This is a genomic window from Pseudomonas sp. AC463, assembly GCF_979253585.1.
The window spans coordinates 1-55,856 of the sequence record NZ_CEEDDZ010000030.1; the positions used below are offsets into that span (position 1 = coordinate 1).

Below are 55,856 nucleotides of genomic sequence, written 5' to 3' on the forward strand. Positions count from 1 at the left end.
TTACCTCCTGATCATGCGTATTAACCTGTAAACCATGTCCCCGGTTAGAAATGTAAACGATGTCCCCGGTTTGTACCACCTTCTCCCCCTCCCCCCGCATCAATATCCTTTACGGCGCTAACGGCAGCGGTAAAACCAGCGTGCTGGAAGCCGTGCACCTATTGGGTCTCGCCCGTTCCTTCCGCAGTGCTCGCCTGTTACCCGTGATTCAATACGAACAGCCCGCCTGCACGGTGTTTGGCCAAGTCGAGCTGGCGGAAGGTGGGCATAGCGCCTTGGGTATATCCCGTGATCGCGGCGGTGAGTTTCAAATTCGCATCGATGGGCAGAATGCCCGCAGTGCCGCGCAACTGGCAGAAATCCTGCCATTGCAGTTGATCAACCCCGATAGCTTCCGGCTGTTGGAAGGCGCGCCGAAAATCCGCAGGCAATTCCTCGACTGGGGAGTGTTCCACGTGGAACCACGTTTCATGGCCACTTGGCAGCGCCTGCAGAAGGCCCTTCGGCAGCGGAACTCATGGCTGCGGCATGGTACACTTGACGCCGCTTCGCAAGCGGCCTGGGACCGGGAACTGTGTCTGGCCAGTGACGAAATCGATGAATACCGCCGTGCCTATATCAAAGCCTTGAAACCAGTCTTTGAGCAGACCTTGAGTGAATTGTTGGACCTTGAGGGCCTGACGCTGAGTTACTACCGTGGTTGGGACAAAGAGCGTGAACTGAGTGCAGTGCTCGCCACGTCCTTGCAGCGGGATCAGCAAATTGGCCATACCCAGGCCGGGCCCCAACGGGCTGATTTGCGTCTTAGATTGGGCGCACACAATGCCGCGGACATCTTGTCCCGGGGTCAGCAGAAGTTGGTGGTGTGCGCACTGCGTATTGCCCAGGGTCATCTGGTTAGCCAGGCTCGGCGCGGTCAGTGTATTTATCTGGTGGATGACTTGCCGTCCGAACTCGACGAGCAGCACCGCCGCGCGTTATGCCGCTTGTTGGAAGACTTACGCTGCCAGGTGTTTATCACCTGTGTAGACCACGAATTATTGAGGGAAGGCTGGCAGACGGAAACGCCAGTTGCTTTGTTCCACGTGGAACAGGGCCGTATCACCCAGACCCACGACCATCGGGAGTGAAGGCATGAGCGAAGAAAACACGTACGACTCGACCAGCATTAAAGTGCTGAAAGGTTTGGATGCCGTACGCAAACGTCCCGGTATGTACATTGGCGACACTGATGACGGTAGCGGTCTGCACCACATGGTGTTCGAGGTGGTCGACAACTCCATCGACGAAGCTCTGGCCGGTCACTGCGACGACATCAGCATCATCATCCACCCGGATGAGTCGATTACTGTGCGCGACAACGGTCGCGGCATTCCGGTAGACGTGCACAAAGAAGAAGGCGTTTCGGCGGCAGAGGTCATCATGACCGTGCTCCACGCCGGCGGTAAGTTCGACGATAACTCCTATAAAGTTTCCGGCGGTTTGCACGGTGTAGGTGTGTCGGTGGTGAACGCTCTGTCTGAAGAGCTGATCCTGACCGTACGCCGTAGCGGCAAGATCTGGGAACAGACCTACGTGCACGGTGTTCCACAAGAGCCGATGAAAATCGTGGGTGACAGTGAATCCACTGGTACGCAGATCCATTTCAAGCCCTCGGCTGAAACCTTCAAGAACATCCACTTCAGCTGGGACATCCTCGCCAAGCGGATTCGTGAACTGTCCTTCCTCAACTCCGGTGTGGGTATCGTCCTCAAGGACGAGCGCAGCGGCAAGGAAGAGCTGTTCAAGTACGAAGGCGGCTTGCGTGCGTTCGTTGAATACCTGAACACCAACAAGACTGCGGTCAACCAGGTGTTCCACTTCAATATCCAGCGTGAAGACGGCATTGGCGTTGAGATCGCCCTGCAGTGGAACGACAGCTTCAACGAGAACCTGTTGTGCTTCACCAACAACATTCCACAACGCGATGGCGGTACTCACCTGGTGGGCTTCCGTTCCGCGTTGACGCGTAACCTGAACACCTACATCGAAGCCGAAGGCCTGGCCAAAAAGCACAAAGTTGCCACCACCGGTGACGACGCACGCGAAGGCCTGACCGCGATTATTTCGGTGAAAGTGCCGGACCCGAAATTCAGCTCCCAGACCAAAGACAAGCTGGTGTCTTCCGAAGTGAAGACCGCAGTGGAACAGGAGATGGGCAAGTACTTCTCCGACTTCCTGTTGGAAAACCCGAACGAAGCCAAGCTGGTTGTCGGCAAGATGATCGACGCCGCGCGTGCCCGTGAAGCTGCGCGTAAAGCCCGTGAGATGACCCGCCGTAAAGGCGCGCTGGACATCGCCGGCCTGCCGGGCAAACTGGCTGACTGCCAGGAGAAGGACCCTGCCCTCTCCGAACTGTACCTGGTGGAAGGTGACTCTGCTGGCGGTTCCGCCAAGCAGGGTCGTAACCGTCGCACACAGGCCATCCTGCCGTTGAAGGGTAAGATCCTCAACGTCGAGAAGGCGCGCTTCGACAAGATGATTTCCTCCCAGGAAGTCGGCACCTTGATCACGGCGTTGGGCTGCGGTATCGGCCGTGACGAGTACAACATCGACAAGTTGCGCTACCACAACATCATCATCATGACCGACGCTGACGTCGACGGTTCACACATCCGTACCCTGCTGCTGACCTTCTTCTTCCGTCAGTTGCCGGAGCTGATCGAGCGTGGCTACATCTACATCGCTCAGCCGCCTTTGTACAAAGTGAAAAAGGGCAAGCAAGAGCAATACATCAAAGACGACGACGCCATGGAAGAGTACATGACGCAGTCGGCCCTGGAAGATGCCAGCCTGCACTTGAACGACGAAGCCCCGGGCATTTCCGGTGAGGCGCTGGAGCGTCTGGTTAACGACTTCCGCATGGTGATGAAGACCCTCAAGCGTCTGTCGCGCCTGTACCCGCAGGAACTGACCGAGCACTTTATCTACCTGCCGTCCGTGAGCCTGGAGCAGCTGGGCGATTACGCCCATATGCAGAATTGGCTGGCTCAATACGAAGTGCGCCTGCGCACGTCCGAGAAGTCTGGCCTGGTGTACAAAGCCAGCCTGCGCGAAGACCGTGAACGTAACGTGTGGCTGCCGGAAGTCGAGCTGATTTCCCACGGCCTGTCGAACTACGTCACCTTCAACCGCGATTTCTTCGGCAGTAATGACTACAAGACCGTCGTTACGCTGGGCGCTCAATTGAGCACCCTGTTGGACGACGGCGCTTATATTCAGCGTGGCGAACGCAAGAAGCAGGTCAAGGAATTCAAGGAAGCCCTTGACTGGCTGATGGCTGAAAGCACCAAGCGTCACACCATCCAGCGATACAAAGGTCTCGGGGAAATGAACCCGGATCAGCTGTGGGAAACCACCATGGACCCGGCTCAGCGTCGCATGCTGCGTGTGACCATCGAAGACGCCATTGGCGCAGACCAGATCTTCAACACCCTGATGGGTGATGCGGTCGAGCCTCGTCGTGACTTCATCGAGAGCAATGCCTTGGCGGTGTCCAACCTAGACTTCTGATCAGGTAAACCTGCTAAACCAAAAAAGGCCAGCGCTTAGCGTTGGCCTTTTTTATTGGAAGCATTTTTAAATGCTCCACGTGGAACATCGCGGTTTTTAGCTGTGCGAGGGCAGCGCAACACTTTCCAGCCGGTAGCCGTATCCATAGATGGTCAACAGCTGCCAACCGCGATCCGCCGTCAGCCCCAGCTTGTTACGAAGGCGATAGATATGTGTATCCAGCGGCCGTGAGGAGACCATTTCTTCATGGGTCCAGAAGCGCTCATACAGGTATTCACGAGACAGCGGGCGTGCAAGGTTGGCGAACAAACAGCTGGCCAGGCGGTACTCGCGCTCGGTCAGGTTGATCGGTTTGCCTGCACGGGTGACGGTCAGCTCCGCGTCGTCGAAGGTCAGGTCGTTGAAGCTTTGGGCTTCATGGGTCGCCGACTTCTGCAAACCGTGGCGACGCAATACCGCAGTCACCCGGGCCTTGAGTTCATTAGGGCGAAAAGGCTTGCTCACGTAGTCGTCGGCGCCACTGTTCAGCGCGGTGACGATATCGCTTTCCGCATCGCGGCTGGTGAGCATGATGACGGCAGGGGGCGACTCCATGTGTTCGCGGGTCCAGCGCAGCAATGCAATACCGGTGATATCGGGCAACTGCCAGTCGAGTATCAGCAGGTCAAAGGTTTCCCGGCGTAGTTGGCGCAACAGGTCTTCCCCGCGCTCAAAGCAATGTAGGGTCCAAGGCTGTTCGGAAGTGCTGGGGATTTGTCGCAGTGTCTGTTCCACCCGTCGTAATTCAGCAGGTTCGTCATCCAGTATTGCGACACGCATGTCGTGGTCCTTTCTACTAAAAATATGGCAGCCGACGGCCTTTCAACAAACGGCACATACTGCGCAGTTGCCGGCAGCTGAATCTGAATAATTGTGCGCAGATTCACCAACCCCTTGGATCTCTCGGTACGCTGAAATCAAAGAGCGGTTAACCCATTGAAAGACCTCTTTACCGATGTGGGAAAGATACCGGCTCCCGACGGTAAGTAAAAGGATCAGCCGACACGTGCGCTGCCGTAAACTTATGCGCGCAGATAGGAAATCGCCAACCGTGATCAATCCCCAGCTTGTTTCTCGCTACGCCCTCCCCCCGCTATTCATCGTGGCGCTGAGTGCCGTGGGCGCTTCGGCCAAGATTCGTCCGGCGTATATCGACGACCCGCTGTTTTGCCGTGCACAGCCGCTGCCGGCGGTCGTCCAGCATTTTACCGGCGAAGCCTGGAAGCTTGATCGCCAAGGCAAGGTGATCGAATTGCAGGAAGGCATGACCATTGACGAGCAAGAGAGTGTGAAGACCTCAGCATCGGCATTTGTCAGCCTCCTGTTGGGTGACGGGTCGCGTGTGGTGTTGCCGTCCGATTCGCAGGTCAGGTTGCACTTGGAACCCAGACAATCGGTGCCCCAAGTGATTCTCGAGCATGGCCAGGTCGAGACGTACGTCATCAAGCGCACCAGTGACCACGATCGTTTCCAAATCGTGACGCCAGTGGGAGTGCTGGGCGTGCGTGGTACGCACTTTCGGGTGCGTGCCGATGGGGCGCAATCGGTGCTCGAAGTGCTGGATGGCCAAGTGGCAGTTAGCCGCGAGAAGAAAACCAGCTTCGTCGACGACGAGGTAAAAGTCGGTGCCCGGCAAGGCCTGTTATTCAAGAAACAGGGCGACCTGAACCCCGTGGAGTTACTCAGCGCCCCCAAGCTTATCGGCCAGGACGGGCAGAAAGGCGATGCGCCGGTCTGGAGCCTGTACCTGCGACCTCTGCCCGGTGCGCAGCGTTATCGCGCCCAGGTAGCCACCGATAAATCCTTTATGAACATCAAGCAGGAAAACTTTTCCAGGTCGCCAAAAATGAGCTTCACTGGGCTCAAAGCGTCGTTCTATCACGTGCGTGTGTCGGCCTACGACGAACACGGCCTGGAAGGGGAAACCGGCGTTTATGACATCTTCTATTACCCGCCAACCGCACAGGCGCGTTGAACCATGATGCTCTGGGGCAAGGCCGAAAAACGTCAACCTACTCACGCCCAGCGGCTGTTCCACCGCTTGGTGCGTGAGTGGTTGTGGATCGGCCTGCTGTTGTTGCCCATCACTGCCTACCTGTCGTTGAGCCCGGGCCTGGCCCTCAACAACCCGCTGTATGACAGCCTTCGCCGCCTGGCGCCGCTTCCCGTGGACCCGCGCATCTTGCTGGTCACCATCGATGACGCCAGCCTCAAGAAGCTCGGCCAGTGGCCCTGGCCGCGCAGCTTGCATGCCGACCTGATCGACCGTCTGAGCGCAGCGCAACCGGCCGCTATTCTGTTCGACGTGATCTTCAGCGAACCGGGCGACCCGGCCCACGACCAACGCTTGGCCGACGCGGTGTGCAACGCCGGTAACGTCTTGCTGCCCTTGGTGCGTGAAGGGCCGGGCAACTACAGCCAACCGGGCGGGCAACTGTTGGCCCTGCTCAAATGTGCCAAGGGCGTGGGCCATATCAATGTTGAGGCCGACAGCGACGGCGTGGTCCGCAGCCTGTATATGCGCGAGGGCCCACCCGATACCACGGCGCCCCAGCTGGCGTGGCTGGCCTACGAGATGAGTGGTCAACTGGCAGAGATGCCTGGTGTGCCCCAGGAACCGATTAACGCGCAATGGCACCGCGAACACGCGATCCGCATCCCGTTCATCGCGCCCCACACCCACTTTCCCAGTGTGTCGTATGCCAGCGTATTGCGCGGTGAAGTTTCGCCTGAACGGCTGCGTAACCGCCTGATCCTGGTGGGCGCCACCGCGTCCGGCATGGGCGATCGGTTTGTGACGCCGCTCTCCTCCACGGTCGGCACCACGGCGGGTGTCGAGATCCAGGCCAACGTGCTCAACGGCTTGCTGCAGGGACGCAGCATCGTGGATTTGCCAGGCTGGCTGGCGGCAACTATAGCGACTTCCCTGGTGGCGCTGCTTTTGGGCCTGCTGCTCTATCGCCCGCGTTATGCGCTGTGGATGACCTTGGGTTGCATGGTCGCGGCGCTGCTCGGCTCATGGGCCCTGTTGCGGCTGGGCCATTGGTGGTCGCCGGCGGCCTGCCTGATCGGCTTGCTGCTCAGCTACTTGATCTGGAACTGGCGCCGCCTCAGCGTGATCCTTGCCTACTTCGGTTGGGAACTGGCGCGCCTGGATAACGAGCCCAAAGTGCTGCCCGAACGCCGCCGCGCACCGGCCAGCAAAGGTGATGTGTTGCAGGGGCGCATCTTTGCCCTGGAGCAGGCCGTCAGCCGCACGCGCGATACCCGGCGCTTTATGGCCGACGGCCTGGAGTGCCTGCCAGTGGCGACCCTGATTACCGACCCAAAGGGCAATATCCTGCTGGCCAACCGCATCGCCCGCGACGTATTCGGCAATGACCTGGTCAGCCAGAACCTGCTGGAGCAACTGGCCGACCTGGGTTACCCGCCGCTGCACAACGGCGTACGCCCCGCCCTCTCGGTACTGGAATTGGTTGAGTTCCGCGACATTCACCAACGCAGCCTGCGCATGGAGCTTGCGCCCTTGCTACCGGCCGAAGGGGACGTGGCGCTTGGCTGGCTGCTGAGCCTCACCGACCTGAGCAAGGAGCGTGAGGCCCAGCAGCATCGGGAAACCATGCTGCGCTTTCTCTCCCACGACTTGCGGGCACCGCATTCGGCGATTCTCGCACTGCTGGACGTGCACGCCGGTGAGTCACCGGTATTTGCCCAAATTGAACAACAGGTGCGCCGCGCCTTAAGCCTTACCGAATCCTTCGTCCAACTGGCCAAGGCCGAGGCCGATGGTTATCACTTCCAGCCCACGCTGTTTGCCATGCTGGTGATGGACGCGTTCGACCAAGTGGCGGTGATCGCCCAGCTTAAAGCGATTCATGTGGTCCACGACCTGGATGAAGCCGATGAGGGCATGGTGTCAGCCGACCAATCGCTGCTCACCCGTGCGTTGTTCAACGTGCTGGAGAACGCCGTCAAATATTCGCCTTCCGGTACCACCGTGCGTTTAAGGCACGCCATCACCGATGGCTGGCTGGAATGCCGCATCAGCGACCAGGGCCCGGGGATTGCTGCACAGGATTTGCCGGAGCTGTTCAGCCAGTACAAACGCTTTGATTCTGCCCAGGGCAGCGAAGGCCTGGGGTTGGGGCTGACCATGGTCAAGGCGGTGGTGGAGCGTCATGGCGGGCGCGTCAGCTGCGAAAGCACGGTGGGTAAAGGCACGACGTTCAGCGTGCAATTGCCGTTGCTGGAGGACTAAAAAAGCCCACTTTTGTGCTGTGCATAAAAAACCGGTCTCAAGGACCGGTTTTTTACTGCGGAAAAAACTTATGCACCATTTTGGCGATTTTATGAGCTTGAGAAATATGTAAGTAAATCAGCTTCTTATAAGACAAAAACGGCAATTCGCCAACAAACCGTACACAGGTTATCCACAGATGCTCAGATCGCCGGCGTGTCGACTACCACCGGCTCCGGCGGCAACGAACCCATGGCCCGCTGCTGCGCTTCATTCCAGGCCTGGGCGCGGTCATTCAGCGCTGCGATAGCCCGTGGGCCCTCGCCTTCGGCATACATCGGTTCGCCAATCACCACGGTGATGGTGCCCTCACGTTTGGCCCAACCTGTCTTGGGCCAGAACTTGCCGGCGTTATGCGCAATCGGCAACACCGGCAGGTTGGCATTCACCGCCAAAGCGGTACCACCGCGTGAGAACTTGCCCACAGTGCCGTAGGGCACACGAGTACCCTCGGGGAAGATCAGCACCCAAACGCCGTCCTTGAGCAACTCGTCACCCTTCTTGGCCACGTGCTTGAGCGCCGCCTTGGGGTTGTCACGGTCAATCGCGATCGGACGCAGCATGGCCATCGCCCAACCGAAGAAGGGTACGTACAGCAGCTCACGCTTGAGCACCTGGCTCAGGGGCGAGAAATACGCCGACAGAAAGAACGTCTCCCAGGTGCTCTGGTGGTTCGACAGAATCACGCAGGGCTGGTCCGGCACGTTCTCGGCGCCCTTGATCTCGAAGCGAATGCCCAGGAATACCTTGGACAGCCACAACGCGCAGCGGCACCAATAGACGTTGATAAAGCGGTAGCGCGCCTTGAACGGCAGGAAGGGTGCAATAAAAAAGCTCAGGGTGCACCAGAGAAACGAACTGGTGCCCAACAGCAGGTAAAAGAAAAAGGTTCTGATGGCCTGCAAAATCGACATGGCGGCATTTACCGTTGCGGGACACGGCCCGCCTGTTAAAAGCGCACTCCCGATCAATCCTTGGTCAGGAAGTCGAGGGCGGCTAGTTGTTGATAAGTTCTGCGGCAATCGCCGCCAGATCGTCAAAAATCAAGGTGCCTACCGGCAGGTTTTTCGCCTGGGTCTTTTCGCCTTTCCCGGTCTTTACCAAAACTGGCTGAGAGTCGACGGCTTTGGCCGCCTCCAGGTCACCGAGGCTGTCCCCGACGAACCATATCCCAGCTAACGGCACCTTGTAATGTTCTGCAATGGTTTTCAACATGCCAGGCTTGGGTTTGCGGCAATCGCAGCCCTCATCCGGCCCATGGGGGCAGTACACCACCAACCCCACCTCACCGCCCTGCTCGGCCACCAACGTGCGCAAGCGCGCGTGCATGGCGTCCAGGGTAGCGATGTCGTAGTAGCCACGGGCGATGCCGGACTGGTTGGTGGCGATGGCCACCGTCCAGCCGGCTTTGCTCAACTGCGCGATGGCCTCGATCGAGCCGGGCAGTGGAATCCATTCCGCCACCGACTTGATGTAAGCGTCGGAGTCGTAATTGATCACCCCGTCCCGATCGAGAATCAGCAGTTTCAACATGGTCAGCTCAGTGTGGAGATGTCGGCGATATTGACGAACAGGCCGCGCAGGCGCGCCAGCATGGCGTAGCGGTTTTTCCGCACACCCGCGTCTTCCGCGTTGATCATCACCGCTTCGAAGAACGCATCCACCGGCTCACGCAAGGTGGCCAGGCGTGCCAGGGCTTCGGCGTAGTTGCGTTCGGCGATCAGCGGCTTCACTGCGTTTTCTGCCTTGGCGATGGCCGAGTTCAGCGAGAACTCCTTGGCATCGGCAAACAGGCCTGGGTCGACATCGGCATTGCCCAGGCCTTCGGCCTTGCTCAGCAGGTTCGACACACGCTTGTTCACCGCGGCCAGGGCATCGGCTTCCGGCAGTTTGCGAAACGCCTGTACGGCTTGTACGCGTTGGTCGAAGTCCAGCGCCGAACCCGGTTGCAGGGCACGTACCGACAGGTAGACGGAAACGTCCACGCCTTCGTCTTCATAACGCGCACGCAGGCGGTCGAACACGAATTCCAGCACTTGCTCGGCGAGGCCGGCTTGCTTGACCTTGGCACCGAACTGGCCGACGGCGAACACCACGGCCTGGGTCAGGTCGAGGTCGAGCTTCTTGTCGATCAGGATGCGCAGCACGCCCAGGGCCGCACGGCGCAGGGCATACGGGTCTTTGCTGCCGGTGGGCAGCATGCCGATACCGAAGATGCCTACGAGGGTATCCAGCTTGTCGGCGATGGCCACGGCCGCACCGGTGAGGGTGGTCGGCAGCTCGGCGCCGGCACCGCGCGGCATGTACTGCTCGTTCAGCGCCAGGGCCACGTCGTCGGCTTCGCCATCGTTGAGGGCGTAGTAATAGCCGGCAACACCTTGCATCTCAGGGAACTCGCCGACCATCTCGGTGGCCAGGTCGCACTTGGACAGCAGACCCGCACGCGCAGCCCAGGCAGCATCGCCGCCAATGCGAGGCGCGATGTAGGCCGCCAGCTTGGAAACGCGCACGGCTTTGTCGTAGACGCTGCCGAGTTTTTCCTGGAACACCACGTTTTGCAGGCGCAGGTTGAAGTCTTCGAGCTTCGACTTCTTGTCTTGCTTGAAGAAGAACTCAGCGTCGGTCAGGCGCGGGCGAACGACTTTTTCGTTACCGGCGATGATCTGCTGCGGGTCCTTGCTCTCGATGTTGGCCACGGTGATAAAGCGCGGCAGCAACTTGCCGTCCACGTCCAGCAGGCAGAAGTACTTCTGGTTGTCCTGCATGGTGGTGATCAGCGCTTCTTGCGGCACGTCGAGGAAACGTTCTTCAAACGAGCACACCAGCGGCACCGGCCATTCAACCAGCGCGGTCACTTCGTCGAGCAGGCTCGGCGGCACGATGGCCGTGCCTTCCTGCAGGCGGGCCAGCTCTTCGGTGCGCTTGCTGATCAGCTCGCGACGCTCGTTGGCATCGGCCAGCACGTACGCGGCACGCAGGTCGGCGGCGTAGTTGGCCGGCGAGGTGATACGCACAGCTTCTGGATGGTGGAAGCGATGACCACGGGAGTCACGGCCGGCCTTCTGGGCTAGGATGGTGCAATCGATGACCTGGTCACCGAGCAGCATCACCAGCCATTGGGTTGGGCGGACAAACTCTTCCTTGCGTGCACCCCAGCGCATGCGCTTGGGGATCGGCAGGTCGTTGAGGGAGTCTTCAACGATGGTCGGCAACAGGCTGGCGGTCGGCTTGCCGGTGATCACCTGGCTGAAACGCAGCTTCGGGCCGCTCTGGTCGATCTCGCTCAGCTCAACGCCACACTTCTTGGCAAAACCCAGGGCGGCCTGGGTCGGGTTGCCTTCGGCGTCGAACGCGGCCTGGCGCGGCGGGCCGTCGAGGTTGATGCTGCGGTCCGGCTGCTGGGTTTCCAGCGCGGTCAGCAACACCGCCAGGCGACGCGGCGCGGCGTAGACTTTTTTCGCTTCAAACTTCAGGCCGGCGCTTTGCAGGCCTTTTTCGATACCGGCCAGGAATGCATCGGCCAGGGTATTGAGTGCCTTGGGTGGCAGCTCTTCGGTGCCCAGTTCAACCAGGAAATCTTGAGCACTCATTGTGCAGCCTCCAGCTTAGCCAACACTTCATCACGCAAATCCGGGGTTGCCATCGGGAAGCCCAGCTTGGCGCGAGCCAGCAGGTAGGCTTGGGCGACGGAACGCGCCAGGGTGCGTACACGCAGGATGTATTGCTGGCGCGCGGTAACCGAGATGGCACGGCGGGCGTCCAGCAGGTTGAAGGTATGGGAGGCCTTCAACACCATTTCATAGCTTGGCAGCGGCAGCGGCTGGTCAAGTTCGATCAGGCGCTTGGCTTCGCTTTCATAGAAGTCGAACAGTTCGAACAGCTTGTCGACGTTGGCGTGTTCGAAGTTGTAAGTGGATTGCTCCACCTCGTTCTGGTGGAACACGTCGCCGTAGGTGACTTTGCCGAACGGGCCGTCAGCCCACACCAGGTCGTAGACCGAATCCACGCCTTGCAGGTACATGGCCAGGCGCTCGAGGCCGTAGGTGATTTCGCCGGTCACCGGGTAGCACTCGATGCCGCCCGCTTGCTGGAAGTAGGTGAACTGCGTGACTTCCATGCCGTTGAGCCAGACTTCCCAGCCCAGCCCCCAGGCGCCCAGGGTTGGCGACTCCCAGTTGTCTTCGACGAAACGGATGTCGTGCACCAACGGGTCGAGGCCCACGTGCTTGAGCGAGCCCAGGTACAGTTCCTGGAAGTTGTCCGGGTTCGGCTTCAGGACTACCTGGAACTGATAGTAGTGCTGCAGACGGTTCGGGTTTTCGCCGTAGCGGCCGTCAGTCGGGCGACGACTGGGCTGCACATAAGCGGCGTTCCAGGTTTCCGGACCGATGGCCCGCAGGAATGTAGCGGTGTGGAAAGTGCCGGCGCCTACTTCCATATCGTAGGGCTGAAGTACCACACAACCTTGCTCGGCCCAGTATTGCTGGAGGGCGAGGATCAAGTCTTGGAAGGTACGCACGGCTGGCGTAGGCTGGCTCACGAAATTCACCTGTTACTTGGGCTGCGATTTAAAGAGCGGGAGTATACCCGATTCGGCCGCGCCACCATCCCCTGGAGCCTTATGCCACGCTGCTTTTGGTGTTCTGAAGATCCGCTGTACATGGCTTATCACGATCAGGAGTGGGGAACGCCGCTGCGCGATGCGCAGGGCTTGTTCGAGTTGCTTTTGCTCGAAGGGTTCCAGGCGGGCCTGTCCTGGATCACCGTTTTACGCAAACGCGAGCATTATCGAAAGGTCTTGTTCGGTTTTGATGCACAGCGCCTGGCGCGCCTGAGCGATGCAGAGATCGAAGCGCTGATGCTCGACCCGGGCATTGTGCGTAATCGCTTGAAGCTCAACGCCACCCGACGCAATGCCGCCGCCTGGCTGGCGCTGGAGGACCCCGTGAAGCTGCTTTGGTCCTTCGTTGGCGGCGTGCCCAAGGTCAATCACTTCAAGGATCGCAGCGAGGTCCCGGCAATAACCCCCGAGGCCGAAGCCATGAGCAAGGCCCTGAAAAAAGCCGGCTTCACCTTCGTTGGCCCGACCATCTGCTACGCCTTCATGCAGGCCTCGGGCATGGTCATGGACCACACTCAAGACTGCGACCGTTACGCGGACCTGGCCAACGCCGGTTAGAATGCGCGCTTTGCGCACCCCCCACGAACAGGAGTGACCTGTGGAAAAGTTTAAAGGCGCCTTGCTGGTAGGCGCTCTCCGGTTGTTTGCCCTGCTGCCCTGGCGCGCGGTCCAGGCCGTCGGCACGGCGATCGGCTGGATCATGTGGAAAACCCCCAACCGCTCGCGCGAGACGGTGCGGATCAACCTCTCCAAATGCTTCCCGGATATGGACCCCGACGCCCGCGAGCGCCTGGTGGGCCAGAGCCTGATGGACATCGGCAAGTCCCTGACCGAAAGTGCCTGCGCCTGGATCTGGCCGGCCCAACGCTCCATCGACCTGGTGCGCGAAGTCGAAGGCCTCGACGTGCTGCACGACGCCCTGGCCTCGGGCAAAGGCGTGGTCGGCATCACCAGCCACCTGGGCAACTGGGAAGTGTTGAACCACTTCTATTGCAACCAGTGCAAACCGATCATTTTCTACCGCCCGCCCAAGCTCAAGGCGGTGGACGAGTTGTTGCGCAAGCAGCGCGTGCAGCTGGGTAACCGTGTGGCGGCGTCGACCAAGGAAGGCATCCTCAGTGTGATCAAGGAAGTGCGCAAAGGCGGCCAGGTGGGTATTCCCGCCGACCCGGAGCCGGCGGAATCCGCGGGGATCTTTGTGCCGTTCTTTGCCACCCAGGCGCTGACCAGCAAGTTCGTGCCCAACATGTTGGCGGGTCACAAGGCCGTGGGCGTATTCCTGCACGCCCTGCGACTACCGGACGGCTCGGGTTACAAAGTGATTCTCGAAGCGGCGCCGGAAGACATGTACAGCACCGATACTGCCACGTCCTGCGCGGCGATGAGCAAGGTGGTGGAGCGTTATGTGGGGGCGTATCCGAGCCAGTATATGTGGAGCATGAAACGCTTCAAGAAACGCCCGCCGGGTGAAGAGCGGTGGTACTGACTTAAGGTCGGCACTAAACCAATGTGGGAGGGGGCTTGCTCCCGATTGCAGTCTGTCAGCTACTGATATGTGCCTGACATACCGCTATCGGGGGCAAGCCCCCTCCCACATTTGAGTCCTGCATTAAGCCTGGCGGTCGAGTTTTTTCAGGAACACGGTCATCTCTTTCTCGGCCTGCTTGTCGCCATGGGCCTGGGCCGCTTCAATGCCCTTCTCCCACGCCTGTCGGGCTGCAGCACTGTCACCCTGCGCTTGCTGCGCCTTCCCCAACAACTTCCACGCCGCGGAATACTTGGGGTCAAACTCGACACACTTGCGCAAATGCTCCGCCGCCTTGGCATTCTCCTTCAAATCCAGATAACCCTTGCCCAAGCCAAAGCGCAGCAACGAATTATCCACACCCTTGGCGAGCATTTTTTCCAGGGACTCCAGCATCGGTTCACTCCTTGATCAGAAAAAGCTCAATCCCACGTGGAACAGTTTCTCCACATCGCGGATATGTTTCTTATCCACAAGGAACAGGATCACATGGTCACCGGTAGCAATCACCGTATCGTCGTGGGCAATGATCACTTCTTCATCGCGAATAATCGCGCCGATGGTGGTGCCCGGTGGCAAGCCGATGTCGCGGATGGCCTTGCCGATCACCTTGCTCGATTTTGAATCACCATGGGCAATCGCCTCGATGGCTTCCGCCGCGCCTCGGCGCAGGGAGTGCACGCTGACGATATCGCCACGTCGCACGTGGGCCAGCAAGGTGCCGATGGTGGCCAGCTGCGGGCTGATGGCGATGTCGATATCGCCGCCCTGGATCAGGTCCACATAGGCCGGGTTGTTGATGATGGTCATCACTTTCTTCGCCCCCAACCGCTTGGCCAGCAGCGACGACATGATGTTGGCTTCGTCATCGTTGGTCAGGGCCAGGAAGATGTCGGCGTCGGCGATGTTCTCTTCCATCAGCAGGTCGCGGTCCGAGGCGCTGCCCTGAAGTACGACGGTGCTGTCGAGGGTGTCGGACAAATGCCGGCAGCGCGCCGGGCTCATCTCGATGATCTTCACCTGGTAGCGGCTTTCGATGGCCTCGGCCAGGCGCTCGCCGATCTGCCCGCCGCCGGCGATGACGATGCGTTTGTAGGTCTCGTCCAGCCGGCGCATTTCGCTCATCACTGCACGAATATTCGCTTTGGCGGCGATGAAAAACACCTCGTCGTCGGCCTCGATCACGGTGTCGCCCTGGGGCAGGATCGGCCGGTCACGACGGAAAATCGCCGCGACGCGGGTTTCCACATTCGGCATGTGTTCACGCAGTTGGCGCAGTTGCTGGCCGACCAAAGGGCCGCCGTAGTAGGCCTTGACCGCCACCAGCTGGGCCTTGCCGCCGGCGAAGTCGATCACCTGCAAGGCGCCGGGAATCTCGATCAGGCGCTTGATGTAGTGGGTCACCACCTGTTCGGGGCTGATCAGCACATCCACCGGGATCGCGTCGTTGTCGAACAGGCCGGCGCGGGTCAGGTACGCGGCTTCGCGCACACGGGCGATCTTGGTCGGGGTGTGGAACAGGGTGTGCGCGACCTGGCAGGCAACCATATTGGTTTCATCGCTGTTGGTCACGGCCACCAGCATGTCGGCATCGTCGGCGCCGGCCTGACGCAGCACCGTAGGAAACGACGCACGGCCCTGTACGGTGCGGATGTCCAGGCGGTCGCCCAAATCGCGCAGGCGCTCGGCGTCGGTGTCGACCACCGTGATGTCATTGGCTTCGCTGGCCAAATGCTCAGCCAGTGTGCCGCCAACCTGCCCTGCCCCAAGGATGATGATTTTCATCCGGTCACTCCCTTAAACCCGTTCAGCCGCGCGCGGCGGCGATCTTGATCAGTTTGGCGTAGTAGAAACCATCGTGCCCGCCTTCTTGCGCAAGCAGTTGGCGGCCATGGGGCTGCTTGATGCCGGCGGCCGTGGCGAGGTCCAGTTCCCGCGCGCCGCTGGTGCGGGCGAGGAAGGCTTCGATCACCTCGGTGTTTTCGGTGGGCAAGGTGGAGCAGGTGGCGTAGAGCAGGACGCCGCCGACTTCGAGGGTCGGCCACAGCGCGTCGAGCAGTTCGCCTTGCAGCACGGCCAGGGCGGCGATGTCGTCGGGTTGGCGGGTGAGCTTGATGTCCGGGTGGCGACGGATCACGCCAGTGGCGGAGCACGGCGCGTCGAGCAGGATGCGCTGGAATGGCTTGCCGTCCCACCAGGTGGCGGTGTCGCGGCCGTCGGCGGCGATCAGTTCGGCGCTGAGGCCCAGGCGCGCGAGGTTTTCGCGTACGCGCACCAGGCGCTTGGCTTCCAGGTCGACAGCGACTACACCGGCCAGGTCTTTTTCGACTTCCAGAATGTGACAAGTCTTACCGCCGGGCGCGCAGCAGGCGTCCAGCACGCGTTGGCCCGGGGCCAGATCGAGCAGGTCGGCGGCCAGTTGCGCGGCTTCGTCCTGCACGCTGATCCAGCCTTCGGCAAAGCCCGGCAGGCTGCGCACGTCGCTGGCGGCTTCGAGCACGATGCCGTCGGTGCTGTACACACACGGCGTGGCGTTGATGCCGGCGTCGGCGAGCAATTGCAGGTAGGTGTCGCGGTTGTGATGGCGACGGTTGACCCGCAGGATCATCGGCGGGTGCGCATTGTTGGCCGCGCAGATGGCTTCCCATTGCTCGGGCCAGAACGCCTTGAGGGATTTTTGCAGCCAGCGCGGGTGGGCAGTGCGCACCACCGGGTCGTGTTCAAGCTCGGCCAGCAGCGCTTCGCTTTCACGCTGGGCGCGGCGCAGCACGGCGTTGAGCAGGGCCTTGGCCCAGGGTTTTTTCAGCTTGTCGGCGCAACCCACGGTTTCACCGATGGCGGCGTGGGCCGGCACGCGGGTGTAGAGCAGTTGGTAGAGGCCGACCAGCAGCAGCGCTTCCACATCGGCGTCGGCCGCCTTGAACGGCTTTTGCAGCAGCTTGGCCGCCAGCGCCGACAAGCGCGGCTGCCAGCGGGCGGTGCCGAAGGCCAGGTCTTGGGTGAAGCCGCGATCGCGGTCTTCGACCTTGTCCAGTTGGGTCGGCAATGAACTGTTCAGCGAAGCCTTGCCGTTGAGCACGGCGGCCAGGGCCTTGGCGGCGGCCAGACGTGGGTTCATTGCGCCACCGCCCCAAGGACGGTGCCCAGGGCAAATTTCTCACGACGGCTGTTGAACAAGTCGCTGAAATTAAGCGCCTTGCCACCGGGCAATTGCAGACGGGTCAGACACAGCGCCTGTTCACCGCAGGCCACCAGCAGGCCGTCTTTGCTGGCGCCGATGATTTCACCGGGGGCGCCTTTGCCCTCGGCCAAGGTCGCGGCCAATACCTTCAAGGCTTCGCCGTTGAGGGTGCTGTGGCACACGGGCCACGGGTTGAACGCGCGCACCAGGCGCTCCAGCTCCACGGCCGGGCGGCTCCAGTCGATGCGCGCTTCGTCTTTGTTCAGCTTGTGGGCGTAGGTGGCCAGGCTGTCGTCCTGTACCTCGCCTTCCAGGGTGCCGGCGGCGAGGCCGGCGATGGCCTGGATCACGGCGGGCGGGCCCAGTTCGGCGAGGCGGTCGTGCAGGCTGCCGCCGGTGTCTTCGGCGGTGATGGGGGTAACCACTTTGAGCAGCATCGGGCCGGTGTCCAGGCCTGCTTCCATGCGCATCACGGTCACGCCGCTTTCGCTGTCGCCGGCTTCCACGGCGCGCTGGATCGGCGCCGCACCGCGCCAGCGCGGCAGCAGCGACGCATGGCTGTTGATGCAGCCCAGGCGCGGGATATCCAGCACCGCTTGCGGCAGGATCAGGCCGTAGGCGACCACCACCAGCAAGTCGGGCTTGAGCGCGGCCAGTTCAGCCTGGGCCTCGGCGTTACGCAGGGTCGGCGGCTGCAGCACAGGAATGTTGTGCTCCAGCGCCAGCTGCTTGACCGGGCTCGGCATCAGTTTTTGCCCGCGACCGGCCGGGCGATCCGGCTGGGTGTACACCGCCACGATGTCATAAGGGCTGGGAAGCAGCGCCTTGAGGTGTTCGGCGGCAAATTCGGGGGTGCCGGCAAAAACAATGCGCAATGGCTCGGTCATGGGAGTTCTCGGTTAAAAGCAGTCACAAAAGAAAAAGGCTTGCCGCAGCAAGCCTTTGGAAGGTGGGCATCAAGCTTGCTGGCGATGCTTTTTTTCCAGCTTCTTCTTGATCCGGTCACGCTTGAGCGTGGACAGGTAATCGACAAACAGCTTGCCGTTAAGGTGGTCGCATTCGTGCTGGATGCACACCGCCAGCAGGCCTTCGGCAATCAGCTCGAACGGCTTGCCGTCGCGGTCCAGGGCCTTGATCTTCACGCGCAGCGGGCGTTCGACGTTCTCGTAGAACTCCGGCACCGACAGGCAGCCTTCCTGGTATTCGCCCATCTCTTCGGTCAGCGGTTCGAACTCCGGGTTGATGTACACCATCGGTTCGCTGCGATCTTCCGACAGGTCCATGACCACGACACGCTGATGCACGTTGACCTGGGTGGCGGCGAGGCCGATGCCCGGGGCTTCATACATTGTTTCAAACATGTCATCGACCAACTGACGAACCTTGTCGTCCACTACGGCCACCGGTTTGGCGATCGTGCGCAGGCGCGAGTCGGGGAATTCGAGGATGTTCAAAATAGCCATAAGCGTAATTGCTGCACATGTGAGGTAGAGGCAAATCGGCGTTGGGATGGACCCACACGGCCGGTGTGAAAGGTTCGAAAGCCGCGATGGCTCTGGCATTTCACGCGAACGCACATAATAAAGGAGATTCACCCCATGAGGAAATCGCTACTCGTCTTGCGGCTACGGGCCCGTTTGCAATGCCCGCGCGGCCCTTGCCCATTGAACGCAATTAATAGCCTGCTAAATAAGTTACCAACAGAGTTATCCACAGCTTGTTCCGATCAAGGATGATCAGATGTATCCGATAAACAGTCATGAAATTTCCCCGTCAGAACTGGAAGCACGACTACGCTTGCACAGGCTGCCGGAACTGGGTCCCATGCGTTTTCGCCGATTGATGGAAGCGTTTGGCTCTGCCTCAAAAGCCATCAGCGCGCCTGCCAGTGCCTGGCGCTCCCTTGGGTTACCCGCCATCATTGCCGATGCCCGGCGCAGTCATGAAGTGCGCGATGGCGCCAGCGCGGCATTGGCTTGGTTGGCCCGCCCGGCCCAGCATTTGCTGATGTGGGACCAGCCTGAGTACCCCGCGCTCCTCGCCCAGATCGACGATGCGCCACCGCTTTTATTCGTGGCCGGCGACCCTGCAATCCTGGAAAAACCGCAACTGGCGGTGGTCGGCAGCCGACGTGCGTCGCGCCCGGGCATGGACACCGCCGCGGCGTTTTCCCGCAGCTTGGCGGGCGCCGGTTTTGTCATCACCAGCGGCCTCGCATTGGGCATCGACGGTGCCGCGCATCAAGGCGCATTGGATGTGGGCGGTCATACAATCGGCGTGCTCGGCACTGGCCTGGAAAATTTTTATCCACAGCGCAACAAAAAGCTCGCGGCCGCGATGATTGCCCAAGGCGGCGCGGTGGTTTCCGAGTTTCCGTTGGACGCCCCACCCCATCCGTCGAACTTTCCACGGCGCAACCGGATCATCAGTGGTTTGTCCCTGGGCGTGCTGGTGGTGGAAGCCAGCGTGGCCAGCGGTTCGCTGATCACGGCGAAACTCGCGGCTGAACAAGGCCGTGAGGTATATGCGATCCCGGGCTCTATCCATCACCCAGGCGCCAAGGGTTGCCACCAATTGATTCGCGACGGCGCGGTGCTGGTGGAAACCATCGAGCACATCCTTGAAGGCTTGCGCGGCTGGCAGGCCTTGTCGCGCCCGGCGCCGATTCCCGTCACCCACCCGTTGGTGGCGCTGTTGCACGCGGCGCCGCATACCAGCGAAGGCTTGGCGATTGCCAGTGGGCGGCCGTTGTCCCAGGTGCTGGCGACCCTGACCGAGCTGGAGCTGGAAGGCCAAGTGACCTGCGAGAGCGGGCGCTGGCTCGCACGCTGCTAGGTTTTGCAAAGAACATCGGTAAACTGCGCAGAGCTTTAGTCCGGAGAGTGAGCAATGGTCAACAGGTGGCGTGTGCTGGAAACCGCACGGGAAATTCGCGCAGGCGCAGTAATCGCCTATCCAACCGAGGCGGTGTGGGGCTTGGGTTGCGACCCGTGGAACGAAGAGGCAGTGGACCGTTTGCTCGCGATCAAGAACCGTTCGGTGGACAAGGGCCTGATCCTGGTGGCGGACAACATTCGCCAGTTCGATTTCCTCTTCGAAGACTTCCCCCAGGATTGGATCGACCGCATGGCCAGCACCTGGCCTGGGCCGAATACCTGGCTGGTGCCCCATCAGGACTTGCTGCCGGAATGGGTTACCGGTGTGCACGACACCGTCGCGCTGCGGGTGACGGACCACCCGTTGGTGCGGGACTTGTGCTCGCTGGTCGGGCCGCTGATTTCCACCTCGGCCAACCCCCAAGGCCGCCCGGCTGCGCGCACGCGGATTCGCGTGGAGCAGTATTTCCGAGGCCAGGTGGACCTGGTGCTGGGTGGCGCCCTGGGTGGGCGCAAGAATCCGAGTTTGATTCGTAATTTGGCGACGGGTGAGGTGGTGCGGCCTTCTTGAGACTGCGTCGCGGCCATCGGGGGCAAGCCCCCTCCCACACTTGAATGTATTCGCAGTTCAAAATGTGGGAGGGGGCTTGCCCCCGATGAGGCCCTTAAGGCAACAGAATTGTCGAGCCAGTCGTCCTGCGCCCCGACAACTCCGTCTGCGCCTGGGCCGCATCCTTCAACGCATACCGCTGGTTGATATCAATGCGCACCTTGCCGCTCTTGATCATCGAGAACAGGTCATCCGCCATCGCCTGCAAGTTAGCCGGGTTGTTGGCGTAGGTCGCCAGGGTTGGCCGGGTTACGTACAGCGAGCCCTTGGCCGACAGAATTCCCAGGTTCACGCCATCCACCGCGCCCGATGCATTCCCGAAGCTCACCAGCAGCCCGCGTGGCGCCACGCTGTCCAGGGAGGTCAGCCAGGTGTCCTTGCCGACGCCGTCGTACACCACTGGGACTTTTTTGCCGTCGGTCAATTCCAGTACGCGCTGTGCGACATCTTCCTTGCTGTAGTCGATGGTTTCCCAGGCGCCGAGGGATTTGGCCAGCGCGGCTTTTTCCGGCGAGCTGACCGTGCCGATCAGCTTCACGCCCAGGGCCTTGGCCCATTGGCAGGCCAGGGAACCCACGCCACCTGCGGCGGCGTGGAACAGAATGGTTTCGCCACCCTTCAACTCATAGGTCTGGCGCAGCAGGTACTGCACGGTCAGGCCCTTGAGCATGGCGCCGGCGGCTTGTTCGAAGCTGATCTCGTCCGGCAGGTGCACCAGGTTGGCCGCCGGCAGCACGTGCAACTGGCTATAAGCACCCAGCGGGCCGCTGCCGTAGGCCACGCGATCGCCGACTTTGAACTGGGTGACTTCACTGCCTACCGCGTCGACCACGCCGGCGCCCTCGGCGCCCAACCCGGATGGCAGGGCCGGCGGCGCATACAGGCCACTGCGGAAATAGGTGTCGATGAAGTTCAGGCCAATGGCCTCGTTGCGCACGCGAACCTGCTGCGGGCCCGGCTCCGCCGGCGTGTAGTCCACATATTCAAGTACGTCGGGGCCGCCATGGGCACTGAACTGGATACGTTTGGCCATCTGCACATCTCCTGAGGTCGAATTCGCGTAGCCCCCTATCCCACTCCTAAGCTTGATCTTCGTCAACTGCGGCATCAGGGGGTGCGGTGTTATCCTGTGCGCCCATTTGCCGCCGACGCCCAATGGCCTCGCGTAGCTTTGCCCGATTCAAGGTGATGCCATGACTACCCGCACCGAGGCTGTAAAGGCCTACCTGCTCGACCTGCAAGACCGCATTTGCAGCGCCCTGGAAACCTTCGAGACGGACACTCGCTTTATCGAAGACGCCTGGACCCGGCCTGCCGGCGGCGGCGGTCGCACCCGTGTGATCGAAAACGGTTCGGTGATCGAAAAAGGCGGCGTTAACTTTTCCCACGTGTTTGGCAGCGGCCTCCCACCGTCTGCCAGTGCGCATCGCCCCGAGCTGGCCGGTCGCGGGTTTGAAGCCCTGGGTGTGTCGCTGGTGATCCACCCGCACAACCCGCATGTGCCGACGTCCCACGCCAACGTGCGCTTTTTCATCGCCGAAAAAGACGGCGAAGAACCGGTGTGGTGGTTCGGTGGTGGCTTCGACCTCACCCCCTACTACGGCAATGAAGAAGACTGCATCCACTGGCACCGCGTGGCCGAGCAGGCCTGTGCGCCGTTTGGGCCGGACGTGTACTCGCGCTACAAGGCCTGGTGCGACACCTACTTCCACATCAAGCATCGCAACGAGCCGCGTGGCATTGGCGGCCTGTTTTTCGATGATTTGAATGAGTGGGACTTCGACACCTGCTTCGCCTTCATCCGCGCCATCGGCGATGCCTTCATCGACGCCTACCTGCCGATCGTGCAACGCCGCAAAGCCATGGCCTACACCGAGCAGCAGCGCCAGTTCCAGGAATTCCGCCGTGGCCGCTACGTTGAATTCAACCTGGTGTACGACCGTGGCACCCTGTTCGGCCTGCAGTCGGGCGGGCGTACCGAGTCGATCCTGATGTCGCTGCCGCCGCAAGTGCGCTGGAGCTACGACTGGAAAGCCGAGGCCGGCAGCGAAGAGGCGCGCCTCACCGACTACTTCCTGCAAGACCGTGACTGGCTCGGCCTCGCCGCGCCCAAGGCGGCTGTCTGATGGATAAATACGTCGTCTTCGGCAACCCCATCGGCCATAGCAAGTCGCCGTTGATTCACCGCATGTTCGCCGAGCAGACCGGCGAGCAACTGGACTACCGCACCTTGCTCGCGCCGCTGGAGGATTTCACCGGCTGTGCCCGTGAGTTTTTTCAGCAGGGCCGTGGCGCCAACGTGACGGTGCCGTTCAAGGAAGACGCCTACCGCCTGGCCAACACTTTGAGCGAACGCGCCCAACGCGCGGGTGCGGTAAACACCCTGAGCAAGCTGGCCGACGGCACCTTGCTGGGTGACAACACCGACGGCGCCGGCCTGGTGCGCGACCTCACGGTAAACGCCGGGTTGAGCCTGCAAGGCAAACGCATCCTGTTGCTGGGTGCCGGTGGCGCGGTGCGTGGCGCGTTGGAGCCGCTGCTGGCCGAGCGGCCGGCCTCGTTGATCATCGCCAACCGCACGGTGGAAAAGGCCGAATTGCTCGCCGAGTTGTTCGACGACCTGGGCCCGGTGTCTGCCAGCGGTTTCGACTGGCTGCGTGAGCCGGTGGACGTGATCATCAATGCCACCTCTGCCAGCCTTTCAGGCGATGTACCGCCGATTGCCGGCAGCCTGATCGAGCCGGGTAAGACCTTTTGCTACGACATGATGTACGCCAAGGAGCCCACCGCGTTTTGCCGTTGGGCTACCGAGCAAGGTGCGGCCGTGGCGATGGATGGCCTGGGCATGTTGGTGGAGCAGGCGGCGGAAGCGTTCTACCTGTGGCGCGGTGTGCGCCCGGATTCTGCGCCGGTGTTGGCTGAACTGCGCCGCCAGTTGGCCTAACACCACTCCAAAGTAGGCACAGTTTTTAAACTGAGTTCAGTCTTGGAAATGGATGGGGCAGTTGTCGGGACCTTCGAGTTTCTTCAGCTCCTCAACTACCTGCGGCCTGGCCCTACGCAACGTCAAACTGCGCCCCAACCCCCGCAACCGCCGCGCTTCCTGGTGCAGCATCTCCACCCCGGAATAGTCGATAAAGTTGATCTGCTGCGCCTCGATCACCACTCGCTCGCCCTGCAAACTTTGCAGGCGCACTTGCAGGTAATGGCTGGCGCCAAAAAAGATCGAGCCGCCGACCCGCAACACATCTTCATCACCGTCGCGCCATTGCTGCACCCGTGGCTGGGAGGTGCGCTTGAGGTAGAAAAACAATGAGGCCAGCACCCCCGCATAGATCGCCGTTTGCAGCTCCAGCAGCAAGGTGGCCACGCAGGTCAGGCTCATCACCACAAACTCCGCACGACTGACACGGAACAACGCGCGAATGCCGCGATGGTCCACCAGCCCCCAGCAGATCAGCAGGATGCTGGCGGCCATGCTCGGGATCGGGATGTGCGCGATCAGCGCCGCGCCAAACAGGGCGAACAGCGCCACCCACAACGCGGAAAACACCCCGGCCAACGGTGAGCAGGCGCCCGCTTCGTAGCTGAGGCCGGAGCGCGTGAATGAACCGGCTGACAAGTAACCGGAGAAAAATCCGCCAACGATATTGGACAAACCCTGCGCGCGGACTTCCTGGTTGGCGTCGAGCAACTGTTGCGAACGCGCCGACAGCGAGCGTGCAATCGACAGGCTGGTGACCAGCCCCAGCATGCCTACCGCCACGGCGCTGGGCAGCAGGCGCAGAAGCATGTCCAGGTCCATCGGCAACGGGCTGAACGGCGGCAACTTGCCGATAAACGAACTGACCAGCGCCACATGCCCGAACATCGCCGGCCACAGCCACGTGGCCAGGCTGCCCAAGGCCAGCGCGATCAGCAGCGTCGGCCAGCGCGGCACCAGGTACTTGAGCACCGCGCCCACCAGCAAAGTGCCCAGGCCCAGGGCCAGCGAGGCGTGGTCCCACTCGCCGCCGTGGTGGATCAGCGCCAGCAGGCTATTGATCGCCGTGGCCTGGCTGGGCAAGTCCAGCCCCAACAGGTTGGGCAGTTGCCCGAGGGCGATCACCACGGCCGCGCCCAGGGTGAAGCCGAGCACCACCGAATGGGACACGAAATTCACCAGCGCGCCGAAACGCAGCATGCCGAGCAGCCATTGGAAGACACCGGCGAGGAAGGTGAGTAACAGGATCAGGGTGATGTAGTCCTGCGACCCCGGCACGGCCAGTGGGCTGACGCTGGCGTAGAGCACGATGGAGATCGCCGCCGTGGGGCCGCAGATCAAGTGCCAGGACGAACCCCATAGGCAGGCGATCAGTACGGGGATGATTGCCGCATACAGCCCGTATTCCGGTGGGAGACCGGCGATCAGCGCGTAGGCAATCGACTGCGGCAAGGCGAGCACGGCGCCGCTGAGGCCGACCAGCGCGTCCCGGCCGACGCTGGCGCGGGTCTGGCGTGGGAGCCAGGCGAGGAAGGGGAAGAGAGTGTGGCGTGTGGGCCGGGGCATTTATAACTCGGCTGGAAAGGTTTGACTCAAGGGTACCAGTACACATAGATCGATGTGGGAGGGGGCTTGCTCCCGATAGCGGTGTGTCAGCCAACACATTTACAGCTAACACACCGCTATCGGGAGCAAGCCCCCTCCCACATTGGAATAGTGTTGGGCATTAGAGTTTGGCTTTTACTGCCGCCAACGCATCCTTGCCATCCACGGTTTTCACGCCGTCCAACCACTTATCCAACACCGCCGGGTTCGCCTTGATCCACGCCTTCGCGGCCTCGGCATTGCTGACCTTGTTGTTGGCCACCTCAGCCATGATGCTGTTCTCCATCTCCTGGGTAAAACTCAGGTTGGTCAGCAGCTTCCCGACATTCGGGCAGGCCTGTGCATAACCTTTGCGGGTCAGGGTGTACACGCTGCCGGTGTCGCCGAAGTACTTCTCGCCGCCCTTGAGGTAATGCATTTTCAACTGCACGTTCATCGGGTGCGGCGTCCAGCCGAGGAAGGTGACGAATTTCTGTTTCTTCACCGCCCGCGACACTTCGGCGAGCATTGCCTGTTCGCTGGACTCCACCAGTTTCCACTGGCCGAGCTCAAAGTCGTTCTTCTTGATGATTTCCTGCAACGAAATATTTGCCGGCGCGCCGGAGCCGATGCCGTAGATCTTCTTGTCGAACTTGTCGGCGAATTTATTCAGGTCGGCAAAGTCATGCACACCGGCGTCCCACACGTAGTCCGGCACGGCGAGGGTGAACTCGGTGCCGTCGAGGTTCTTGGCCAGTTGGACCACATCGCCATTGGCCACGAACTTGTCGTAGAAGCCCTGCTGCGCCGGCATCCAGTTACCCAGGAACACATCCACCTGGCCATCCTTGAGCCCGCCAAAGGTGATCGGCACCGCCAGGGTGTCGACCTTGGCCTTGTAGCCCATGCCCGTCAGCAAAAAGCCGGTGATGGCATTGGTCGCGGCAATGTCGCTCCAGCCGGGATCGGCCATCTTCACCGTGTCACAACTGGCGTCTGCGTACACATTGGCGCTGCTCAACGCCAGAATGCCCAGCACTACCGTCAACTTTTGCATGGCCTTCCCTCTGTCTATTTATTGGTTTTGGCAGGGTTGTGGATAACGTGCCTTGCGCTCCAGGTCGTCGAGGTCGATATGGTTGCGCATGTATTGCTGACTGGCATCCACCAGTGGCTGGTGATCCCAGCTCTTCAGCTTGCCTTGGGTCAGCGCCTCAAACACCAGGCGGCGACGGCGTTGGCTGGCGAGCACCTGTTGGTGGATCGCCGGGATGTCCCATTTGGCCCGCGCCTCACTCAAAAACGCCTCGAGCAGTGGCCGGTGTTCCGGTGACTGGCTGAGGTCTTCCCGCTCGTGCGGGTCGTTGTGAACATCGAACAGTAGACACGGGTCGTCTTCGCTGTAGATGAATTTGTAGTTGCCCCGGCGAATCATCATCAACGGGCTGATGGTGCCTTCGGCCATGTATTCGCCAAACACTTCATCGTGCCCGCCCTGCCCTTGCAAGTGCGGGACCAGCGAGCGGCCATCCAGTGGCAGGCGCGGGTCAAGCTGGCCGCCGGCCAGTTCCACCAGGGTCGGCAACAGGTCGGCAGTGGACACGGCCTTGCTCACGCGGCCAGCGGCAAACTGCCCCGGCGCACTGACCAGCAGCGGCACGCGGGCGGCCATTTCAAACCAGTGCATTTTGTACCAGAGGCCGCGCTCGCCGAGCATGTCGCCGTGGTCGCCGGAGAAGATGATGATGGTGTCGTCGGCCAGGCCGGTGTCTTCCAGGGTTTGCAGGAGCTTGCCGACGTTGCTGTCGATGTAGCTGCACGCACCGAAATACGCGCGGCGCGCATCGCGGATCTTATCCACAGGCAGCGGTTTGTCCCACAGGTCGTAAACCTTGAGCAAGCGCTGGGAGTGCGGGTCGAGATCGGCCTGGGCTGGCGTCGTAGGCAATGGGATGTCGTTGTCGTCGTACAGATCCCAGAACGGCTTGGGAATGGTGTACGGGTCGTGTGGGTGAGTCATCGATACTGTGAGGCAAAAGGGCTGGTCGCCGTCTTCGCGGATATGGTCGAACAGATACTGCTGGGCCTTGAACACCACCTCCTCGTCGAAATCCAGCTGGTTGGTGCGCACGCATGGGCCGGCTTGCAGCACCGAGGACATGTTGTGGTACCAGGTGGGGCGCACGTCGGGCTCGTCCCAGTTCACCGCCCAGCCGTAGTCGGCGGGGTAGATGTCGCTGGTCAGGCGTTCTTCATAGCCGTGCAGCTGGTCGGGGCCGCAGAAATGCATCTTGCCCGACAGCGCCGTGCGGTAGCCGAGGCGACGCAGGTAGTGGGCATAGGTCGGTACGTCGGCGGGGAAATCGGCCGCGTTGTCGTAGGCGCCGATCTTGCTCGGCAACTGGCCGCTGACCAGGGTGAAGCGCGACGGTGCACAGAGCGGGCTGTTGCAGTAGGCGGCATCGAACACCACGCCCTGCGCGGCGAGGCGGCTCAGATTAGGCAACTTGATTGGGGAAGGTCCGTAGAACGGCAGCATCGGCGCGGCCATTTGATCGGCCATGATGAAAAGAATGTTCTTGCGCTTCATGATCTATCGGCATTCCATAGGCGGTGTTTATGCGAATGAGCATGCGGCCCATGGAAAATGGGGTAAAGCCCATGAAAAGCAATGTCTAGGATAAGCACAGCTTATGTATGAATCCCTCGGTGACCTGTCCCTCGACCTGCTGCGCGCCTTCGAAGCCGCCGCGCGCCACCGCAGCTTTACCGCCGCCGCGATGGAGCTGGGCACCACCCAGCCGGCCATCAGCCAGCAGATCAAGCGCCTCGAAGAACAGCTGGCGATCCGCCTGTTTGATCGCATCTACCGGGGCATCGAACTGACCGACGCCGGCGCGTTGTTGTTCGAACACGTGCATGGCGGTTTGCAGAGCATCAACCAGGGCCTCAGCGCGATCACCCAGCAGGACCAGCATGAAGTGCTGCAAGTGGCCACCGACTTCGCCTTTGCCGCCTACTGGCTGATGCCGCGCCTGCATCGTTTCCACCAGGCCAACCCGCAAGTGGACGTAAGCCTGGTGACCAGCGAGCGCAACCACGCCACCTTGCGCAGCGATATCGACGTGGCGGTACTGTTCGGCGATGGCCGCTTCAAGCAGGGCGACAGCCTGTGGCTGTTCAACGAAGAAGTGTTTCCGGTGTGCAGCCCGCAATGGTTCAAGGCTCAGGCCACGCCGCTGACTGTACAAAATTTGCACGATTACCCGCTGCTGCACCTGCGCCAGGAAAACAACAGCCAGTGGTTCGACTGGGCCGGCGTGTTTCGCGAGCTGGGCATCAGCGCCGCGCCCACTCCCGGGCAACTGCGTTTCGACAACTACACCCTGCTGATCCAGGCCGCGATTGCCGGCCAGGGCGTGGCGATCGGCTGGCGCCACCTGGTGGATAACCTGCTCGAGCAGAACTGGTTGTGCCGGCCGATCAGCGACACGGTCATCTCACGCTTCGGCTATTACGTGGTGCAGCCCCAGCGCAAACGCCGAGGGCAGTTGGTCGAGCGGTTTGTGGAGTGGCTGGTGGCGGAACAGGCCAGCAGCGCGCAGTCGTTGACCGGGCTGGCCCTGCCTTCGATTGCCGTCTAGGATTTGGCGCATATTGGATCCGGAGTTCGTCATGCAACGTATCAAGGGCTACCACGCCCATGTCTACTTCGACGCAAACACCCTCGAGCAGGCGCGCACGCTGTGCGAAGACGCCGCCAAACTGTTCCCGCTGCGCATGGGGCGCGTGCACGAAAAGCCCGTGGGCCCGCACCCGGACTGGAGCTGCCAACTGGCATTCGACCCTGAATACATTGGCGTCGTGCTGCCGTGGCTGGTCATTCATCGCAATGGGCTGGTGGTGTTCCTGCACCCGGATACCGGCGATGACTTGAAGGATCACACCGACTACGCCGTTTGGATGGGCGCGATGAGGCCGCTGAACCTCTCAATCTTTTCATAAATAAAATCCCTAAATATGGGATCAATATTTATATATTGAGACTTCATCTCCCGTAGGTTTATATTCGCTGCATCCGCTCAGAACTCAGGTGAAGCGATGCAGGCGCAATTGATCGCGCTCGATTGGGGAACCAGCTCCCTTCGTGCTTACAAACTCGGCCCGGCCGGCGTGGTGTTGGAGCAGCGCGCGCTGCCCACCGGCATCATGCACTTGCCCAGCGAGCCCCGGGACATCGCCGGCGTGCGCTGCAGCGATGGCTTCGAGTTGGCGTTCGATGCCGCGTGCGGCGACTGGCTCGACGCCGAGCCGCACCTGCCGGTGATCGCCTGCGGAATGGTCGGCAGCGCCCAGGGCTGGAGCGAAGCGGCCTACCGCAATACCCCCGTCGACGTCGCCAGTCTCGGCCAGGCGCTGCACAGCGTGCGCAGCCTGCGTGGGGTGACGGTGCATATCGTGCCCGGCGTGATCGAGCAGGTCGGCTTGCCCAATGTGATGCGCGGCGAAGAAACCCAAGTGCTGGGTGTGCTGCAAAGCCTGCCGGCCCATACCGATGTGTTGATCGGCCTGCCCGGCAGCCATTCCAAATGGGTCGAGGTGGTCGAAGGCCGCATCACCCACTTCGACACCTTCATGACCGGCGAAGTGTTTGCGGTGTTGAGCAAGCACAGCATTCTCGGGCGCACGCAAAAAACCTCTGAACAGTTCCAGGCTGATGCGTTTGATCGCGGCGTCCGCGTTGCGCTATCGCAAGACGGCCAACGCGGCGTGTTGTCGACGCTGTTCAGCGCGCGCACCCTGGGGCTTACCGCCGAACTCGCGCCCGAGCAACAGCCCGACTACCTCTCCGGCCTGCTGATTGGCCATGAACTCGCGGGCCTGCCGGCCCATGCCAAACACCAGCCGATCATCCTGGTCGGCGCCGCCGCCCTTTGCGCCCGCTACCAACGCGCCCTCGCCCTGTGCGGCTTTGCCCACGTCAGCCTGGCGCAGGAAGCCACCGAGCGCGGCCTGTGGCAACTGGCCGTCGCGGCCGGGCTCACTCAACCCTAAACGGAGGCCCTACATGCTCAAGCAAGCACTCGCACAAAACGGTTTGATCGCAATCCTGCGTGGCGTCACGCCGGGCGAAGCCCAGGCGGTCGGCCAGGTGTTGTACGACGCCGGTTTTCGCGTGATTGAAGTCCCGCTGAATTCGCCGGACCCTTACACCAGCATTCGCACCCTGCGCGACAGCCTGCCCGCCGATTGCCTGATCGGCGCCGGCACGGTGTTGACGCCGGAGCAGGTCAAGCAGGTCAAGGCGGCCGGCGGCCAGGTGATCGTCATGCCCCACAGCGATGCCAAGGTGCTGCGCGCGGCCAAAGCGGCCGGCTTGTACCTGTCGCCGGGCGTGGCCACGCCCACCGAAGCCTTCGCCGCATTGGCCGAGGGCGCCGACGTGTTGAAGCTGTTTCCGGCCGAGCAAATGGGCCCTTCAGTGATCAAGGCATGGCTGGCGGTATTGCCGGCGGGCACCTTGCTGCTGCCGGTGGGCGGCATTACCCCGGACAACATGCAGGTGTTTATCGACGCCGGCGCCAAGGGTTTCGGGCTGGGTTCCGGGTTGTTCAAACCGGGCATGAGCGTGGATCAGGTCGCGAGCCGCGCCCAGGCATATGTCGCCGCCTGGAAAGCCCTGAGCTGATATCAAGTTCCGCGCCCACGGGCGCCGCATCTATAAGAGAGATAACAGATGAAAATCACCAAACTGACGACCTTCATCGTCCCGCCGCGCTGGTGCTTCCTCAAGGTCGAAACCGACCAGGGCGTGACCGGCTGGGGCGAGCCCGTAGTCGAGGGCCGCGCCCACACCGTGGCCGCTGCCGTTGAAGAATTGTCCGACTACCTGATCGGCAAAGACCCACGCAACATCGAAGACATCTGGACTGTGCTCTATCGCGGCGGCTTCTACCGTGGCGGTGCCGTGCACATGAGCGCTCTCGCCGGCATCGACCAGGCGCTATGGGACATCAAGGGCAAGGCCCTCGGCGTGTCCGTCAGCGATCTTTTAGGTGGCCAGGTGCGCGACAAGATTCGCGTGTATTCGTGGATCGGTGGTGACCGCCCTGCCGACACCGCCCGCGCCGCCAAAGAGGCCGTGGCCCGTGGCTTCACGGCGGTGAAAATGAACGGCACCGAAGAATTGCAGTTCGTCGACAGCTTCGAAAAAGTCGACCTGGCCCTGGCCAACGTCGCCGCCGTACGTGATGCGGTCGGGCCGAACGTCGGCATCGGCGTGGACTTCCATGGCCGGGTGCACAAGCCCATGGCCAAGGTGCTGATGAAAGAGCTGGACCCGTACAAACTGATGTTTATCGAAGAGCCGGTGCTCAGCGAAAACTACGAAGCCCTCAAGGAGCTGGCGCCGCTGACCAGCACGCCGATTGCCCTGGGCGAGCGCCTGTTCTCGCGTTGGGACTTCAAGCGCGTGCTCAGCGAAGGCTACGTCGACATCATCCAGCCGGATGCTTCCCACGCCGGCGGCATCACCGAAACCCGCAAGATCGCCAACATGGCCGAAGCCTACGACGTGGCCCTGGCCCTGCACTGCCCGCTGGGCCCGATTGCCTTGGCGGCCTGCCTGCAACTGGACGCCGTTTGCTACAACGCGTTTATCCAGGAGCAGAGCCTGGGCATTCACTACAACGAGAGCAACGACCTGCTCGACTACGTGCGCGACCCGGGCGTATTCGACTATGACCAGGGCTTCGTGAAAATCCCCAACGGGCCGGGCCTGGGCATCGAGATCAACGAGGAATACGTGATCGAACGCGCCGCCATCGGCCACCGCTGGCGCAACCCGATCTGGCGCCATGCCGATGGCAGCTTTGCCGAGTGGTGATAACCCTCTGACTGGAACAATGTGGTCAAAAATGTGGAAGGGAGCTTGCCCCCTCCCACATTTTTAACCCGGTTTCTTCAGCCAGCTCAGTTTCAGTCCTCAATAAACATAAAAAGAGGCAACCCCCATGCACCCTGAATCCTTCACCGGGCAGGCTTCTTTAGTCACGCCCAGCAAAAAGCGCTTCTTCATCATGGCGCTGCTGTTTATCACCGTCGTGATCAATTACCTCGACCGCAGCAACCTGTCGATTGCCGCCCCGGCGCTGACCAGCGAACTGGGGATCGACCCGGTGCATGTCGGGCTGATCTTCTCCGCGTTCGGCTGGACCTACGCCGCCATGCAGATCCCCGGCGGCTGGCTGGTGGACCGCGTGCCGCCGCGCATCCTCTACACCGCCGCCCTGCTGCTGTGGTCCATCGCCACCGTGATGCTCGGGTTCGCCGCCAGTTTTATCGCGCTGTTTGTGCTGCGCATGGCGGTCGGCGCCCTTGAAGCACCGGCTTACCCGATCAACAGCCGCGTGGTCACCACGTGGTTTCCCGAGCGCGAGCGCGCCACGGCGATTGGCGTTTACACCTCCGGGCAGTTTGTCGGGCTGGCATTTCTGACCCCGGTACTGGCCTGGCTGCAACACGCGTTCGGCTGGCACATGGTGTTTGTCGCCACCGGCGGGGTGGGCATTGTGTGGGCGCTGATCTGGTACGCGGTGTACCGCGAGCCCAAGGATTTCAAAGGCGCCAACGCGGCCGAAATCGAGCTGATCCGCGAAGGTGGCGGGCTGGTGGACATGCAGGCGCAAACCACCAAGGCGCCGTTCAGTTGGGTCGACCTGGGCATCGTGCTGAGCAAGCGTAAGCTGTGGGGCATCTACCTGGGCCAGTTCTGCCTGAACTCCACGCTGTGGTTTTTCCTGACGTGGTTTCCGACCTATCTGGTGAAATATCGCGGCATGGACTTCATCAAGTCTGGCCTGCTGGCGTCGCTGCCGTTCCTGGCCGCATTTGTCGGCGTGTTGTGTTCGGGGATATTTTCCGACTGGCTGATTCGCCGCGGGGCGTCGGTGGGTTTTGCGCGCAAGTTACCTATCATTGGCGGGCTGCTGATTTCCACGGCGATCATTGGCGCCAACTATGTGGAGTCGACAGCGTGGGTGATTGCATTCCTGGCGCTGGCGTTTTTCGGCAATGGGTTGGCGTCGATCACCTGGTCGCTGGTCTCGACCCTGGCACCCGCACGCCTGCTCGGGCTGACCGGTGGGGTGTTCAATTTCATCGGCAACCTGTCGGCGATTGCCACACCGATCGTGATTGGTTTTCTGGCCAGTGGCGATTCGTTTGCGCCGGCAATTACTTACATTGCGGTGCTGGCGTTGCTCGGGGCGCTTTCCTACATATTGCTTGTAGGTAAAGTCGAGCGCATCGAGCTGTAGATGATGCTTATGTGGCAAGCGCGCTTATGTGGAGCGGGAGCAAGCTCCCTCTCCACACAGTCACCGGCGGGCTTTAGTTCAGAACACCATCCAAAATCTCGTAGACAATTCCCGTACCCACAGCGATCAGCACCACATCCGGCCCCGAGCGGCGCCATTCATAACCCTGATACACCGGCAGGCGGGCCAGTGCGCGGTTGTCCAGGCGTTCGCCGTAGTAACCGCGTGGCAGCGGCTGGCCGCGCACCAGGCGTACATTCGGCGGCGGTGGTGCGCCGCGCGAGAACTGGCCGTGGTTGTCGTGGATGATCTGGCGCACCGGGCCGAAGTCCTGGGGTGGGCCGCCGCGACGGTTGTCCTGCGGGCCGCGATGGTCGTCGCCACGTTGCTCGTGCTGGCCTTGCGGGCCGCCACGGTCATCACCACGCTGGTCCGGCGGTGCAGCTTGCACCAGGGCGCTGGCGCCAAGCACCAGCACGCCGAGGCCGGCAATCACGGATTTGGGCATTTTCATCGGGTATTCCTCAGGGCACGCAAACAAAAAAGGGATCTCGAACGAGGTTCGAAATCCCTTGGTCTTGTCAGTTTAGGTAGTGAATCGAGAGGATGATTCCTCTGTATCAGGAACTTTACCTACCGCTTACGAGCCGCTTACTTACGGGCGTTGCGGACACCTTCCGACAATGCCGCGCACAGCCCCAGCACACCGTCGATGGCTTGCTGATCACTTTTGGCACTGGCGATGTGATCGATCAGCGCCGAACCCACCACCACACCATCAGCCAAACGCGCGATGGCGGCAGCTTGCTCCGGAGTGCGGATACCAAAGCCGATGCTGATCGGCAGGTCGGTGTGGCGACGCAGACGCGCCACGGCTTCCTCGACGTGCTCCAGAGTCGCGGCACCGGCGCCGGTCACGCCGGCCACCGACACGTAGTACACAAAGCCGGAGCTGCCGTTGAGCACGGTGGGCAGGCGCACGTCATCGGTGGTCGGCGTGGTCAGGCGGATAAAGTCGATGCCTGCCGCCTGGGCCGGGTCGCACAGCTCGCCGTTATGCTCTGGCGGCATGTCGACCACGATCAGGCCGTCCACACCGGCTTCCTTGGCGTCGGCGATGAATTTGGGCACACCGTATTTGTGGATCGGGTTGAAGTAACCCATCAGCACCAGCGGGGTGTCGCTGTTGTCTTTGCGGAACTCGCGAACCATCTGCAGGGTTTTCAGCAGGTTTTGCTTGGCATCCAGCGCGCGGATGTTGGCCAGCTGGATGGCCGGGCCGTCGGCCATCGGGTCGGTGAAGGGCATGCCCAACTCGATCACGTCGGCACCGGCGGCGGGCAAGCCCTTGAGGATCGCCAGCGAGGTGTCATAACCCGGGTCGCCGGCGGTAACAAAGGTCACCAGGGCGGCGCGGTTTTGTTCTTTCAGCTGCGTGAAGCGGGTTTGCAGGCGGCTCATCAGTGTTTCTCCTGCTTGGAAGACTGATCCATGTGGTGCATAACGGTCTGCATGTCTTTGTCGCCACGGCCGGACAAGTTCACCACCATCAGGTGATCTTTCGGCAAAGTCGGCGCGCGTTTGAACACTTCGGCCAAGGCGTGGGCGCTTTCCAGTGCAGGAATAATCCCTTCCAGGCGGCAGCATTTGTGGAAGGCGTCGAGGGCTTCGTCGTCGGTCACCGAGGTGTACTGGACGCGGCCGATATCATGCAACCAGGCGTGCTCAGGGCCGATGCCTGGGTAGTCGAGGCCGGCGGAAATCGAGTGGGCGTCGATGATCTGGCCGTCGTCGTCCTGCAGCAGGAAAGTGCGGTTGCCGTGCAGCACACCCGGTACGCCGCCGTTGAGGCTGGCAGCGTGCTTGCCGGTTTCAATGCCGTGGCCGGCCGCTTCAACGCCGATGATCTCGACGCTGGTGTCATCCAAAAACGGGTGGAACAGGCCCATGGCGTTGGAACCGCCGCCGATGCACGCCACCAGGCTGTCCGGCAGGCGGCCTTCCTGGGCTTGCAGTTGGGTACGGGTTTCCTTGCCGATCACGGCCTGGAAGTCACGCACCATGGCAGGGTAAGGGTGTGGGCCGGCCACGGTGCCGATCAGGTAGAAGGTGTCGTCGACGTTGGTCACCCAGTCGCGCAGCGCTTCGTTCATCGCGTCTTTGAGGGTGCCGGTGCCGGCGACCACCGGAATCACTTCGGCGCCCAGCAGCTTCATGCGGAACACGTTGGCCTGTTGGCGCTCGATGTCGGTGGTGCCCATGTAGATCACGCATTGCAGCCCAAAACGCGCGGCCACGGTGGCGGTGGCCACGCCGTGCATGCCGGCGCCGGTTTCGGCGATGATGCGTTTTTTGCCCATGCGCCGCGCCAGCAGGATCTGGCCGATGCAGTTATTGATCTTGTGCGCGCCGGTGTGGTTGAGCTCTTCGCGCTTGAGGTAGATCTTGGCGCCGCCGCAGAACTCGGTCAGGCGCTCGGCGAAATACAGCGGGCTTGGGCGCCCGACGTAGTCGCGCTGGAAGTAGGCCAATTCCTCGTTGAATGCCGGATCGATCTTGGCCGCTTCGTATTCGCGAGCCAGCTCGAGGATCAACGGCATCAGGGTTTCAGCGACGTAGCGGCCGCCGAACGCGCCGAAGAGGCCGTTAACGTCAGGGCCGTTGCGCAGATCGGTCTGGGACTGAGTCATGGGGCGCTCCAGGAAGGAAGGTTTGTAAGAAACAATGACGGCCACTCTACCCCTCACACTCTGAGCTGAAAACCGATAAGATCGCCGCAACCTGTCAGGAAAACTCACACATGAGCCGAGACCTTCCGCCCCTCAATGCCCTGCGCGCTTTTGAAGCCACCGCGCGGCTCAATAGCGTCAGCCAGGCTGCCGAGCAATTGCACGTGACTCACGGTGCGGTCAGCCGCCAATTGAAGGTGCTGGAAGAGCACTTGGGCGTCAGCCTGTTCGTCAAGGAAGGTCGCGGCCTCAAACTCACAGATGCCGGCGTGCGCTTGCGCGATGCCAGTGCCGAAGCGTTCGAGCGTTTAAGGGATGTGTGCGCCGAGCTGACCCAAAGCAGCGCCGATGCGCCGTTTGTGCTGGGCTGCTCGGGCAGTTTGCTGGCGCGCTGGCTGATCCCGCGCCTGGGCCGCTTGAATGCGGACCTGCCGGATTTGCGTCTGCACCTCTCGGCCGGCGACGGCGACCTCGACCCGCGCCGCCCTGGCCTCGACGCGCTGCTGGTGTTCGCCGAGCCCCCTTGGCCGGCAGATATGCAGGTGTATGAGCTGGCCAGCGAGCGCATCGGTCCGGTGCTGAGCCCACGCTTTGCCGGTTACGAGCGCCTGAGCCAGGCACCCGCCTCGGCCCTGCGCGGCGAGGCACTTTTGCACACCACCTCGCGACCGCAAGCCTGGCCCAGTTGGGCGCAGCAATACGGCATCGAACCCGACGCGTTGAAACACGGCCAGGGGTTTGAGCATTTGTATTATTTGCTGGAGGCGGCGGTGGCCGGGCTGGGTGTAGCGATTGCGCCGCAACCGTTGGTGGCAGAGGACCTGCGCGCCGGTCGCCTGGTGGCGCCGTGGGGTTTCAGTGAAACCCCGGCGCACCTGGCGTTGTGGCTACCCAAGCGCGCCGCGGATGGGCGCGCTCAGCAACTGGCGCAGTGGCTCAAGGCTGAGCTAGTGCGCCAACCGGTTTAGTCGCCGCGCTTGCACAGCAGATAAGCCGCGAGCAGGCCCAATGCGCCTACGGCAACACCGGCTGTAGTCCATGGGTGCTCTTGTGCGTAGTCCCGGGTAGCAACACCGGTTTCGCGGATTTTGACTTTGCTTTCTTCGTAGGCATCGCTGATCAGGTGGCGGGAGTGCTTGAGCGCATTCTCGGCATTGCTTTTCAGGGCCTTCAGGGTTTTGCGCGACTCGTCGGAAGCATCGTCCTTGAGGCTCTCAAGGGATTTGAGCAGGCTCGAAATCTCGGCTTCCATGCTTTCCAGCGACGCTTTGCGTAAAGAAGTGTTGGCCATTTGGACTCTCCTGAAGTGATTGAGTGGCGTGTGTAGATACCGACTGCGGCGGTTTCAGAAAGTGCAGTAAATCTGAACTTTCCGGTAGGAACGGTCGCCAGAAGCAGTACGAATATTCACTGCTACGCTCACTTAAGACCTCAGGAGAAACGCCATGTCTGATCATCACACCTACAAGAAAGTCGAACTGGTTGGCTCGTCTGCGACCAGCATCGAAGATGCAATCAACAACGCCCTGGCCGAAGCCAACAAGAGCATCAAGCACTTGGAGTGGTTTGAAGTGACTGAAACCCGTGGCCACATCAAGGACGGCAAGGCCGCGCACTTCCAGGTGACCCTGAAGGTGGGGTTCCGAATTGCCAGTAGTTGATCGCGTCGGTTGAACTTTGCCGACTGGCCGATTGCCATAACCTGCGCTACAACCAATGGGTGCCGATGCGAAAGCGTCGGCACGCTTATTTCGATCAGCGCAAGGAAAGTAACGGATGAAGAAGTTCCTGTTAGCGGTAGGTTTGTTGAGCATTGCCGGCACAGCCCTGGCGGCGGGCAAGCCTTGTGACGAGTTGAAAAGCGAAATTGCAGCGAAAATCGACGCCAAAGGCGCTTCGGGTTATTCGCTGGAAGTGGTGGACAAAGGCGCTGCGCCCAGCGACCACACCGTAGTGGGTAGTTGCGAAGGTGGTACCAAGGAAATTGCCTACAAGCGCGGTTAATCCCGTGTTGCAGACATAAAAAACCGACGCAGGTGCGTCGGTTTTTTATGTCTGAGGGTTTAGCCCTTCATCACCTGCGCCAACAACTCGTAGGAATGAATTCGGTCGGCGTGTTCGTACAGGTCACTGGTAAAGATCAGCTCGTCGGCGCCGGTTTGCTCGATCAGTACTTCCAGTTTGGCGCGGATCTTGGCCGGGCCGCCGACCATCGCCAGGCCTAGGAAGCTGCCGACGGCGTCTTTCTCATGGGGCAACCACAGGCCATCCATGCTTTTCACCGGCGCGCGCTGCATAAGGCTTTGGCCGCGCATCAGCGCCAGAATGCGTTGGTACATCGAGGTCGCCAGGTAGTCGGCCTGCTCATCGGTGTCCGCCGCCACCAGCGGGATGCCGAGCATCACGTAGGGTTTATCCAACACGGCTGAAGGCTTGAAGTGGTTGCGGTATACGCGAATCGCTTCATGCATGAGGCGCGGTGCGAAATGCGAGGCGAAGGCGTAGGGCAAACCGCGTTCACCTGCCAGTTGCGCGCTGAACAAGCTGGAGCCGAGTAGCCACACCGGTACGTTGGTGCCGGTGCCCGGTACGGCGATGATGCGTTGGTCTGGCGTGCGCGGGCCCAGGTAGGCCATCAGTTCGGCCACGTCTTCCGGGAATTCGTCGGCGCTGCCGGAGCGTTCACGGCGCAGGGCGCGGGCGGTCATCTGGTCGGAGCCGGGCGCGCGGCCCAGGCCCAGGTCGATACGGCCGGGGTAGAGGCTTTCCAGGGTGCCGAACTGCTCGGCAATCACCAAGGGTGCATGGTTGGGCAGCATCACGCCGCCGGAACCGACGCGAATGGTCGAGGTGCCGCCGGCCAGGTAGCCCAGCAATACCGAGGTGGCCGAGCTGGCGATGCCGTCCATGTTGTGGTGTTCAGCCACCCAGAAACGGTTGTAGCCAAATTTTTCCACGTGCTGGGCCAGGTCCAGGGAATTGCGCAGCGACTGCGCCGGACTGCCGTTGGCCCGCACGGGCACCAGGTCGAGGGTCGAGAATTTAACGTCGGACAGCGATTTCATAAGCCTGCTTCTCCAATGGGGGCGCAGGCTTTTTAGACGAACCAAAACCTGCCGCTTCATGTGCATGCTCTATGCAATGAGGGCATATACCCGAGATTCAATAGCCAGCCTGGAAATTTCCTACTGGATCGCTAGGTTTCTCCGACAAGATGAACTTTGCCACGCCGTCTATCCTCAGAACCCTTACTGACGCAAAACCACCGTTCGAGGAGACCGCTATGAGTATCGTTAAAAAAGCATCCGCGCATTGGGAAGGTGACCTTAAGACCGGCCTGGGTTCCATCTCTACGGAAACCGGCGTACTGCGCGAAGCGCCCTACGGCTTCAAGGCCCGTTTCGAAGGCGGCAAGGGCACCAACCCTGAAGAGCTGATCGGCGCGGCCCACGCCGGCTGTTTCTCCATGGCCTTTTCCATGATTCTCGGTGACGCCGGGCTCAAAGCTGACAGCATCGACACTCAGGCCGAAGTGACCCTTGACCAGGTTGACGGCGGCTTTGCGATTACCGCTGTGCACCTGATCCTCAAGGCCAAGATCCCGGGCGCAAGCCAGGCGCAGTTCGAAGAACTGAGCAAGAAAGCCAAGGAAGGGTGCCCGGTATCGAAGGTACTGAACGCGAAAATCAGCCTGGATGCCACGCTGGTCAACTGACCCAGCCGATGTCATGTGGGAGGGGGCTTGCTCCCGATAGCGGTGTGTCAGCCAAGTGGTTGGTGCCTGGCAGTACGCTATCGGGGGCAAGCCCCCTCCCACATTTGGTTTTGCGTTAAATCAGAACCTGCGTTTACAAATTGTGGTCGAATAGCCTAGGCGCACACCCGTGCGCAGTGCATTCAGGGAGCTTCACACATGAAACGTTTTGCCTTGGCGATCATCTGCGGTGTGTTGGCCACTTCGGCCGTGGCCGCACCCAAAGATTGTGAAGAGCTGCGCAAGGAAATCGAGGTCAAGATCCAGGCGAACGCCGTGCCGTCCTACACCCTGGAGATCGTCAGCAAGGAAGAAGCCGACAAGCACGACGTAGCCATGGTCGTCGGTAGCTGTGAGAACGGCACCAAGGCGATCATCTACCAGAAGAACAACGACTGATCAGATGCAGTTCACGCTGCGTTCTTCGGCCAGCAACTGACGCGCCGAGTCATACAGCCGGATGTTGGGCGTGAAGGCCAGCGAGCGCCCTTCCAGCACATAACGCTGGCCGGCCTGGAAGTGGTCGTACTGCAAGGTCATGAAGCACGTGCGGTACATCATCTGGCTGAGGCCGCCCAGGCCGCCGCCGGCCGGCACTTCAAAGTCAAAACGCACCATCAGCTCATGGGCCCCTGGCGGGAACTGGAAGTAGCGGCCGTCGTCCAGGTTCTTACCGTCCAGACGTTGTGCCATCACCAGTTTGGCGCCCGGTGTCGGGGTGATGAAGTCGACCCAGGCCTGTTGCGGATCGACCGGCGGAATGGGGGTCGAAGCACAGGCGCTGAGAAACAGGGCGGCGACTGGAAGCAAAAGCTGACGCATGGCGAGTACTCAACATAAGGAGAGGTTTGAGTATAAACACGTCGCGCCATGGAAAAATTCCGTGCAGGCAGGCTAGTCTGGCGAACAAATCACCCAGGAGCGGTTGGGGCATGGTCAGGCGTTTTCTTGCGGTGTGGGTAGTTGTGCTGCTCAGTGGCTGCTCCAGTGTCAGCTATTACAGCCAATTGGCGGGCGGCCAATGGCAGTTGTTACGGGCGCGGGAGCCGGTGGCCGAGGTGATAGCCGACCTTTCACGCCCGCAATCGCTGCGTGACCATCTTGTGCAATCTCAGAAAGCCCGAACCTTCGCCAGCGAGCATCTGCACCTGCCCGACAACAAGAGTTACCGGCTGTACGCCGACATCGGCCGGCCGTACGTAGTCTGGAATGTGTTCGCGACGCAGGAATTCTCCCTCTCGCCCGAAACCCATTGCTTCCCCATCGCCGGGTGTGTGGCCTATCGCGGTTACTACAGTCAGGGGGCCGCGCGGGGTGAGGCGGCGCTGTTGAAGCAACAGGGCATGGATGTGTCGGTTGGTGGGGTCGAGGCTTATTCCACGCTGGGTTGGTTCAACGACCCGATCATGAATTCGATGATGAACTGGGGCGACGAGCGCCTGGCCACGCTGATTTTCCATGAGCTGGCACACCAGCGTTTCTATGTGAAGGACGACACCGAGTTCAACGAGTCCTTCGCCAACTTCGTCGAGCAGGAAGGTACCCGCCAATGGCGTGCGGCGCGAGGTTTGCCGCCATTGAGTGACGCGGCGTTGCAGCAGCGCGACCAATTTACCCGGCTGGTTCTCGATACTCGTACACGTCTGGAAAAACTTTATGCACAGCCTCTGTCTGCCGAGGTCATGCGCCAAGCGAAAGCGGACGAGTTCGAGCGTTTGCGCCGCGAATACCGGCACCTGCGCGACAGCCAATGGGCGGGCGATAAACGTTATGACGCCTGGATCAACCAGCCGATGAACAACGCGCGGCTGTTACCATTTGGGCTGTATGACCAATGGGTGCCGGCGTTTGCGGCGTTGTTTCGCCAGGAGGGTGGGGATTGGGTGAGGTTTTATGCGGCGGTTGAAAAGCTGGGTGGGTTGGCGGTGGTGCAGCGGAAGGCGGCGTTGAGGGAGTTGGAGGGTGGTGGGCTCTAGGGCCTCATCGGGAGCAAGCCCCTCCCACATTTGGCCAATTGTGGGAGGGGCGGTGCGACGATTCGACTTGCCCCCGATAGCTATCTCAAGGCCGCTGCAAAAACGCCTGATGCATCTCATCCAACGTCTCAAAATGCCAGGCCGGCGCCTCGGCATTCAACTCCTCGAAACTGCCAAACCCATACCCCACCGCCGCTGCGTCAATACCATTGCTGCGCGCGCCGATCAGGTCGTGTTTGCGGTCACCGATCATCAAGGTGGTGGCCGGGTCCAGGCCTTCTTCGCTGACCAGGTGCGCGATCAACTCCACCTTGTTGGTGCGCGTCCCGTCCAATTCGCTGCCGTAGATCACCTTGAAGTGCTTGGCAAAATCGAAATGCCGGGCGATTTCGCGGGCAAACACCCAGGGCTTGGAGGTGGCGACATACAGCTGGCGGCCCTGGCTGCTCAAGTCTTCCAACAGCGGCATCACGCCGTCGAACACGCGGTTTTCGTACAGGCCGGTGACCTTGAAGCGCTCACGATAAAAATTCACCGCCTCCCAGGCTTTGGCTTCGTCGAAGTCATAGAACTGCATGAACGCTTGTAGCAACGGCGGGCCGATGAAATGTTCGAGTTTGGTCAGGTCTGGCTCGTCGATACCCAGCTTGGCCAGGGCGTACTGAATCGAACGGGTGATGCCCTCGCGTGGGTCGGTGAGGGTGCCATCCAGGTCGAACAGGACGGTTTGGTAGTTCAGGGTCATTGATCGAATCCTTCAGCCAGGTGCAGGTCTTTGAGCTTCACGTAGTTCGCGGCGCTGTAGGTGAAAAAGGCGCGTTCCTTGTCAGTCAGCGCGCGGATTTGTTTAACCGGGCTGCCCACATACAAAAAACCGCTGTCGAGTTTCTTGCCCGGCGGCACCAGGCTGCCGGCGCCGATGATCACGTCGTCTTCGACCACCGCGCCATCCATCACGATGCTGCCCATGCCGATCAGGATGCGGCTGCCGACCGTGCAGCCATGCAGCATGACCTTGTGGGCGATGGTCACGTCATCGCCGATCAACAGGGGGAAGCCATCCGGGTTGAACGGCCCGGCGTGGGTAATGTGCAGCACGCAGCCGTCCTGAATGCTGGTGCGCGCGCCGATGCGGATGCGGTGCATGTCGCCGCGAATCACTGTCAGCGGCCACACCGAGCTGTCGGTGCCGATTTCGACATCGCCGATCACCACCGCCGAAATATCGACAAAAGCCCCGGCGCCCAGGGTTGGCGTGTGGTTCTGATAGGTGCGAAGGGTCACGATAGCCTCTCTCTTATCTGCTGATAGCTGCGGTCGGTGTTGATTGTAATTAAGATGGCCCCATCTTTGTCTTATCAGTTTCTTCAGCCAAGGTGCCAACCGTGAGCGCGAACAACCCTCTTCTGCAGTCCTACGACCTGCCGCCGTTCTCGGCAATCCGTGCCGAGCACGTACAGCCGGCCATTGAACAGATCCTCGCCGACAACCGTGTCGCCATCGAAGGCATCCTGCAAAGCCAGGGTAAAAATCCGACCTGGGCCGGGCTGATACTGGCCATGGACGAACTGAATGACCGCCTGGGCGCCGCCTGGAGCCCGGTCAGCCACCTCAATGCGGTGTGCAACAGCGCCGAATTGCGTGAGGCCTATGAAAGCTGCCTGCCGGCATTGAGTGCCTACTCCACCGAAATGGGCCAGAACCGCGCGCTGTTCCAGGCTTTCGAAGCCCTGGCGAACAGCCCGGAAGCTGCCGGCTTCGACGTGGCGCAGAAAACTATCCTGGAACACTCCCTGCGCGACTTCCGCCTGTCGGGTATCGATTTGCCGCCCGAGCAGCAAAAGCGCTACGCCGAAGTGCAAAGCAAACTCTCCGAGCTGGGCAGCAAGTTCTCCAACCAATTGCTGGACGCCACCCAGGCCTGGACCAAACATGTCACCGACGAAGCCACCCTCGCCGGCCTGACCGATTCGGCCAAGGCGCAAATGGCCGCCGCTGCCCAGGCCAAAGGCTTGGATGGCTGGCTGATCACCCTGGAATTTCCCAGCTACTACGCGGTGATGACCTACGCCCACGACCGCGCCCTGCGTGAGGAAATTTACGCGGCCTACTGCACCCGTGCGTCGGACCAAGGCCCCAACGCCGGTCAGAACGATAACGGCCCGGTGATGGAGCAGATCCTCGATTTGCGTCAGGAGCTGGCTAAACTGCTGGGGTTCGCCTCCTTCTCTGAACTGAGCCTGGCCACCAAAATGGCCGAGTCCAGCGACCAGGTGCTGACCTTCCTGCGCGACCTGGCCAAGCGCAGCAAGCCGTTCGCCGCTCAGGACCTGCAGCAGCTCAAGGCATACGCTGCCGAGCAAGGCTGCGCCGACCTGCAAAGCTGGGACAGCGGTTTCTACGGTGAAAAACTCCGTGAGCAGCGTTACAGCGTTTCTCAGGAAGCCCTGCGCGCCTACTTCCCGATTGACAAGGTGCTCGGCGGGCTGTTCGCCATCGTTCAACGTTTGTACGGCATCGAAATCGCCGAGCAAAAAGGCTTCGACACCTGGCATCCGGACGTGCGCCTGTTCGAAATAAAGGAAAACGGCCAGCACGTCGGCCGCTTCTTCTTCGACCTTTACGCCCGCGCCAACAAGCGTGGCGGTGCCTGGATGGACGGCGCCCGCGACCGTCGTCGCACCGTCGACGGCGTGCTGCAAAGCCCGGTGGCCAACCTGGTGTGCAACTTCACCCCGGCCGACAGCGGCAAGCCTGCCCTGCTGACCCACGATGAAGTGACTACGCTGTTCCACGAATTCGGCCACGGCCTGCATCACCTGCTGACCCGCGTTGAACACGCCGGCGTGTCCGGCATCAACGGCGTGGCCTGGGATGCGGTGGAGTTGCCTAGCCAGTTCATGGAGAACTGGTGCTGGGAGCCGGAAGGCCTGGCGCTGATCTCCGGCCACTATGAGACCGGCGAGCCACTGCCCCAGGACCTGCTGGAAAAAATGCTCGCGGCGAAGAACTTCCAGTCCGGGCTGATGATGGTCCGCCAGCTGGAATTCTCGCTGTTCGACTTCGAAATGCACGCCACCCACGGCGATGGCCGCAGCGTGGCGCAGGTGCTCGAAGGCGTGCGTGACGAGGTCTCGGTGATGCGTCCGCCGGCCTATAACCGCTTCCCCAACAGCTTTGCGCACATCTTCGCCGGCGGTTATGCGGCGGGTTACTACAGCTACAAATGGGCCGAAGTGCTGTCGGCGGATGCCTTCTCCAAATTTGAAGAAGACGGCGTGCTCAATGCCCAAACCGGTCGCGCGTTCCGTGAGGCGATCCTGGCTCGCGGTGGTTCCCAGGCGCCGATGGTGCTGTTCGTCGACTTCCGCGGACGCGAGCCATCGATTGACGCACTCTTGCGCCACAGCGGCCTGAGTGAGGACGCGGCAGCATGAGTGAAGGGCCTGTGATTACCAAAAAGCAATTTATCGCCGGGGCGGTCTGCCCGGCGTGCAGCGAGCCGGACAAGTTGAAAATGTGGACCGAAGACAACGTGCCGCACCGCGAATGCGTGGCCTGCGGGTATACCGACACGTTGAATGACCAAGGCCTGTCGGTGCCCAAGGAATTGGGCACCCGGGTGAACACCTCGGCGCTGAAAGCGCCGGCAGACCCCAAGGTACAGGCGGTGCAGTTCTTCCCGAATCCCAAGTTGAAGAAAGACTAAAAGCCCCACGCACACCCAATGTGGGAGGGGGCTTGCCCCCGATAGCTTAGTGTCAGTCAGCGCATCTGCAGCTGACCCACCGCTATCGGGAGCAAGCCCCCTCCCACATTTTTTTGCCTGCGTTATTCGACTTAGGTCGCTGAATCCATTCCCCACATCCTTAGCCTGCTATCATTTGTAACCATTGATTACCAAAAACACACGAGCCGCTCCCCAGAAGCGGCCGAATAAACTCGTGACCACATGATGAGGTGCACCCATGTCTGATCAAGATCAAGACAACCCCCGGCGTGACTTTCTGCGCAAATCCTTGACCTTGATCCCGGTGGTCACGGTTGCCAGCACCGGCCTTGGCGGCTCGATGCTGATGGCCACGCCCGAGCCTGCCCAGGCCGCGCCGGCCAAGCCTGCGGTAAGCGACAAGGCCTACGAGCCAACCTATTTCACCGCCGAGGAGTGGGCGTTTATCAACGCCGCCGTCGAGCGCTTGATCCCCGCCGACGCCCAAGGCCCTGGCGCCCTCGAAGCCGGCGCGCCGGAATACATCGACCGTCAGATGAACACGCCGTACGCCAGTGGCGCCCTGTGGTTCATGCAAGGTCCGTTCAACGCCGACGCCGCGCCGGAGATGGGCTGGCAGAGCAAATTGGTGCCCAAGGAGATCTATCGCCTGGGCATTGCTGCCACGGATGCCTGGTCGAAAGCGTTCAACGGTAAAGTTTTTGCTGCGCAAGACAGCGCTACCCGAGACGATATGTTGCACCGCCTGGAGGCTGGCGGCAGTGAAGTGGCGGCACATTTCGAGGCGGTGCCCGCCAAGATGTTCTTCAACCTGCTGCTGCAAAACACCAAGGAGGGGTTCTTCTGCGACCCGATCCACGGCGGCAATAAAGGCATGGTCGGCTGGACCATGATCGGCTTCCCCGGCGCTCGCGCCGACTTCATGGATTGGGTGGAACGCAACGAGCAATACCCCTTCCCGGCTGTTTCCATTCGCGGCGAGAGGGCATAAACGTGGCGACCATCATGAAAAAAGTCGATGCAGTGATCGTAGGCTTCGGCTGGACCGGCGCGATCATGGCCAAGGAGCTGACGGAAGCTGGCCTCAACGTGGTAGCGCTGGAGCGCGGCCCGATGCAGGACACTTACCCGGACGGCAACTATCCCCAGGTCATCGACGAACTGACCTACAGCGTGCGTAAAAAACTCTTCCAGGATATTTCCAAGGAGACGGTGACCATTCGCCACAGCGTGAATGACGTCGCCCTGCCCAACCGCCAGCTCGGTGCTTTCTTGCCGGGTAACGGCGTAGGTGGCGCAGGTTTGCACTGGTCGGGCGTGCATTTTCGCGTCGACCCGATCGAGTTGCGCATGCGCAGCCATTATGAAGAGCGCTACGGCAAGAACTTCATCCCCAAAGACATGACCATTCAGGACTTCGGCGTCAGCTATGAAGAGCTGGAACCGTTCTTCGACTATGCGGAAAAAGTCTTCGGCACGTCCGGCCAGGCCTGGACGGTGAAGGGGCAATTGGTGGGCGAAGGCCGTGGTGGCAACCCGTACGCGCCAGACCGTTCCAACCCGTTCCCATTGGAAGCGCAGAAAAACACCGTGTCCGCACAGTTGTTTCAGAAAGCGGCTGCCAGTGTGGGTTACAAGCCCTACAACCTGCCGTCAGCCAATACGTCGGGGCCGTACACAAACCCCTACGGTGCGCAGATGGGCCCGTGCAATTTCTGTGGTTTTTGCAGCGGCTACGTCTGCTACATGTACTCCAAGGCCTCGCCGAACGTGAACATCCTGCCGGCGCTGCGCCAGGTGCCGAACTTTGAGCTGCGGGCCAATTCCCACGTGCTCAAGGTCAACCTCGACAGCACCAAGAGCAAGGCTACGGGCGTGACCTATATCGACGCTCAAGGTCGCGAATGCGAGCAACCGGCGGACCTGGTGATTCTCGGTGCGTTCCAGTTCCACAACGTGCGGCTGATGCTGCTGTCGGGCATCGGCAAGCCTTACGACCCGATTACCAATGAGGGCGTGGTGGGCCGCAACTTCGCCTACCAGAACATGGCGACCATCAAGGCGTTCTTCGACAAGGACACCCACACCAATAACTTTATCGGCGCGGGCGGCAACGGCGTGGCGATGGATGACTTCAACGCCGACAACTTCGACCACGGGCCCCATGGCTTTGTGGGCGGCTCGCCGATGTGGGTCAACCAGGCGGGCAGCCGGCCGATTGCCGGTACGTCCAACCCACCGGGCACGCCGGCCTGGGGTAGCGCGTGGAAGCGCGCCACCGCCGATTACTACACCCACCAGGTATCGATGGACGCCCACGGCGCCCATCAATCCTACCGAGCCAATTACCTGGATCTGGACCCGGTGTACCGCGATGCGTACGGCTTGCCGCTGCTGCGCATGACGTTCGACTGGCAGGAAAACGACATCAAGATGAACCGCTTCATGGTCGAGAAAATGGGCAAGGTCGCCGAAGCGATGAACCCCAAGGCCATCGCCGTGCTTGGCAAAAAAGTCGGTGAGCATTTCAACACCGCGTCCTACCAGACCACCCACCTCAACGGTGGCGCGATCATGGGCACCGACCCCAAAACCAGCGCGTTGAACCGCTACCTGCAGTGCTGGGATGTACACAACGTGTTTGTTCCAGGCGCGTCCGCTTTCCCACAAGGCTTGGGCTACAACCCTACCGGCCTGGTGGCGGCGTTGACCTATTGGTCGGCCCGCGCGATCCGCGAGCAGTACCTGAAAAACCCCGGCCCACTGGTTCAGGCATAAGGAGCGATGACCATGAAAGCACTTATTATCGCCTCCCTGGCCTTCTTCAGCAGTTGCTCGGTGAGCGCCGCCGAAAACGATTTGATCAAACAGGGCGAGTACCTGGCCCGTGCCGGTGACTGCGTGGCCTGCCACACCGCCAAGGGCGGCAAGCCCTTTGCCGGCGGCCTGCCGATGGAAACCCCGATCGGCGTGATCTACTCCACCAACATCACCCCGGACAAAACCGGCCTGGGCGACTACAGCTTCGAAGACTTCGACAAGGCCGTGCGCCATGGCGTCGCCAAGAGCGGTAGTACGCTTTACCCGGCGATGCCCTACCCGTCTTACGCGCGTGTCAGCGAAAGCGATATGCAGGCGCTGTATGCGTACTTCATGAAGGGCGTGGAACCGGTCGCCCAGGAAAACAAAGCCAGCGATATTCCCTGGCCGTTGAGCATGCGTTGGCCGCTGGCGGCCTGGCGCTGGATGTTTGCCCCTGAGGTGGCGGATTACCAGGCGGCGCCGGACGCCGACCCGGTGATCAGCCGAGGCGCTTATCTGGTTGAAGGCCTCGGCCACTGCGGCGCGTGCCACACGCCACGCGCCCTGACCATGCAGGAAAAGGCCCTGAGCGCTACCGACGGCACCGCCTTCTTGTCCGGCAGCGCCCCGCTGGAAGGCTGGATCGCGAAAAGCCTGCGCGGCGACCACAAGGACGGCCTCGGCAGTTGGAGCGAAGAGCAACTGGTGCAATTCCTCAAGACCGGCCGCAGTGACCGCAGCGCGGTGTTTGGCGGCATGAGCGATGTGGTGGTCCACAGCATGCAGTACATGTCGCAGGACGACCTGACCGCTATCGCGCGTTACCTCAAAAGCTTGCCGGCGGTGGACCCCAAGGATCAGCCGCATCAGTACGACAAGCAGGTGGCCGAGGCGCTGTGGAAAGGCGATGACAGCAAGCCGGGCGCTTCTGTGTATATCGATAACTGTGCGGCCTGCCACCGCACCGATGGCCATGGCTATACGCGGGTGTTTCCGGCGCTGGCGGGTAATCCAGTATTGCAGACGGCGGATGCCACGTCCTTGATCAACATCGTGTTGAAGGGCGGCACCTTGCCAGCTACCCATGCGGCGCCGTCGACCTTCACCATGCCGGCATTTGCCTGGCGGTTGTCGGATCAGGAAGTGGCGGACGTGGTTAACTTTATTCGTGGCAGTTGGGGTAATAACGCGGCACCTGTTAATACTTCACAAGTTACAGAGTTGCGTAAAGAAAGTATAACTAACGCACATGCTGAAGCTGTGAATAAATAAAGAGTAGTGTCCGACTTATATCTTGATTTGATATAAGTCGGGCAGGCATTTTTACACGCGTGGGCAGGTCTTTGCGAATGTATTGGCCAGGTTCAAGAACAAGGCCTTGTCCTCTTCGTCAAAGTCTCCGTCATTGTCCAGGTCCGTGGGGCTGGACGTTGTGTCGTAGTGTCCGTCCTTTTTCGAGGAAGAAGCGTACATCGCGTAGGCAAGCTCTCCGTCGGTAAAACGCTCCAGAAGAATTTCCGGACTGTTGTCTTTTTCGAAGTCTTCACAGGTTAAGCGCAGTTCGTCCTGAGACATATATATCCTTGATGGGGAAGTGATTTGAAAGTTGATAATAAAGGCGTTCCAGAGCCTGACGCCACGACTCATATGTGGCGAGTTATTTCGTTTTAGTTGCAAGTAGGAAGTTGTACTTTTTGTCGTGTGAATGCTTATTTCTAGTATTGCCCGCCCAACGGTGCTCGCAGGAAATGGAATTCTCGAATACTGTATATGGATACAGTTATCGAGAGAAAAGCATGAACGCTCCCTTGCCTCCTCGCGGACGGGGTACCGCCACGAACCCTCATAATCGCTTTGCGCCCAGCGTATCGGTGGGTGAGGACGACGGCTGGTATCAGGAAGTACCGCCCACCCAGGGCACTGAAGTGCGCATCGAAACGGCCAAGAGCATCATCACCCGCAACAACTCGCCGGATCTGCCGTTTGATCGCTCGATCAACCCTTATCGCGGCTGCGAGCATGGCTGTATCTACTGCTATGCGCGGCCCAGCCATGCGTATTGGGACATGTCGCCGGGGCTGGATTTTGAAACCAAACTGATTGCAAAGACCAACGCCGCCGATGTGCTGGAGCAACAGCTGTCGAAGCCGGGCTATGTGTGTGCGCCAATCAACCTGGGCTCCAATACCGACCCGTACCAGCCCATCGAACGTGAGTACAGGATCACTCGGCAAACCCTTGAAGTGCTGCTGCGTTACCGGCACCCGGTGACCATCATCACCAAGGGCTCGTTGATCCTGCGTGATCTTGACCTGCTCACCGAACTGGCCCGGCAGCGCCTGGTTGCGGTGATGATCAGCCTCACCAGCCTGGACGACGAGCTCAAGCGCATCCTGGAGCCGCGTGCGGCAGCGCCCAAGGCGCGGTTGAGGGCGATCCGGGTGATGCGCGAGGCGGGGATTCCGGTGGGGGTGTTGTGCTCGCCGATGATCCCGATGATCAACGACAGCGAATTGGAAAGCCTGTTGGCCGAAGCCCATGCTGCCGGTGCGCAAAGCGCGGCCTACATGATGTTGCGCCTGCCGCTGGAGGTGGCGCCGCTGTTCGAGGAGTGGCTGGCGGCGCATTACCCGCAACGCGCTGCTCATGTGATGAGCCTGGTGCGGCAGGTGCGCGGCGGTGAAGTGTATGACAGCCGTTTTGGCGTGCGCATGCGTGGCGAAGGCCCGTTTGCGGACTTGTTGGCGCAGCGCTTCAGCAAGGCGATAAAACGCCTGGGGCTCAACCGCCGGGAAGGATTCAACCTGGATTGCACGGCGTTTTGCCCGCCGGGCAGGCAAATGGCATTGTTGTAGACTAACAAGGAAGTATCCTACACATTCGTAGGAGTGGTCGCGTTTTGACATCACTGAAAGCCCCGGTCTAGAGCGGTTCATTCAGTTTGAGTTAAGTTTCGGTGGTTACCTTGTTCAGCGAATGACTAATGAGTCGAAAGCCCGGTTTTTGGAATTTACAACTAATCCACTGGCCTGGCGTCGAACATGCCTGAAAACTCCCCTGCATTAATCAAGAGGATGAATCATGAGTGACAAGGATAAACAGCCGTTGGCTGCGTCGGCTTCAGCCCCTCAAGTGGCGGAGTCCGCCGATGCAGCCCTGAAGCACATCGTTGACGGCTTTTTGCATTTCCATCACGACGTTTTCCCCCAACAGGAAGAACTGTTCAAGAAACTCGCCACGGCCCAGAGCCCACGGGCGATGTTCATTACCTGCGCCGACTCGCGCATCGTGCCGGAGCTGATTACCCAAAGCTCGCCTGGCGACCTGTTCGTGACCCGTAACGTCGGTAACGTAGTACCGCCTTACGGCCAGATGAACGGCGGTGTTTCCACGGCCATCGAGTACGCGGTGCTCGCCCTGGGTGTGCAGCACATCATCGTATGCGGGCACTCCGATTGTGGCGCGATGCGCGCGGTACTCAACCCCGACAGCCTGGAGAAGATGCCGACGGTCAAGGCCTGGCTGCGGCATGCCGAGGTTGCCAAGACCATGGTCCATGACAACTGCGACTGCGCCAATGAAGGCGAAAGCATGAAGGTGCTGACCGAAGAAAACGTCATCGCCCAGTTGCAACACTTGCGCACCCACCCTTCCGTGGCTTCGCGCATGGCCAACGGTCAGTTATTTATCCACGGCTGGATCTACAACATCGAGACCAGCGAGATCCGGGCCTACGACGCGGATCAGTCGGCGTTCCGACCGTTGGGTGGCGAAGGCCCGATTCCTTCCGCGACGCCTAAAGCGCGCTTCTAAAACACTTCCCTGCCGGGTAAAGCGGTGGCTGCCATGGATGCAGCCAGGCTTTGCCGCGCCCGGCGAATGCCTCGGGAGAGTCATCATGCGTGCTGCTCAATTGAAAGCTGTATTGCCAAAGGAGCTGCTGGCTTCGGTGGTTGTGTTTCTGGTCGCCCTGCCCCTGTGCATGGGTATTGCGATTGCGTCCGGTATGCCGCCGGCCAAGGGCCTGATCACCGGGATTATCGGTGGGCTGGTCGTCGGCTGGCTGGCAGGTTCGCCGCTGCAGGTCAGCGGCCCGGCGGCGGGCCTGGCGGTGTTGGTGTTCGAGCTGGTACGCCAGCACGGCATGATGATGCTCGGGCCCATTCTGCTGCTGGCGGGTTTTCTGCAATTGGTGGCCGGGCGTTTGCGTTTGGGATGCTGGTTTCGCGTCACGGCGCCGGCAGTGGTGTACGGCATGCTGGCGGGCATCGGCGTGTTGATTGTGCTATCGCAGATCCATGTAATGCTCGACGGCGCTCCCAAGCCTTCGGGGTTGGACAACCTGACAGGCTTTCCGGCGGCGTTGGCTGAGGCGATTCCGACCCTCGGCGGCGGCCTGGGTTGGCAGGCGGGCTTGCTTGGGCTTTCGACGATGCTGGTGATGTACCTGTGGGACAAGCTGCGCCCGCAAGCCCTGCGTTTCGTGCCGGGTGCCTTGCTCGGGGTGGGGCTGGCAACAGTGACCAGCCTGGTGCTGGCGTTACAGGTCAAGCGCGTGGAGGTCCCGGAAAACCTGGCTGACGCCATCGACTGGCTGCGCCCCAGCGACCTGCTGAGCCTGGCCGATCCGCAGCTGTTGATCGCTGCCTTCGCCGTGGCGTTTATCGCCAGTGCCGAAACCCTTCTTTCTGCGGCAGCAGTCGACCGGATGCACAGCGGCCAGCGCTCGGATTTTGACAAGGAATTGTCCGCTCAAGGTGTAGGCAACATGCTCTGCGGTCTGGTCGGCGCCTTGCCGATGACCGGTGTGATCGTACGCAGCTCGGCCAACGTTCAGGCCGGCGCCACCACGCGTTTGTCGGCAATGCTCCACGGCCTGTGGCTGCTGGGCTTTGTACTGTTGCTGTCGAGCGTGCTGCAAAGCATTCCCGTGGCGAGCCTGGCGGGTGTGCTGGTGTACACCGGCATCAAGCTGGTGGATATCAAGGCGTTCAAAGGGTTGGGGCGTTATGGGCGGATGCCGATGTTTACCTACGCGGCCACCGCGTTGGCGATCATCTTTACCGACCTGTTGACCGGCGTGCTGGTGGGCTTCGGGCTGACGCTGGTGAAGCTGGCGTTCAAGGCTTCGCGGTTGAAGGTCAGCTTGATCGACCTGCCCCAGGACGGTGAGATGGAGTTGCGCCTGACCGGTGCGGCGACCTTTCTGAAAGTACCGGCACTGACCCAGGTGTTGTCGACCGTGCCTGCGGGGACCACCTTGCATGTGCCGCTCAGCAAATTGAGCTACATCGACCATTCCTGCCTGGAGTTGCTGGAGGAATGGGGCCGGGCGAATAAAGCCAAGGGCTCACAGTTGATGATTGAGGCGCGTGGGTTGAAGCGACGGTTGGAAGGGCGGATTCGTACGACGACGGGGATCGGTTCGGCGCCATCCACCACCTGACGAAACGGGGTCAAGAAATGTGGGAGGGGGCAAGCCCCCTCCCACATTTGTACTGCGTGTAACTTGGGATTCAAGCCGGCTGATCCAACGCCAACTCAACCCCCAATTGCCGCGACAGGCACGGCCAGCGCTTCCATGCGGCTTCCGTGTCCGGGCTCTTGAGCTGCTCGCGATACGTCTCTACCGATTCCAGCGCAAAGCTTTCTTCGTTGAGCATCTCATCCACCGCCAGGTGTACGGCTTCGTCCAGCTGGTTGGCGAACGCTTCGCCGATCAGTTGATGGGCGATCAGGTTGGCCACAGTGGTGTCCGCCGGAATCAGCGGCTGGCCGAAATGCTTGATATATAGATCGTTTACTTCTTCGACCAGGCGATGGGCCAGGTACGCCTCGTCCAGCAGGCCGTCGAGCCCTTCATGGCCGGCCAGGATCGCTGGCGGCTGCAGGAAGAAATGCTCGGCAATCTTCAGCACCGGCTTGATCTGGCTTTCGATCCCGGCCTCACGGGCTACGTCGTTGGCGGCGTCGAGCAAGTCCGGGACGAGGTCGATGTAGGCGGTCACAAAACGGGTCATGACAATGTTGCGATCACCGTCAGCCAGTGAGATGGCCGAATGCAGGTGCGGCAATTGTTTTTCCAGTTGCAGGGCAAGCTGGCCAGTGCTGGATTCGTGTTGATGGGCACGGGAAATCTGCTCGCGCAATGCGGCGGTGTTCATGAAGGCTCCAGTGATGCAGGCGTAGGAAAAGGGAGAGGTGAAGGTAGCTCGTTTATACGAGACCCTCAGACGCATTTGTCATAATTATTTCATGGTTATGCACGGGCGTTATATCGAATTGCCATCGTTCGTCGGAAAATCGATTCCGCTCCCGTATTTACTGGCTCTGGGCGCTCATTTTCACTCATTTACCCCTACACATTGCGGGGTTGCAGAGCCTGTCTATACTCGGGTTTGTACGCGATTAGCTGATGACGCCAGACTGCATAAGCAGGCAAGGCTAAGCGGTTGTAAGCAGTATGGAAGCCGCTCCCTTCGACGCAGGTGCAAACCGGCGGGATAACAAGAACGATAAGGGGAACCCGCAATGACGCGACATCCACACGTTTGGATGGGCCTTCTGTTGTGGTCGGTATTCGGCCAGGCGCACGCCGCCTGGACAACGAATATGGCGCCAGGGGCGACTGAAGTCAGTCACGCTGTGTTCGACCTGCACATGACCATTTTCTGGATCTGTGTGGTGATCGGCATCGTCGTGTTTGGCGCGATGTTCTGGTCGATGATCCTTCACCGGCGGTCCACGGGCCAGGTCGCGGCCAAGTTCCACGAGAGCACCACCGTGGAAATCCTCTGGACCGTGGTGCCCTTGCTGATCCTGGTCGCGATGGCCATCCCGGCCACCAAGACCCTGATCAATATCTACGACAGCAGTGAATCGGATATCGATATCCAGGTCACCGGCTATCAGTGGAAGTGGCATTACAAGTATTTGGGCCAGGACGTGGAATTCTTCAGCAACCTGGCCACGCCCGCCGAGCAGATCCACAACCAGGCGACCAAGGGCGAGCATTACCTGCTGGAAGTCGACCAGCCGCTGGTGCTGCCGGTCGGCGCCAAGGTGCGTTTCCTGGTAACCGCCGCCGACGTGATCCACTCCTGGTGGGTGCCGGCTTTTGCGGTCAAGCGTGACGCCATCCCCGGGTTCGTCAACGAGGCCTGGACCCGTATCGAGAAGCCCGGCATCTACCGTGGCCAGTGCGCCGAACTGTGCGGCAAGGACCACGGCTTCATGCCGATTGTGGTCGAGGTCAAATCCAGGGCCGACTACGACACCT

Annotated in this window: 55 protein-coding genes (1 of these 55 running past the window's edge); 31 read left to right on the forward strand and 24 right to left on the reverse strand. The window is 60.9% G+C overall.

What is annotated here, in order from left to right:
- Positions 1-59 precede the first annotated feature (59 nt).
- A complete protein-coding gene (recF, locus tag AC0IYH_RS27075) occupies positions 60-1,130 on the forward strand; it encodes a DNA replication/repair protein RecF (protein ID WP_471837127.1) in 1,071 nt (356 codons plus the stop codon).
- A 4-nt stretch (positions 1,131-1,134) separates the two neighbouring features.
- Positions 1,135-3,552 carry a DNA topoisomerase (ATP-hydrolyzing) subunit B gene (gene gyrB / locus AC0IYH_RS27080; protein ID WP_471837128.1) on the forward strand — a complete coding sequence of 806 codons (2,418 nt, stop codon included), beginning with the start codon at positions 1,135-1,137 and terminating at the stop codon, positions 3,550-3,552.
- 96 nt (positions 3,553-3,648) lie between these two features.
- Here gyrB and AC0IYH_RS27085 read toward each other — a convergent pair whose 3' ends face one another.
- Positions 3,649-4,371 carry a response regulator transcription factor gene (locus AC0IYH_RS27085; RefSeq protein WP_471837129.1) on the reverse strand — a complete coding sequence of 241 codons (723 nt, stop codon included), beginning with the start codon at positions 4,369-4,371 and terminating at the stop codon, positions 3,649-3,651.
- 244 nt (positions 4,372-4,615) lie between these two features.
- Between AC0IYH_RS27085 and AC0IYH_RS27090 the strand changes: the two genes are divergently transcribed.
- Positions 4,616-5,566, forward strand: coding sequence for a FecR family protein (locus tag AC0IYH_RS27090; RefSeq protein ID WP_471837131.1), 951 nt, complete (start codon positions 4,616-4,618; stop codon positions 5,564-5,566).
- A gap of 3 nt (positions 5,567-5,569) precedes the next feature.
- Positions 5,570-7,849 carry a CHASE2 domain-containing protein gene (locus tag AC0IYH_RS27095; protein ID WP_471837133.1) on the forward strand — a complete coding sequence of 760 codons (2,280 nt, stop codon included), beginning with the start codon at positions 5,570-5,572 and terminating at the stop codon, positions 7,847-7,849.
- A gap of 182 nt (positions 7,850-8,031) precedes the next feature.
- On the opposite strand, the gene AC0IYH_RS27100 is transcribed toward AC0IYH_RS27095, so the two are convergent.
- The 4 genes from AC0IYH_RS27100 to glyQ all read right to left on the reverse strand — a co-directional run bounded on the left by AC0IYH_RS27100 (position 8,032) and on the right by glyQ (position 12,428).
- A complete protein-coding gene (locus AC0IYH_RS27100; RefSeq protein ID WP_116627114.1) occupies positions 8,032-8,802 on the reverse strand; it encodes a lysophospholipid acyltransferase family protein in 771 nt (256 codons plus the stop codon).
- An 82-nt stretch (positions 8,803-8,884) separates the two neighbouring features.
- A complete protein-coding gene (gmhB, locus tag AC0IYH_RS27105) occupies positions 8,885-9,421 on the reverse strand; it encodes a D-glycero-beta-D-manno-heptose 1,7-bisphosphate 7-phosphatase (protein ID WP_163821492.1) in 537 nt (178 codons plus the stop codon).
- A 2-nt stretch (positions 9,422-9,423) separates the two neighbouring features.
- A complete protein-coding gene (gene glyS / locus AC0IYH_RS27110; RefSeq protein WP_116627115.1) occupies positions 9,424-11,478 on the reverse strand; it encodes a glycine--tRNA ligase subunit beta in 2,055 nt (684 codons plus the stop codon).
- Positions 11,475-12,428: a glycine--tRNA ligase subunit alpha gene (gene glyQ, locus AC0IYH_RS27115; RefSeq protein ID WP_003187265.1), complete on the reverse strand. Its 954-nt coding sequence runs from the start codon at positions 12,426-12,428 to the stop codon at positions 11,475-11,477. The genes glyS and glyQ overlap by 4 nt, the downstream gene beginning before the upstream one ends.
- Positions 12,429-12,509: 81 nt before the next feature.
- On the opposite strand from glyQ, the gene AC0IYH_RS27120 reads away from it, so the two are divergent.
- Complete coding sequence (locus AC0IYH_RS27120) at positions 12,510-13,067, forward strand: DNA-3-methyladenine glycosylase I (RefSeq protein ID WP_471837136.1); 558 nt, start codon at positions 12,510-12,512, stop codon at positions 13,065-13,067.
- Between the two features lie 40 nt (positions 13,068-13,107).
- Positions 13,108-13,995, forward strand: coding sequence for a lysophospholipid acyltransferase (locus AC0IYH_RS27125; RefSeq protein ID WP_116627117.1), 888 nt, complete (start codon positions 13,108-13,110; stop codon positions 13,993-13,995).
- 123 nt (positions 13,996-14,118) lie between these two features.
- On the opposite strand, the gene AC0IYH_RS27130 is transcribed toward AC0IYH_RS27125, so the two are convergent.
- The 5 genes from AC0IYH_RS27130 to def all read right to left on the reverse strand — a co-directional run bounded on the left by AC0IYH_RS27130 (position 14,119) and on the right by def (position 18,678).
- Entirely contained in the window at positions 14,119-14,430 is a 312-nt protein-coding gene (locus tag AC0IYH_RS27130; RefSeq protein WP_116627118.1) for a tetratricopeptide repeat protein, read from the reverse strand.
- Positions 14,431-14,445: 15 nt separating this feature from the next.
- The gene (gene trkA / locus AC0IYH_RS27135) at positions 14,446-15,819 is read right to left on the reverse strand and encodes a Trk system potassium transporter TrkA (RefSeq protein WP_116627119.1); all 1,374 of its coding nucleotides are present in this window, start codon (positions 15,817-15,819) and stop codon (positions 14,446-14,448) included.
- A 22-nt stretch (positions 15,820-15,841) separates the two neighbouring features.
- Positions 15,842-17,152 (reverse strand): 16S rRNA (cytosine(967)-C(5))-methyltransferase RsmB, encoded by a 1,311-nt coding sequence (gene rsmB, locus AC0IYH_RS27140; protein ID WP_122774384.1) that lies wholly within the window; start codon positions 17,150-17,152, stop codon positions 15,842-15,844.
- Positions 17,149-18,102, reverse strand: a complete 954-nt coding sequence (gene fmt / locus AC0IYH_RS27145; RefSeq protein ID WP_471837139.1) for a methionyl-tRNA formyltransferase — start codon at positions 18,100-18,102, stop codon at positions 17,149-17,151. Before fmt ends, rsmB begins: the two co-directional genes overlap by 4 nt.
- 69 nt (positions 18,103-18,171) lie before the next feature.
- The gene (gene def / locus AC0IYH_RS27150) at positions 18,172-18,678 is read right to left on the reverse strand and encodes a peptide deformylase (protein WP_032885135.1); all 507 of its coding nucleotides are present in this window, start codon (positions 18,676-18,678) and stop codon (positions 18,172-18,174) included.
- A gap of 277 nt (positions 18,679-18,955) precedes the next feature.
- On the opposite strand from def, the gene dprA reads away from it, so the two are divergent.
- Both dprA and tsaC read left to right on the forward strand, forming a co-directional pair.
- A complete protein-coding gene (gene dprA, locus AC0IYH_RS27155; RefSeq protein WP_471837141.1) occupies positions 18,956-20,050 on the forward strand; it encodes a DNA-processing protein DprA in 1,095 nt (364 codons plus the stop codon).
- Between the two features lie 54 nt (positions 20,051-20,104).
- On the forward strand, positions 20,105-20,662 hold the full coding sequence (gene tsaC / locus AC0IYH_RS27160; protein ID WP_101265064.1) for an L-threonylcarbamoyladenylate synthase type 1 TsaC: 558 nt from the start codon (positions 20,105-20,107) through the stop codon (positions 20,660-20,662).
- A 94-nt stretch (positions 20,663-20,756) separates the two neighbouring features.
- On the opposite strand, the gene AC0IYH_RS27165 is transcribed toward tsaC, so the two are convergent.
- Positions 20,757-21,734, reverse strand: a complete 978-nt coding sequence (locus AC0IYH_RS27165; RefSeq protein ID WP_116627123.1) for a quinone oxidoreductase family protein — start codon at positions 21,732-21,734, stop codon at positions 20,757-20,759.
- A gap of 160 nt (positions 21,735-21,894) precedes the next feature.
- On the opposite strand from AC0IYH_RS27165, the gene hemF reads away from it, so the two are divergent.
- Positions 21,895-22,827, forward strand: coding sequence for an oxygen-dependent coproporphyrinogen oxidase (hemF, locus tag AC0IYH_RS27170; RefSeq protein WP_116627124.1), 933 nt, complete (start codon positions 21,895-21,897; stop codon positions 22,825-22,827).
- A complete protein-coding gene (aroE, locus tag AC0IYH_RS27175; RefSeq protein WP_471837144.1) occupies positions 22,827-23,645 on the forward strand; it encodes a shikimate dehydrogenase in 819 nt (272 codons plus the stop codon). Before hemF ends, aroE begins: the two co-directional genes overlap by 1 nt.
- A 36-nt stretch (positions 23,646-23,681) precedes the next feature.
- Here the strand turns inward: aroE and AC0IYH_RS27180 are convergent, their stop codons facing one another.
- The 3 genes from AC0IYH_RS27180 to betC all read right to left on the reverse strand — a co-directional run bounded on the left by AC0IYH_RS27180 (position 23,682) and on the right by betC (position 27,858).
- Complete coding sequence (locus AC0IYH_RS27180; protein WP_471837146.1) at positions 23,682-25,250, reverse strand: SulP family inorganic anion transporter; 1,569 nt, start codon at positions 25,248-25,250, stop codon at positions 23,682-23,684.
- A gap of 160 nt (positions 25,251-25,410) precedes the next feature.
- Positions 25,411-26,325 carry a choline ABC transporter substrate-binding protein gene (gene choX, locus AC0IYH_RS27185; RefSeq protein ID WP_471837148.1) on the reverse strand — a complete coding sequence of 305 codons (915 nt, stop codon included), beginning with the start codon at positions 26,323-26,325 and terminating at the stop codon, positions 25,411-25,413.
- A gap of 18 nt (positions 26,326-26,343) precedes the next feature.
- On the reverse strand, positions 26,344-27,858 hold the full coding sequence (gene betC / locus AC0IYH_RS27190; RefSeq protein ID WP_122774359.1) for a choline-sulfatase: 1,515 nt from the start codon (positions 27,856-27,858) through the stop codon (positions 26,344-26,346).
- Between the two features lie 103 nt (positions 27,859-27,961).
- Between betC and AC0IYH_RS27195 the strand changes: the two genes are divergently transcribed.
- From AC0IYH_RS27195 to AC0IYH_RS27220, 6 genes are all read left to right on the forward strand, one after another.
- Positions 27,962-28,912: a choline sulfate utilization transcriptional regulator gene (locus AC0IYH_RS27195; RefSeq protein WP_471837150.1), complete on the forward strand. Its 951-nt coding sequence runs from the start codon at positions 27,962-27,964 to the stop codon at positions 28,910-28,912.
- 31 nt (positions 28,913-28,943) lie between these two features.
- Positions 28,944-29,273 carry a DOPA 4,5-dioxygenase family protein gene (locus tag AC0IYH_RS27200; RefSeq protein ID WP_122774354.1) on the forward strand — a complete coding sequence of 110 codons (330 nt, stop codon included), beginning with the start codon at positions 28,944-28,946 and terminating at the stop codon, positions 29,271-29,273.
- Between the two features lie 96 nt (positions 29,274-29,369).
- Entirely contained in the window at positions 29,370-30,323 is a 954-nt protein-coding gene (locus tag AC0IYH_RS27205; protein WP_471837152.1) for a 2-dehydro-3-deoxygalactonokinase, read from the forward strand.
- A gap of 13 nt (positions 30,324-30,336) precedes the next feature.
- Positions 30,337-30,957, forward strand: coding sequence for a 2-dehydro-3-deoxy-6-phosphogalactonate aldolase (locus tag AC0IYH_RS27210; RefSeq protein WP_471837153.1), 621 nt, complete (start codon positions 30,337-30,339; stop codon positions 30,955-30,957).
- Between the two features lie 48 nt (positions 30,958-31,005).
- Positions 31,006-32,154 carry a galactonate dehydratase gene (gene dgoD, locus AC0IYH_RS27215; RefSeq protein WP_003170741.1) on the forward strand — a complete coding sequence of 383 codons (1,149 nt, stop codon included), beginning with the start codon at positions 31,006-31,008 and terminating at the stop codon, positions 32,152-32,154.
- Between the two features lie 127 nt (positions 32,155-32,281).
- Entirely contained in the window at positions 32,282-33,586 is a 1,305-nt protein-coding gene (locus tag AC0IYH_RS27220; RefSeq protein ID WP_122774347.1) for an MFS transporter, read from the forward strand.
- 73 nt (positions 33,587-33,659) lie between these two features.
- Here AC0IYH_RS27220 and AC0IYH_RS27225 read toward each other — a convergent pair whose 3' ends face one another.
- From AC0IYH_RS27225 to trpB, 3 genes are all read right to left on the reverse strand, one after another.
- The gene (locus AC0IYH_RS27225) at positions 33,660-34,100 is read right to left on the reverse strand and encodes an anti-virulence regulator CigR family protein (protein ID WP_101265088.1); all 441 of its coding nucleotides are present in this window, start codon (positions 34,098-34,100) and stop codon (positions 33,660-33,662) included.
- A 137-nt stretch (positions 34,101-34,237) separates the two neighbouring features.
- Entirely contained in the window at positions 34,238-35,047 is an 810-nt protein-coding gene (gene trpA, locus AC0IYH_RS27230; protein ID WP_122774343.1) for a tryptophan synthase subunit alpha, read from the reverse strand.
- Positions 35,047-36,276, reverse strand: a complete 1,230-nt coding sequence (trpB, locus tag AC0IYH_RS27235) for a tryptophan synthase subunit beta (RefSeq protein WP_116627137.1) — start codon at positions 36,274-36,276, stop codon at positions 35,047-35,049. The genes trpA and trpB overlap by 1 nt, the downstream gene beginning before the upstream one ends.
- 110 nt (positions 36,277-36,386) lie before the next feature.
- Between trpB and AC0IYH_RS27240 the strand changes: the two genes are divergently transcribed.
- Positions 36,387-37,283, forward strand: a complete 897-nt coding sequence (locus AC0IYH_RS27240; RefSeq protein WP_116627138.1) for a LysR family transcriptional regulator — start codon at positions 36,387-36,389, stop codon at positions 37,281-37,283.
- On the opposite strand, the gene AC0IYH_RS27245 is transcribed toward AC0IYH_RS27240, so the two are convergent.
- A complete protein-coding gene (locus AC0IYH_RS27245; protein WP_003170746.1) occupies positions 37,280-37,606 on the reverse strand; it encodes an ElaB/YgaM/YqjD family protein in 327 nt (108 codons plus the stop codon). The two genes, AC0IYH_RS27240 and AC0IYH_RS27245, sit on opposite strands and share 4 nt — an antisense overlap.
- A 154-nt stretch (positions 37,607-37,760) precedes the next feature.
- On the opposite strand from AC0IYH_RS27245, the gene AC0IYH_RS27250 reads away from it, so the two are divergent.
- Together AC0IYH_RS27250 and AC0IYH_RS27255 are read left to right on the forward strand one after the other, a co-directional pair.
- Positions 37,761-37,976, forward strand: a complete 216-nt coding sequence (locus AC0IYH_RS27250) for a dodecin (protein ID WP_003187305.1) — start codon at positions 37,761-37,763, stop codon at positions 37,974-37,976.
- 115 nt (positions 37,977-38,091) lie between these two features.
- Positions 38,092-38,319 (forward strand): DUF1161 domain-containing protein, encoded by a 228-nt coding sequence (locus AC0IYH_RS27255; protein ID WP_116627139.1) that lies wholly within the window; start codon positions 38,092-38,094, stop codon positions 38,317-38,319.
- 59 nt (positions 38,320-38,378) lie between these two features.
- On the opposite strand, the gene AC0IYH_RS27260 is transcribed toward AC0IYH_RS27255, so the two are convergent.
- Complete coding sequence (locus tag AC0IYH_RS27260) at positions 38,379-39,380, reverse strand: LLM class flavin-dependent oxidoreductase (RefSeq protein WP_116627140.1); 1,002 nt, start codon at positions 39,378-39,380, stop codon at positions 38,379-38,381.
- A gap of 218 nt (positions 39,381-39,598) precedes the next feature.
- Here AC0IYH_RS27260 and AC0IYH_RS27265 point away from each other — a divergent pair, with 218 nt between their 5' ends.
- Entirely contained in the window at positions 39,599-40,030 is a 432-nt protein-coding gene (locus AC0IYH_RS27265; protein ID WP_021491415.1) for an OsmC family protein, read from the forward strand.
- Between the two features lie 198 nt (positions 40,031-40,228).
- Entirely contained in the window at positions 40,229-40,468 is a 240-nt protein-coding gene (locus tag AC0IYH_RS27270) for a DUF1161 domain-containing protein (protein WP_017734725.1), read from the forward strand.
- Here the strand turns inward: AC0IYH_RS27270 and AC0IYH_RS27275 are convergent, their stop codons facing one another.
- The gene (locus AC0IYH_RS27275) at positions 40,469-40,891 is read right to left on the reverse strand and encodes a PA0061/PA0062 family lipoprotein (protein WP_116627141.1); all 423 of its coding nucleotides are present in this window, start codon (positions 40,889-40,891) and stop codon (positions 40,469-40,471) included.
- A 110-nt stretch (positions 40,892-41,001) separates the two neighbouring features.
- On the opposite strand from AC0IYH_RS27275, the gene AC0IYH_RS27280 reads away from it, so the two are divergent.
- The gene (locus tag AC0IYH_RS27280; RefSeq protein WP_471837159.1) at positions 41,002-42,045 is read left to right on the forward strand and encodes an aminopeptidase; all 1,044 of its coding nucleotides are present in this window, start codon (positions 41,002-41,004) and stop codon (positions 42,043-42,045) included.
- A gap of 85 nt (positions 42,046-42,130) precedes the next feature.
- Here the strand turns inward: AC0IYH_RS27280 and AC0IYH_RS27285 are convergent, their stop codons facing one another.
- Positions 42,131-42,790, reverse strand: coding sequence for an HAD family hydrolase (locus tag AC0IYH_RS27285; protein WP_471837160.1), 660 nt, complete (start codon positions 42,788-42,790; stop codon positions 42,131-42,133).
- Positions 42,787-43,329: a gamma carbonic anhydrase family protein gene (locus AC0IYH_RS27290; RefSeq protein ID WP_116627144.1), complete on the reverse strand. Its 543-nt coding sequence runs from the start codon at positions 43,327-43,329 to the stop codon at positions 42,787-42,789. The genes AC0IYH_RS27285 and AC0IYH_RS27290 overlap by 4 nt, the downstream gene beginning before the upstream one ends.
- A 101-nt stretch (positions 43,330-43,430) precedes the next feature.
- On the opposite strand from AC0IYH_RS27290, the gene prlC reads away from it, so the two are divergent.
- The 5 genes from prlC (at position 43,431) to AC0IYH_RS27315 (ending at position 49,849) form a co-directional block, all read left to right on the forward strand.
- On the forward strand, positions 43,431-45,482 hold the full coding sequence (gene prlC / locus AC0IYH_RS27295) for an oligopeptidase A (RefSeq protein WP_471837162.1): 2,052 nt from the start codon (positions 43,431-43,433) through the stop codon (positions 45,480-45,482).
- On the forward strand, positions 45,479-45,754 hold the full coding sequence (locus AC0IYH_RS27300; RefSeq protein ID WP_010207776.1) for a YheV family putative zinc ribbon protein: 276 nt from the start codon (positions 45,479-45,481) through the stop codon (positions 45,752-45,754). The genes prlC and AC0IYH_RS27300 overlap by 4 nt, the downstream gene beginning before the upstream one ends.
- 259 nt (positions 45,755-46,013) lie before the next feature.
- Positions 46,014-46,766: a gluconate 2-dehydrogenase subunit 3 family protein gene (locus AC0IYH_RS27305; RefSeq protein ID WP_116627146.1), complete on the forward strand. Its 753-nt coding sequence runs from the start codon at positions 46,014-46,016 to the stop codon at positions 46,764-46,766.
- 2 nt (positions 46,767-46,768) lie between these two features.
- The gene (locus AC0IYH_RS27310; RefSeq protein WP_116627147.1) at positions 46,769-48,553 is read left to right on the forward strand and encodes a GMC family oxidoreductase; all 1,785 of its coding nucleotides are present in this window, start codon (positions 46,769-46,771) and stop codon (positions 48,551-48,553) included.
- A 12-nt stretch (positions 48,554-48,565) separates the two neighbouring features.
- Positions 48,566-49,849 carry a c-type cytochrome gene (locus AC0IYH_RS27315; RefSeq protein ID WP_471837165.1) on the forward strand — a complete coding sequence of 428 codons (1,284 nt, stop codon included), beginning with the start codon at positions 48,566-48,568 and terminating at the stop codon, positions 49,847-49,849.
- A gap of 51 nt (positions 49,850-49,900) precedes the next feature.
- Here the strand turns inward: AC0IYH_RS27315 and AC0IYH_RS27320 are convergent, their stop codons facing one another.
- The gene (locus tag AC0IYH_RS27320; protein ID WP_116627149.1) at positions 49,901-50,152 is read right to left on the reverse strand and encodes a hypothetical protein; all 252 of its coding nucleotides are present in this window, start codon (positions 50,150-50,152) and stop codon (positions 49,901-49,903) included.
- 221 nt (positions 50,153-50,373) lie between these two features.
- Here AC0IYH_RS27320 and AC0IYH_RS27325 point away from each other — a divergent pair, with 221 nt between their 5' ends.
- From AC0IYH_RS27325 to AC0IYH_RS27335, 3 genes are all read left to right on the forward strand, one after another.
- Positions 50,374-51,432: a PA0069 family radical SAM protein gene (locus tag AC0IYH_RS27325; protein WP_116627150.1), complete on the forward strand. Its 1,059-nt coding sequence runs from the start codon at positions 50,374-50,376 to the stop codon at positions 51,430-51,432.
- Between the two features lie 226 nt (positions 51,433-51,658).
- Positions 51,659-52,390, forward strand: a complete 732-nt coding sequence (locus AC0IYH_RS27330) for a carbonic anhydrase (RefSeq protein ID WP_471837167.1) — start codon at positions 51,659-51,661, stop codon at positions 52,388-52,390.
- 85 nt (positions 52,391-52,475) lie between these two features.
- Complete coding sequence (locus AC0IYH_RS27335; protein WP_471837169.1) at positions 52,476-54,023, forward strand: SulP family inorganic anion transporter; 1,548 nt, start codon at positions 52,476-52,478, stop codon at positions 54,021-54,023.
- Positions 54,024-54,093: 70 nt separating this feature from the next.
- Here AC0IYH_RS27335 and AC0IYH_RS27340 read toward each other — a convergent pair whose 3' ends face one another.
- The gene (locus AC0IYH_RS27340) at positions 54,094-54,741 is read right to left on the reverse strand and encodes a hypothetical protein (RefSeq protein ID WP_116627153.1); all 648 of its coding nucleotides are present in this window, start codon (positions 54,739-54,741) and stop codon (positions 54,094-54,096) included.
- 367 nt (positions 54,742-55,108) lie between these two features.
- Between AC0IYH_RS27340 and coxB the strand changes: the two genes are divergently transcribed.
- A protein-coding gene (coxB, locus tag AC0IYH_RS27345) for a cytochrome c oxidase subunit II (protein WP_122774320.1) crosses the window boundary here: on the forward strand, positions 55,109-55,856 show its 5' portion. It continues 380 nt past the right edge of the window; the window shows 748 of its 1,128 coding nt (coding positions 1-748); the start codon lies at positions 55,109-55,111; its stop codon lies beyond the right edge, outside the window.

Coding starts and splice junctions, on each gene's coding strand:
- betC (WP_122774359.1), bottom strand. CDS start 27,858: ATGAAGCGCAAGAACATTCTTTTCATCATGGCCGATCAAATGGCCGCG.
- AC0IYH_RS27265 (WP_021491415.1), top strand. CDS start 39,599: ATGAGTATCGTTAAAAAAGCATCCGCGCATTGGGAAGGTGACCTTAAG.
- AC0IYH_RS27225 (WP_101265088.1), bottom strand. CDS start 34,100: ATGAAAATGCCCAAATCCGTGATTGCCGGCCTCGGCGTGCTGGTGCTT.
- AC0IYH_RS27260 (WP_116627140.1), bottom strand. CDS start 39,380: ATGAAATCGCTGTCCGACGTTAAATTCTCGACCCTCGACCTGGTGCCC.
- AC0IYH_RS27300 (WP_010207776.1), top strand. CDS start 45,479: ATGAGTGAAGGGCCTGTGATTACCAAAAAGCAATTTATCGCCGGGGCG.
- AC0IYH_RS27195 (WP_471837150.1), top strand. CDS start 27,962: ATGTATGAATCCCTCGGTGACCTGTCCCTCGACCTGCTGCGCGCCTTC.
- AC0IYH_RS27255 (WP_116627139.1), top strand. CDS start 38,092: ATGAAGAAGTTCCTGTTAGCGGTAGGTTTGTTGAGCATTGCCGGCACA.
- gmhB (WP_163821492.1), bottom strand. CDS start 9,421: ATGTTGAAACTGCTGATTCTCGATCGGGACGGGGTGATCAATTACGAC.
- fmt (WP_471837139.1), bottom strand. CDS start 18,102: ATGACCGAGCCATTGCGCATTGTTTTTGCCGGCACCCCCGAATTTGCC.
- AC0IYH_RS27120 (WP_471837136.1), top strand. CDS start 12,510: ATGCCACGCTGCTTTTGGTGTTCTGAAGATCCGCTGTACATGGCTTAT.
- tsaC (WP_101265064.1), top strand. CDS start 20,105: ATGGTCAACAGGTGGCGTGTGCTGGAAACCGCACGGGAAATTCGCGCA.
- choX (WP_471837148.1), bottom strand. CDS start 26,325: ATGCAAAAGTTGACGGTAGTGCTGGGCATTCTGGCGTTGAGCAGCGCC.
- gyrB (WP_471837128.1), top strand. CDS start 1,135: ATGAGCGAAGAAAACACGTACGACTCGACCAGCATTAAAGTGCTGAAA.
- AC0IYH_RS27285 (WP_471837160.1), bottom strand. CDS start 42,790: ATGACCCTGAACTACCAAACCGTCCTGTTCGACCTGGATGGCACCCTC.
- trpB (WP_116627137.1), bottom strand. CDS start 36,276: ATGACTCAGTCCCAGACCGATCTGCGCAACGGCCCTGACGTTAACGGC.
- AC0IYH_RS27330 (WP_471837167.1), top strand. CDS start 51,659: ATGAGTGACAAGGATAAACAGCCGTTGGCTGCGTCGGCTTCAGCCCCT.
- AC0IYH_RS27245 (WP_003170746.1), bottom strand. CDS start 37,606: ATGGCCAACACTTCTTTACGCAAAGCGTCGCTGGAAAGCATGGAAGCC.
- AC0IYH_RS27205 (WP_471837152.1), top strand. CDS start 29,370: ATGCAGGCGCAATTGATCGCGCTCGATTGGGGAACCAGCTCCCTTCGT.
- dprA (WP_471837141.1), top strand. CDS start 18,956: ATGTATCCGATAAACAGTCATGAAATTTCCCCGTCAGAACTGGAAGCA.
- AC0IYH_RS27315 (WP_471837165.1), top strand. CDS start 48,566: ATGAAAGCACTTATTATCGCCTCCCTGGCCTTCTTCAGCAGTTGCTCG.
- AC0IYH_RS27340 (WP_116627153.1), bottom strand. CDS start 54,741: ATGAACACCGCCGCATTGCGCGAGCAGATTTCCCGTGCCCATCAACAC.
- AC0IYH_RS27240 (WP_116627138.1), top strand. CDS start 36,387: ATGAGCCGAGACCTTCCGCCCCTCAATGCCCTGCGCGCTTTTGAAGCC.
- AC0IYH_RS27280 (WP_471837159.1), top strand. CDS start 41,002: ATGGTCAGGCGTTTTCTTGCGGTGTGGGTAGTTGTGCTGCTCAGTGGC.
- AC0IYH_RS27100 (WP_116627114.1), bottom strand. CDS start 8,802: ATGTCGATTTTGCAGGCCATCAGAACCTTTTTCTTTTACCTGCTGTTG.
- AC0IYH_RS27200 (WP_122774354.1), top strand. CDS start 28,944: ATGCAACGTATCAAGGGCTACCACGCCCATGTCTACTTCGACGCAAAC.
- AC0IYH_RS27130 (WP_116627118.1), bottom strand. CDS start 14,430: ATGCTGGAGTCCCTGGAAAAAATGCTCGCCAAGGGTGTGGATAATTCG.
- hemF (WP_116627124.1), top strand. CDS start 21,895: ATGACTACCCGCACCGAGGCTGTAAAGGCCTACCTGCTCGACCTGCAA.
- AC0IYH_RS27305 (WP_116627146.1), top strand. CDS start 46,014: ATGTCTGATCAAGATCAAGACAACCCCCGGCGTGACTTTCTGCGCAAA.
- AC0IYH_RS27220 (WP_122774347.1), top strand. CDS start 32,282: ATGCACCCTGAATCCTTCACCGGGCAGGCTTCTTTAGTCACGCCCAGC.
- trkA (WP_116627119.1), bottom strand. CDS start 15,819: ATGAAAATCATCATCCTTGGGGCAGGGCAGGTTGGCGGCACACTGGCT.
- trpA (WP_122774343.1), bottom strand. CDS start 35,047: ATGAGCCGCCTGCAAACCCGCTTCACGCAGCTGAAAGAACAAAACCGC.
- AC0IYH_RS27325 (WP_116627150.1), top strand. CDS start 50,374: ATGAACGCTCCCTTGCCTCCTCGCGGACGGGGTACCGCCACGAACCCT.
- aroE (WP_471837144.1), top strand. CDS start 22,827: ATGGATAAATACGTCGTCTTCGGCAACCCCATCGGCCATAGCAAGTCG.
- AC0IYH_RS27180 (WP_471837146.1), bottom strand. CDS start 25,250: ATGCCCCGGCCCACACGCCACACTCTCTTCCCCTTCCTCGCCTGGCTC.
- rsmB (WP_122774384.1), bottom strand. CDS start 17,152: ATGAACCCACGTCTGGCCGCCGCCAAGGCCCTGGCCGCCGTGCTCAAC.
- glyS (WP_116627115.1), bottom strand. CDS start 11,478: ATGAGTGCTCAAGATTTCCTGGTTGAACTGGGCACCGAAGAGCTGCCA.
- AC0IYH_RS27165 (WP_116627123.1), bottom strand. CDS start 21,734: ATGGCCAAACGTATCCAGTTCAGTGCCCATGGCGGCCCCGACGTACTT.
- AC0IYH_RS27335 (WP_471837169.1), top strand. CDS start 52,476: ATGCGTGCTGCTCAATTGAAAGCTGTATTGCCAAAGGAGCTGCTGGCT.
- AC0IYH_RS27095 (WP_471837133.1), top strand. CDS start 5,570: ATGATGCTCTGGGGCAAGGCCGAAAAACGTCAACCTACTCACGCCCAG.
- AC0IYH_RS27085 (WP_471837129.1), bottom strand. CDS start 4,371: ATGCGTGTCGCAATACTGGATGACGAACCTGCTGAATTACGACGGGTG.
- AC0IYH_RS27320 (WP_116627149.1), bottom strand. CDS start 50,152: ATGTCTCAGGACGAACTGCGCTTAACCTGTGAAGACTTCGAAAAAGAC.
- AC0IYH_RS27090 (WP_471837131.1), top strand. CDS start 4,616: ATGCGCGCAGATAGGAAATCGCCAACCGTGATCAATCCCCAGCTTGTT.
- AC0IYH_RS27210 (WP_471837153.1), top strand. CDS start 30,337: ATGCTCAAGCAAGCACTCGCACAAAACGGTTTGATCGCAATCCTGCGT.
- recF (WP_471837127.1), top strand. CDS start 60: ATGTCCCCGGTTTGTACCACCTTCTCCCCCTCCCCCCGCATCAATATC.
- AC0IYH_RS27270 (WP_017734725.1), top strand. CDS start 40,229: ATGAAACGTTTTGCCTTGGCGATCATCTGCGGTGTGTTGGCCACTTCG.
- dgoD (WP_003170741.1), top strand. CDS start 31,006: ATGAAAATCACCAAACTGACGACCTTCATCGTCCCGCCGCGCTGGTGC.
- AC0IYH_RS27275 (WP_116627141.1), bottom strand. CDS start 40,891: ATGCGTCAGCTTTTGCTTCCAGTCGCCGCCCTGTTTCTCAGCGCCTGT.
- def (WP_032885135.1), bottom strand. CDS start 18,678: ATGGCTATTTTGAACATCCTCGAATTCCCCGACTCGCGCCTGCGCACG.
- AC0IYH_RS27250 (WP_003187305.1), top strand. CDS start 37,761: ATGTCTGATCATCACACCTACAAGAAAGTCGAACTGGTTGGCTCGTCT.